This is a genomic window from Rhodococcus sp. MS16 (assembly GCF_013277795.1).
Classification (GTDB): domain Bacteria; phylum Actinomycetota; class Actinomycetes; order Mycobacteriales; family Mycobacteriaceae; genus Rhodococcus_F; species Rhodococcus_F globerula.
The window spans coordinates 57,672-106,668 of record NZ_VBTM01000026.1; the positions used below are offsets into that span (position 1 = coordinate 57,672).

The 48,997-nt window shown below is 62.9% G+C and carries 45 protein-coding genes (1 of these 45 running past the window's edge); 10 read left to right on the top strand and 35 right to left on the bottom strand.

The window, feature by feature from the left end; genetic code table 11:
- Nucleotides 1-1,207 carry the 5' portion of a Tex-like N-terminal domain-containing protein gene (locus FEZ60_RS31075; protein WP_172937852.1) on the bottom strand. The gene continues 1,145 nt to the left of window position 1, outside the view, so the window shows 1,207 of its 2,352 coding nt (coding positions 1-1,207); the start codon lies at nucleotides 1,205-1,207; its stop codon lies beyond the left edge, outside the window.
- 75 nt (nucleotides 1,208-1,282) lie between these two features.
- Between FEZ60_RS31075 and FEZ60_RS31080 the strand changes: the two genes are divergently transcribed.
- Nucleotides 1,283-2,275: a serine hydrolase gene (locus tag FEZ60_RS31080; RefSeq protein ID WP_033236542.1), complete on the top strand. Its 993-nt coding sequence runs from the start codon at nucleotides 1,283-1,285 to the stop codon at nucleotides 2,273-2,275.
- A gap of 9 nt (nucleotides 2,276-2,284) precedes the next feature.
- Here FEZ60_RS31080 and rffA read toward each other — a convergent pair whose 3' ends face one another.
- The gene (rffA, locus tag FEZ60_RS31085; protein ID WP_172937853.1) at nucleotides 2,285-3,424 is read right to left on the bottom strand and encodes a dTDP-4-amino-4,6-dideoxygalactose transaminase; all 1,140 of its coding nucleotides are present in this window, start codon (nucleotides 3,422-3,424) and stop codon (nucleotides 2,285-2,287) included.
- Complete coding sequence (locus FEZ60_RS31090) at nucleotides 3,414-4,403, bottom strand: glycosyltransferase (protein ID WP_033236544.1); 990 nt, start codon at nucleotides 4,401-4,403, stop codon at nucleotides 3,414-3,416. Before FEZ60_RS31090 ends, rffA begins: the two co-directional genes overlap by 11 nt.
- A 173-nt stretch (nucleotides 4,404-4,576) precedes the next feature.
- On the opposite strand from FEZ60_RS31090, the gene FEZ60_RS31095 reads away from it, so the two are divergent.
- Entirely contained in the window at nucleotides 4,577-6,775 is a 2,199-nt protein-coding gene (locus tag FEZ60_RS31095; RefSeq protein WP_172937854.1) for a hypothetical protein, read from the top strand.
- Complete coding sequence (locus tag FEZ60_RS31100; RefSeq protein WP_033236546.1) at nucleotides 6,772-7,215, top strand: GtrA family protein; 444 nt, start codon at nucleotides 6,772-6,774, stop codon at nucleotides 7,213-7,215. Before FEZ60_RS31095 ends, FEZ60_RS31100 begins: the two co-directional genes overlap by 4 nt.
- A 22-nt stretch (nucleotides 7,216-7,237) precedes the next feature.
- Here FEZ60_RS31100 and FEZ60_RS31105 read toward each other — a convergent pair whose 3' ends face one another.
- A complete protein-coding gene (locus FEZ60_RS31105) occupies nucleotides 7,238-7,816 on the bottom strand; it encodes a TetR family transcriptional regulator (protein ID WP_172937855.1) in 579 nt (192 codons plus the stop codon).
- Between the two features lie 68 nt (nucleotides 7,817-7,884).
- Here FEZ60_RS31105 and FEZ60_RS31110 point away from each other — a divergent pair, with 68 nt between their 5' ends.
- Nucleotides 7,885-8,460 (top strand): dihydrofolate reductase family protein, encoded by a 576-nt coding sequence (locus FEZ60_RS31110; protein WP_172937856.1) that lies wholly within the window; start codon nucleotides 7,885-7,887, stop codon nucleotides 8,458-8,460.
- On the opposite strand, the gene trmD is transcribed toward FEZ60_RS31110, so the two are convergent.
- From trmD to FEZ60_RS31230, 24 genes are all read right to left on the bottom strand, one after another.
- Nucleotides 8,457-9,161 carry a tRNA (guanosine(37)-N1)-methyltransferase TrmD gene (gene trmD / locus FEZ60_RS31115; protein WP_033236549.1) on the bottom strand — a complete coding sequence of 235 codons (705 nt, stop codon included), beginning with the start codon at nucleotides 9,159-9,161 and terminating at the stop codon, nucleotides 8,457-8,459. The two genes, FEZ60_RS31110 and trmD, sit on opposite strands and share 4 nt — an antisense overlap.
- 7 nt (nucleotides 9,162-9,168) lie before the next feature.
- Nucleotides 9,169-9,747: a ribosome maturation factor RimM gene (gene rimM / locus FEZ60_RS31120; RefSeq protein WP_172937857.1), complete on the bottom strand. Its 579-nt coding sequence runs from the start codon at nucleotides 9,745-9,747 to the stop codon at nucleotides 9,169-9,171.
- A 15-nt stretch (nucleotides 9,748-9,762) separates the two neighbouring features.
- Nucleotides 9,763-10,005 carry an RNA-binding protein gene (locus tag FEZ60_RS31125; protein ID WP_033236551.1) on the bottom strand — a complete coding sequence of 81 codons (243 nt, stop codon included), beginning with the start codon at nucleotides 10,003-10,005 and terminating at the stop codon, nucleotides 9,763-9,765.
- Entirely contained in the window at nucleotides 10,002-10,472 is a 471-nt protein-coding gene (gene rpsP / locus FEZ60_RS31130; RefSeq protein WP_033236552.1) for a 30S ribosomal protein S16, read from the bottom strand. Before rpsP ends, FEZ60_RS31125 begins: the two co-directional genes overlap by 4 nt.
- A gap of 186 nt (nucleotides 10,473-10,658) precedes the next feature.
- Nucleotides 10,659-11,741, bottom strand: coding sequence for an amidohydrolase family protein (locus FEZ60_RS31135; protein WP_172937858.1), 1,083 nt, complete (start codon nucleotides 11,739-11,741; stop codon nucleotides 10,659-10,661).
- A gap of 4 nt (nucleotides 11,742-11,745) precedes the next feature.
- Complete coding sequence (gene ffh / locus FEZ60_RS31140; RefSeq protein WP_033236554.1) at nucleotides 11,746-13,323, bottom strand: signal recognition particle protein; 1,578 nt, start codon at nucleotides 13,321-13,323, stop codon at nucleotides 11,746-11,748.
- A 116-nt stretch (nucleotides 13,324-13,439) separates the two neighbouring features.
- Nucleotides 13,440-15,947 carry a [protein-PII] uridylyltransferase gene (locus FEZ60_RS31145; protein ID WP_092808602.1) on the bottom strand — a complete coding sequence of 836 codons (2,508 nt, stop codon included), beginning with the start codon at nucleotides 15,945-15,947 and terminating at the stop codon, nucleotides 13,440-13,442.
- Complete coding sequence (locus tag FEZ60_RS31150; protein ID WP_033236555.1) at nucleotides 15,937-16,275, bottom strand: P-II family nitrogen regulator; 339 nt, start codon at nucleotides 16,273-16,275, stop codon at nucleotides 15,937-15,939. Before FEZ60_RS31150 ends, FEZ60_RS31145 begins: the two co-directional genes overlap by 11 nt.
- Nucleotides 16,276-16,332: 57 nt before the next feature.
- Nucleotides 16,333-17,592, bottom strand: coding sequence for an ammonium transporter (locus FEZ60_RS31155; protein ID WP_045067926.1), 1,260 nt, complete (start codon nucleotides 17,590-17,592; stop codon nucleotides 16,333-16,335).
- A gap of 248 nt (nucleotides 17,593-17,840) precedes the next feature.
- Entirely contained in the window at nucleotides 17,841-19,316 is a 1,476-nt protein-coding gene (gene ftsY / locus FEZ60_RS31160) for a signal recognition particle-docking protein FtsY (RefSeq protein WP_172937859.1), read from the bottom strand.
- A gap of 42 nt (nucleotides 19,317-19,358) precedes the next feature.
- On the bottom strand, nucleotides 19,359-22,943 hold the full coding sequence (gene smc, locus FEZ60_RS31165) for a chromosome segregation protein SMC (protein WP_172937860.1): 3,585 nt from the start codon (nucleotides 22,941-22,943) through the stop codon (nucleotides 19,359-19,361).
- 25 nt (nucleotides 22,944-22,968) lie between these two features.
- Nucleotides 22,969-23,247 carry an acylphosphatase gene (locus FEZ60_RS31170; RefSeq protein ID WP_033236559.1) on the bottom strand — a complete coding sequence of 93 codons (279 nt, stop codon included), beginning with the start codon at nucleotides 23,245-23,247 and terminating at the stop codon, nucleotides 22,969-22,971.
- Nucleotides 23,244-24,167 (bottom strand): hypothetical protein, encoded by a 924-nt coding sequence (locus FEZ60_RS31175; RefSeq protein ID WP_033236560.1) that lies wholly within the window; start codon nucleotides 24,165-24,167, stop codon nucleotides 23,244-23,246. Before FEZ60_RS31175 ends, FEZ60_RS31170 begins: the two co-directional genes overlap by 4 nt.
- The gene (locus FEZ60_RS31180) at nucleotides 24,167-24,610 is read right to left on the bottom strand and encodes an OsmC family protein (protein ID WP_033236561.1); all 444 of its coding nucleotides are present in this window, start codon (nucleotides 24,608-24,610) and stop codon (nucleotides 24,167-24,169) included. Before FEZ60_RS31180 ends, FEZ60_RS31175 begins: the two co-directional genes overlap by 1 nt.
- 42 nt (nucleotides 24,611-24,652) lie before the next feature.
- A complete protein-coding gene (mutM, locus tag FEZ60_RS31185) occupies nucleotides 24,653-25,525 on the bottom strand; it encodes a bifunctional DNA-formamidopyrimidine glycosylase/DNA-(apurinic or apyrimidinic site) lyase (RefSeq protein ID WP_172937861.1) in 873 nt (290 codons plus the stop codon).
- A gap of 9 nt (nucleotides 25,526-25,534) precedes the next feature.
- A complete protein-coding gene (gene rnc / locus FEZ60_RS31190) occupies nucleotides 25,535-26,308 on the bottom strand; it encodes a ribonuclease III (RefSeq protein WP_033236563.1) in 774 nt (257 codons plus the stop codon).
- A 19-nt stretch (nucleotides 26,309-26,327) separates the two neighbouring features.
- Nucleotides 26,328-26,510: a 50S ribosomal protein L32 gene (gene rpmF, locus FEZ60_RS31195; RefSeq protein ID WP_007729318.1), complete on the bottom strand. Its 183-nt coding sequence runs from the start codon at nucleotides 26,508-26,510 to the stop codon at nucleotides 26,328-26,330.
- A 2-nt stretch (nucleotides 26,511-26,512) separates the two neighbouring features.
- Nucleotides 26,513-27,073 (bottom strand): YceD family protein, encoded by a 561-nt coding sequence (locus FEZ60_RS31200; RefSeq protein ID WP_033236564.1) that lies wholly within the window; start codon nucleotides 27,071-27,073, stop codon nucleotides 26,513-26,515.
- A 138-nt stretch (nucleotides 27,074-27,211) separates the two neighbouring features.
- Complete coding sequence (locus FEZ60_RS31205; protein WP_033236565.1) at nucleotides 27,212-27,973, bottom strand: DivIVA domain-containing protein; 762 nt, start codon at nucleotides 27,971-27,973, stop codon at nucleotides 27,212-27,214.
- A gap of 135 nt (nucleotides 27,974-28,108) precedes the next feature.
- Entirely contained in the window at nucleotides 28,109-28,603 is a 495-nt protein-coding gene (coaD, locus tag FEZ60_RS31210) for a pantetheine-phosphate adenylyltransferase (protein ID WP_033236566.1), read from the bottom strand.
- On the bottom strand, nucleotides 28,600-29,166 hold the full coding sequence (rsmD, locus tag FEZ60_RS31215) for a 16S rRNA (guanine(966)-N(2))-methyltransferase RsmD (protein WP_092808540.1): 567 nt from the start codon (nucleotides 29,164-29,166) through the stop codon (nucleotides 28,600-28,602). Before rsmD ends, coaD begins: the two co-directional genes overlap by 4 nt.
- Nucleotides 29,163-32,567 carry a pyruvate carboxylase gene (locus FEZ60_RS31220; protein WP_045067179.1) on the bottom strand — a complete coding sequence of 1,135 codons (3,405 nt, stop codon included), beginning with the start codon at nucleotides 32,565-32,567 and terminating at the stop codon, nucleotides 29,163-29,165. The genes rsmD and FEZ60_RS31220 overlap by 4 nt, the downstream gene beginning before the upstream one ends.
- A gap of 120 nt (nucleotides 32,568-32,687) precedes the next feature.
- On the bottom strand, nucleotides 32,688-34,949 hold the full coding sequence (gene recG, locus FEZ60_RS31225; RefSeq protein WP_033236569.1) for an ATP-dependent DNA helicase RecG: 2,262 nt from the start codon (nucleotides 34,947-34,949) through the stop codon (nucleotides 32,688-32,690).
- 106 nt (nucleotides 34,950-35,055) lie between these two features.
- The gene (locus FEZ60_RS31230; RefSeq protein ID WP_336882877.1) at nucleotides 35,056-36,741 is read right to left on the bottom strand and encodes a DAK2 domain-containing protein; all 1,686 of its coding nucleotides are present in this window, start codon (nucleotides 36,739-36,741) and stop codon (nucleotides 35,056-35,058) included.
- Nucleotides 36,742-37,098: 357 nt separating this feature from the next.
- On the opposite strand from FEZ60_RS31230, the gene rpmB reads away from it, so the two are divergent.
- Both rpmB and FEZ60_RS31240 read left to right on the top strand, forming a co-directional pair.
- Nucleotides 37,099-37,290 (top strand): 50S ribosomal protein L28, encoded by a 192-nt coding sequence (gene rpmB / locus FEZ60_RS31235; RefSeq protein WP_003942669.1) that lies wholly within the window; start codon nucleotides 37,099-37,101, stop codon nucleotides 37,288-37,290.
- Between the two features lie 141 nt (nucleotides 37,291-37,431).
- Complete coding sequence (locus FEZ60_RS31240; protein ID WP_116103176.1) at nucleotides 37,432-38,226, top strand: enoyl-CoA hydratase-related protein; 795 nt, start codon at nucleotides 37,432-37,434, stop codon at nucleotides 38,224-38,226.
- 25 nt (nucleotides 38,227-38,251) lie between these two features.
- Here the strand turns inward: FEZ60_RS31240 and FEZ60_RS31245 are convergent, their stop codons facing one another.
- From FEZ60_RS31245 to FEZ60_RS31255, 3 genes are read right to left on the bottom strand one after another with little or no spacing between them, the layout of a single operon-like run.
- A complete protein-coding gene (locus FEZ60_RS31245; RefSeq protein WP_033236570.1) occupies nucleotides 38,252-38,944 on the bottom strand; it encodes a uracil-DNA glycosylase in 693 nt (230 codons plus the stop codon).
- The gene (locus FEZ60_RS31250) at nucleotides 38,944-39,465 is read right to left on the bottom strand and encodes a gamma carbonic anhydrase family protein (protein WP_033236571.1); all 522 of its coding nucleotides are present in this window, start codon (nucleotides 39,463-39,465) and stop codon (nucleotides 38,944-38,946) included. Before FEZ60_RS31250 ends, FEZ60_RS31245 begins: the two co-directional genes overlap by 1 nt.
- Before the next feature lie 9 nt (nucleotides 39,466-39,474).
- Entirely contained in the window at nucleotides 39,475-40,479 is a 1,005-nt protein-coding gene (locus FEZ60_RS31255) for a thiamine-phosphate kinase (RefSeq protein ID WP_116103175.1), read from the bottom strand.
- Nucleotides 40,480-40,614: 135 nt separating this feature from the next.
- On the opposite strand from FEZ60_RS31255, the gene FEZ60_RS31260 reads away from it, so the two are divergent.
- Nucleotides 40,615-41,211: a DUF3515 domain-containing protein gene (locus FEZ60_RS31260; RefSeq protein ID WP_045067923.1), complete on the top strand. Its 597-nt coding sequence runs from the start codon at nucleotides 40,615-40,617 to the stop codon at nucleotides 41,209-41,211.
- Between the two features lie 50 nt (nucleotides 41,212-41,261).
- Here FEZ60_RS31260 and FEZ60_RS31265 read toward each other — a convergent pair whose 3' ends face one another.
- From FEZ60_RS31265 to FEZ60_RS31275, 3 genes are read right to left on the bottom strand one after another with little or no spacing between them, the layout of a single operon-like run.
- Nucleotides 41,262-42,368: a D-alanine--D-alanine ligase family protein gene (locus FEZ60_RS31265; RefSeq protein ID WP_172937863.1), complete on the bottom strand. Its 1,107-nt coding sequence runs from the start codon at nucleotides 42,366-42,368 to the stop codon at nucleotides 41,262-41,264.
- 55 nt (nucleotides 42,369-42,423) lie between these two features.
- Complete coding sequence (locus FEZ60_RS31270) at nucleotides 42,424-43,575, bottom strand: cystathionine gamma-lyase (RefSeq protein ID WP_172937864.1); 1,152 nt, start codon at nucleotides 43,573-43,575, stop codon at nucleotides 42,424-42,426.
- Nucleotides 43,572-44,570 carry an NAD(P)H-dependent glycerol-3-phosphate dehydrogenase gene (locus tag FEZ60_RS31275; RefSeq protein ID WP_116103104.1) on the bottom strand — a complete coding sequence of 333 codons (999 nt, stop codon included), beginning with the start codon at nucleotides 44,568-44,570 and terminating at the stop codon, nucleotides 43,572-43,574. Before FEZ60_RS31275 ends, FEZ60_RS31270 begins: the two co-directional genes overlap by 4 nt.
- Before the next feature lie 170 nt (nucleotides 44,571-44,740).
- Between FEZ60_RS31275 and cofC the strand changes: the two genes are divergently transcribed.
- From cofC to FEZ60_RS31290, 3 genes are all read left to right on the top strand, one after another.
- Nucleotides 44,741-45,445 carry a 2-phospho-L-lactate guanylyltransferase gene (gene cofC, locus FEZ60_RS31280; RefSeq protein ID WP_033236612.1) on the top strand — a complete coding sequence of 235 codons (705 nt, stop codon included), beginning with the start codon at nucleotides 44,741-44,743 and terminating at the stop codon, nucleotides 45,443-45,445.
- Between the two features lie 215 nt (nucleotides 45,446-45,660).
- The gene (locus FEZ60_RS31285) at nucleotides 45,661-47,769 is read left to right on the top strand and encodes an RNA degradosome polyphosphate kinase (protein WP_230590374.1); all 2,109 of its coding nucleotides are present in this window, start codon (nucleotides 45,661-45,663) and stop codon (nucleotides 47,767-47,769) included.
- A gap of 11 nt (nucleotides 47,770-47,780) precedes the next feature.
- Complete coding sequence (locus FEZ60_RS31290) at nucleotides 47,781-48,704, top strand: bifunctional NUDIX hydrolase/histidine phosphatase family protein (RefSeq protein WP_116103101.1); 924 nt, start codon at nucleotides 47,781-47,783, stop codon at nucleotides 48,702-48,704.
- A 111-nt stretch (nucleotides 48,705-48,815) separates the two neighbouring features.
- Here FEZ60_RS31290 and FEZ60_RS31295 read toward each other — a convergent pair.
- On the bottom strand, nucleotides 48,816-48,997 hold a 182-nt coding region (locus tag FEZ60_RS31295; RefSeq protein WP_176607717.1), incomplete at its 5' end, for a hypothetical protein.

A 48,997-nucleotide genomic window follows, 5' to 3' on the forward strand; every position in this document is an offset into this window, starting at 1 on the left:
CGATCTTGGTGAGGTTGGTGGCGCCGGACTTGGTGATCAAGTCGCCGGCCAGCGTATCGGTCTCACGTGACGCGGTGCCGTTGCCGATGGCGATCAATTCGACGCCGTGCTTGGCTACCAAGCTCGCCAGTGTGGCCTGAGCAGCGTCTCGCTTGTTGTGGGGCTGATGCGGGTAAATAGTCTCGTATGCAACAACCTTGCCCGTTCCGTCGACGACGGCAACCTTTGTGCCCGTTCGGAATCCGGGGTCGAGACCCATAGTCGGACGAGCGCCGGCGGGCGCTGCCAGCAGAAGGTCCTTGAGGTTGGTCGCGAACACGTCGACGGCGTCCTTCTCCGCAGACTGGCGCAGGCGCATCCGGACGTCGACGCCGAGGGTGACTGCAAACTTGGTCCGCCACGCCCATCGAACGGTGTCGAGGAGCCAGCCGTCGGCTGCGCGTCCACGATCCGCAATGTCGAACCGGGTTGCGATGCGGCCTTCGTATACCGTCCGCTCCCCCGGTGCGAGTTCCGCGGTATCGGGTGCCATCGTCACCGACAGCACTTCTTCCTTCTCTCCGCGCAGTACCGCGAGGATTCGGTGGGAGGGAAGTTTTGCGAAGGGTTCGGAGAACTCGAAGTAGTCAGCAAACTTCGAGCCATCGGTTTCCTTGCCCTTGCGAACCGCGGAGACAACCTGCCCGCGGGTCCACATCAGCTCACGCAATTCACCGACGAGGTCCGCGTCTTCGGCAAAGCGCTCGACCAGGATCGATCGCGCACCGTCGAGTTGTTCCTCCGAATACTGCGCAGGATCGGTGGTGGGATCCCCGATGAGAGCATCGGCCACAGGCTCATGCCCGGCCTCGCGGGCGATCTGCGCCTTGGTGCGGCGCTTCTTCTTGAACGGCAGGTAAATGTCTTCTAGCCGCGCTTTTGTGTCGGCAAGCATGATCTGACCACGCAAGGCGTCGTCGAGTTTTCCTTGGGATTCGATCTCGACCAGAACCGCGTCGCGCCGCTCGTCAAGTTCGCGGAGGTAGCGCAGCCGCTCCTCGAGAAGTCTCAATTGAGCGTCGTCGAGAGTGCCGGTGACTTCTTTTCGATACCGGGCGATAAAGGGCACGGTGGCCCCGCCGTCCAACAGGTCTACGGCCGCAGCCACCTGCCCTTCGCGGACGTCGAGTTCCTCGGCAATGCGCTGGTTCACGGTCTTGAGAATCACGAGAACCGAGCCTACCGCTATCCTGGAACAAGAAGACCGGCAGACAGCGCCGTGTCCGGAGTCCGGGGGAAATTGATGACTGCGCGGTTCGTCCGGGTTATCGCAATGATTGCCGCAGTTACTTGTGCGGCATCATGCAGCGCGGCCGCAAACCAGGCAGCATCCACCGAGACCTCCCCCTTCCCCGATACAAACGTGCCGCTCGCGCAGGCCCTTGACGTGCGACTCGAACAGGCCCGTACTGCCGCACTTGATCGCGGCGCAGAGGCGTCGATTGCCGTCTTCGACCGCACCACGAACAACTATCTCGAGGTGGGCGGCGATCAGCAGATCGAAACAGCCTCGGTAGCAAAGCTTTTCATCGCCGAGGATCTGCTCTATCAAGATTCGCGTGACGAACGCCCACTCGGCGACGACGACCGCGCCCTCATGGTTGCCATGCTCGAATCTTCCGATGACACGGCCGCCAATCTCCTGTGGGACGCTGCCGGCGGCTCTGACCTCGTGAACCGCGTCGCGCAACGCTACTCGTTGACCTCCACCACTGCGCCGTACGACGGTTTGTGGTGGAACACCGAAACTACGGCGCGCGATCTGATCACGTTCTACGACGGAGTCCTCGACGACACCGCAGGGCTGGGGGCGGACCGGATCAATCTGATCGTCGACCACCTCCGCGAATCCACGGCGACTGCCGCCGACGGCTACGACCAACGCTTCGGCCTCCCGGACGCTCTCTTCAACGAACCGGTGCTTGCCGTCAAACAGGGATGGATGTGTTGTGTCAGCGACCAGTGGGTCCATCTGACCACCGGCATCGTCGGCGAGGACAACCGATTCATCGTGACTGTCACCACGCGCGAGGATATTCAGTATCAGGACGACGACAACTACGGACTCATCCCGGATACCTCGATGACAGACGCCACCAACGACGAGAGTGCGCTCCACGCCCGCGACACCATCACGGGCGTAGCGCAGATCATTTTCCCCGACGGCACGGTGGACGAATGGTCGCCCTCCACACCCACAACCGAAAAGCCCGTTCAGGAAGCGTCCGGGCCCTAGAAGTCTTACCTACACGCGATACGACGCCGCAGCATCTACGACGCGGCCCTGCTGGTCGGCTGTGAGCATCGGCCACAGCGGAAGTCGCAGAATCGTGGTCGAGAACTGCAGACTACGAACGCACGGCACAGGTGTGCGGCCGTAGCGCAGTCCGGCCGCACTCGTGTCCAGGGGCACGTAATGAAAGGGTGCCACTACGCCGCGCTCGGCCATGTGCCGGATCATGGCGTCGCGGCTGCGCTCGTTCGGCAGCCGGACATAGAACAGGTGCGCGGGGTGCTCACGATCGTCCGGAACAGTCATCAGTTGAACGTCGTGATTCTTCGCCCAATCGGACAGGTTCTCGCTGTAGTCGTCCCAGACGCGATGACGGCCCGCATGAATCGTGTCGAATTCGGTAAGTTGAGCGTCGAGCACCGCCGCGTTGAGTTCACTGGGTAGATAGCTGGAGCCGATGTCCTGCCACGAGTATTTATCCACCTGACCACGCAGGAAACGAGCACGGTTCGTGCCCTTCTCGCGGATGATCTCGGCGCGCTCCATCAGTGCGTCGTCGGAGAGCAGCAGCGCGCCGCCCTCGCCGCAATGAATGTTCTTGGTGTCGTGGAAACTTTGAGTGCCGACGGTGCCGATGGTGCCGAGTGTTCGGCCCCGCCACGTGCCGCCCAGTCCGTGCGCGTTGTCCTCGATCAACGCAAAGCCGTGTTCCTTCGCGAGTGCCAGCAGCGGTTCCATCTCGGCTGCCACACCGCCGTAGTGCATGACCAGCACGGCTTTGGTGCGCGGTGTGATCGCGTCGGCGACGGCGACCGGATCGATATTGCCGGTTTCCAGATCGATGTCGACGAACACGACGGTTGCTCCGCGCAGCGCGACAGCAGTCGCTGCGGAGCTGAAGGCAAAACTTGGAACGATGACTTCGTCGCCCGGCCCGATCTCCAACAGAAGTGCACCAAGTTCGAGCGCGTGTGTGCACGAGGTTGTCAGCAGGGCGTGCTTGGCGCCGGTGATCGCCTTGATCTTTGCGGTGGACGAGGCGGTGAACGTGCCGTCGCCGTGAATGTGATCCGATTCCAGAACCGTTGCCAGATTGGTCAATTCATTCGCGGCACGGTAGGGCCGACTGAAGATGATGCGGTCAGCGTTCACGTGTGACACCGTCCATTTCAGTTACACCCGGACGTGGTGCATCGACCTTGAGATACAGGGGTTTGCCCACCAGAATATGCAGGGCAACCCCGAGATATTCGGCAATGAGACCAAGCGAGAACAGAATTGCCCCCGAGCAGAGCAGCATCGCCACGATCATCGATGCCCAGCCTTCAGGGTCGTTGTTGTCGCCGGTCACCGCCTGGACGAAGATCACCGCAGCGACCACCACTCCGGCGAGCGCAAGAGTCACGCCGAGCAGGCTGACCAATCGGAGACCCCGGGTTCCGCTGCACAACACCATCTTCCAGAACAGAGAGAACAACCGGCGGTAGTTGTAGCCGGATTCCTCTCGGCCCTCCGCACGTAAGCTAACCGGAACGGTGGCGGTGTTACCCACCACCCAGGTCAGAGCGACGTCGAGGTACGCACCGTTTGCGGCTACCTCCGCCAGTTGTCTCGCGATGTCGCCGCGAACAAGTCTGAAGCTCTCGAATTGCGCCGATGCCGGGAACGCGAACACCGTAGCCAGAACCATCTTTGCGCCCCGCGACGTCACGTTCCGCAAGAATCCGTGGGGGCGGGTATTGACCGGCTTCGAATAGACAAGATCGGCACGTTCTCGCAGTGCGGTGTCGAGAAACGCGCTGATCGACGCCGGGTCATGCTGCCCGTCCTCGTCCATCGTGACAATCCAGTCGCCGCGGGCAGCAGCCATACCGGCAATCGTTGCGGCGTCCTGGCCGTAGTTGCGGCTCAGCCAAATCACCCGTACGTGGTCGAAACGGCGTTCCAACTCGAGAAGGACGACGTCGGAGCGATCTGGCCCGTTGTCATGGACAAGGACGATCTCGTCGACCGAGAATTCGGCACCACCTGCAGTGACACAGGTACCGGTGAGAGTGTTCAGCTCGTCGACCAGCGCGGAAATCGTGCGTTCGCCCTGGTACACAGGCACCACGACGGAGATCGAGTGCACTCGCTTACTGCTCCCTTCGGGAACTCGACGAAGGGTCGAGTGATCAGTGCGACCGGACTCACACCGCCGCGAACTTTAACACGCGCGCGTGTACGACTCTTGTACTTTGCCAACGGTTTACCTGCACGCGTCATGGCTTGATTCCCCCATCCTGTTAAGGTCTGGAACTCGTGGTGGAAACTCGCATTCGCGCCAGAGCTGACGTGTACAAATGGGGTGCCGGTACTGCGGTCGGTGTTATCGCGGGATACATCGCTGTCGTCCTGGCAAATGCACGCCATTTCTACACCGATGACACCGAGTCCCAGTACGCCCCGTTGTGGGTGATGTTGGGCCGAAATCTGCGCGAGGGTCACCTACCAGTCCTGGTGCCGGAGAACTGGATGGCCGGGAACTACGCCATCGAGGAAGCCGGCCTTCTCAACCCACCACAACTGCTGATCGACCTGATAGCGCCGTCCTTCGACAACCTCGCGTTGTACGCAACGCTGGTCAAGCTGATCTTTGCGATCATCCTCGGCCTCGGTGTATTTCGGATCTGCCTCGAATACGGCTCCAAGCCCGCGTGGGCGGCCGTAGCCGGCGTCTCGATTCCCTTCACCGGTTTCCTGCTGTTCTTCGACGAGGCCAGTTGGATGACGGCCTTTACCGGCACCGCCTGGATGGTGCAGGCCTGGGCGTCGGCGATCCGGTACTCCCGCGGCAAGAGCGGTCCGATACCGACGTTTGTGTTCCTGTATCTCGCGATGTCGGTCCAATACGTGTTTCCCGCAGTCGAATCCGGTCTGATGATCGTTGCTGTGGCCATCGGCGAAGTGGCCTACCAACGACGCTGGCTGCCATCGCTGCGGCTCCTCGCAGTCTCCGCGTGTGCCGCGCTGGCGGGCCTCGCAACCTACCTGCCGAGTCTGCTCACCGCCGACGTCACCTGGCGCGGCGCATCCGAGGTCAAGAACGACGCCTTCCTCGCCGTACCGTGGTCGGAATCCCTCAACGCCAGCCTGCCGAGCACGATGCCCGCGTTCGTTTCGTGGTGGGGTTACATCCAGACCATGCCGATGGTCTACATCGCCTGGTTCCTGATTCCTGCGCTTGCATTCATCGACTGGGGCAAAGCTCGCGGCGCCGCACGAGAACTGACGGCCGTCGGAATTTTCACGGTGGCAGTACTCATGTGGACTGCCGGACCCAGCACCATCGGCCCCCTCCGCTGGCCCGCTCGGGTGCTCCCGATGGTGGCGATCGGACTGCTACTTCTGGTGTGCATCCTGCTCGGGCGCTACGCCACCACCGACAACTGGCGTCGCCGCGGCGCGGCCGCCGGAATCCTGGTGGGCTTACTCCTGATCCGCTCGGCGTCGGCTGCACCCAGCCTCCTGGAATGGCACGTGATCTCGGCCGTCGCCGTCGCTGCTCTCGGCGCCGCGATGGTCTGGCTCGGCCGAACGAAGGGAACGGCCGCGGCCTGCATCCTCGCTATTGCCGCAGTCTCCCCCATCGCTTACGCCCAGGTGCGCGCCGCGCAACCGACACCGATGAGCTGGAACCTGCCGGAGTCGCGCTCGGACATGAAAGCAGCTTTCCCCGACTTCGACGGAACAACACTGCAACTCGCCGATCGCGCGCTCATCGCCCCCGACCAACGCACCCTCGACGGCGCATACGGCTCACTGGCTTTCGGAAACTATCCGAAAGATCTGGAACTCACCTACACCAGCGGTTACACCCCCAACGGGCACTACTACTTCGGCAATCTCCTGTGCATGCGGTGGGACATGAGCGTGTGCCCTGACGCGTTCGCACGGGTCTTCGCAGTCGAACCCGAAACCGGCCGCACTCTGGTCGATCTCATGAACGTGGACCGCGTGGTTCTGCAGAACGCGTTGTATCCCGATGCTCGTAACCAGCCGGCCCCCGACGGCTGGAAATGGGTCGACTACCCCGGCCACGACAACTACATCTCTGTACTCGAACGCGTCGACGGCCCGGTCTCCACCCGCAACGGCCGAATCTCGCACACCGAAGGGGTGGAAGCGACGTCGGTCGCCGAGACGAACATGTCGAGCACTCTTCGCGTCAGCTCGAGCGGCGGCGGGAAGGTCGTCTTCGCCCGTCTCGGCTGGCCTGGCTACCGCGCCACCTTGAACGGTGAGTCTGTTCCCATCGATGTTGTTGCGAAGTCCTTTGTCAACGTGGATGTTCCAGCCGGAACAAAGGACGCGGAACTTGTCCTCACCTGGCGTCCGCCGGGATGGAAGATCGGCGGCGCGTCGATGGTCGCCGGAATTCTCGGCCTCGGCGTACTCGAATGGATGTATCTGCGCGGCCGTCGACGCGACCGGATCGACGACGCAACGAACAACGCATCGTGAGCGAGGACACCGCCCCGGTTGCCGACCCAGGCCCGCTGCTGCGAATCGTGAAACATCAGCCCATCGCATTTGCCGTTGTGGGAGTGGCGAATACAGCCATCGGATACGGGCTGTTCGTCATCTGGATGCTCGCATTGGGCAACGACAACCTCTACCCGGTCGCGCTGATCGGTTCCTACAGCATCAGCGTCCTGATCGCGTTTGTGCTGCACCGAACTCTGGTCTTCCGCGTCCGGGGTCACCTCGCCCGCGACCTCGGGGCGTTTATCGTCGTCAATTCCGGTGGGCTGGTACTGAATCTGATCCTGGGGACTTTTGCGGTGTCGGTTCTCCATGCACCACCACTACCGGCACAGGCAGTGGTGATGCTGATTGTGGCAGGCGTGAGTTTTCTGGGGCATCGATACTTCTCGTTCCGGCGCAGCACCGACAACCACTGACCTGTTATCGATCACTGACCTGCTACCGCTGTGGCGGCAAGGCCCGATCCACCGCCGCCTCGACAAGGGCTCGAATGTCTTCTTCGCCGAACAGATCCGGCAGGGTGAGCCGATCGAGAACCAGCCAGTTCAACGACATGTAGAGCAGTCGAACGGTCATCGCATCACCTGGCACTCCCGAGGCCAGATGGTTGGCGACGTTGAGTTCGAAGTCTTCTCGGATGCGGACCGTCAGAACCGTTCGAAGATCAGGCCGACGCGTCGCCTCGAGGCGCAGCTCCATCAATGCGAGGAATCCGGTCCCGAATGAGGTGACCCGCTCGACCACGTCGAGCATGAGCGTCACCAGGCGATCACGATCGGTGCCGTTGACGGGATCGATCATCCCTTCGAGGTCGTCCGGTATCAGTCGCTCGTAGATCCGGCCACCGGCTTGGGTGAGTAGGTCGTCGCGATTTGCGAAGTAGTTCGACGCAGTTCCGTTCGGCACGGCGGCCTGCGTATCGACGGCTCGAAATGTCAAGCCTCTAGCGCCCTCTCGCGCCAGCACCTCGATTGCCGCATCGATCAGCGCCAGCCGGCGTTCCGGGTTTTTTCGCACTTGACACCGCTCCTGTCACGACCCTAAATTAAACCACTACAAACAGAGTACTACGAACGGAGTTGTACATGCGCAAGCTTGTGTACTACGTCGGAACAACGCTGGACGGATACATCGCAGGCCCCGGAGGAGAGTTCGATTTCTTTCCGCTCTCCGATCAGATGACCGCGTCGATGAACGAGCGTTACCCGGAAACCGTACCCACGCACATCCGGCCCCACGTCGGGATGGGCAACCCACCGAACAGAGTTTTCGACACCGTCCTCATGGGCCGCGGTTCCTACGAGCCCGCACGAAGCGTCGGTATGAGCAGTCCATACGCGCACCTTCGGCAATACGTCGTATCGACAACACTCCCTGATATCGACGATCCGGCAGTCAACCTGGTGCGCACTGACCCGGTAACGAAGATCAAGGAACTCAAAGCCCAAGAAGGACAAGATATCTGGCTGTGCGGCGGCGGAGTACTTGCCGGGGAACTGCTACCGGAGATCGACGAATTGATCATCAAAAGGTACCCGGTCATCGTGGGTGCGGGGATACCGATGATCGCCGGTACATTCGAGCCGATACTTTTCACGCCCACGGCCAGTGAAGTCTTCGACAACGGCGCGAGCGTCACCTGGCTGAAGCGAAACAGCTAGGGCAGCAGATCCGGACGACGCTCGGCGGTGCGCTGCAGCGACTGCTCATGGCGCCATGCCTTGATCTTTGCGTGATCGCCGGACAGCAGAACAGGCGGAACTTCGAGGTCGCGCCAGACCGCCGGGCGGGTGTAGCTCGGCCCTTCGAGAAGACCGTCGGAGAACGAATCCTCTTGGTGCGACAGCTGATTGCCGAGCACACCGGGCATCAAGCGAACTACTGCCTCCACCATCACCAGTACGGCAGCCTCGCCGCCGATCAGGACGTAATCGCCGATGCTGACTTCTTCGACGCGAACCCGCTTGGCCGCGTCATCGAAGACTCGTTGATCGATGCCCTCGTACCGGCCGCAGGCAAACACAAGATGTTGCGCCTTCGACCAACGATGCGCTGTTGCCTGGGTAAAGGGAACACCGGCGGGAGTCGGCACCACCAAAATGGTGTCGGCATCATCCGGGCCGGAAGAATCGGAGCGGCCGAGGACGTCGTCGAGCGCGGGACCCCACACGGTGGGTTTCATGACCATGCCAGGTCCCCCGCCGTACGGGGAATCGTCGACGGCCTTGTGTACGTCATGGGTCCACGAACGCAGATCATGGACGTCAACCGAGATCAAGCCGCGTTCGATTGCCTTGCCCAGCAAGGCGGCACGAAGCGGTTCGAGGTACTCGGGAAAAATGGTGACTACGTCAAGACGCATGAATCGATCAGTCGCTATCGGAGTTCGACTTGTCGCTGTCGCTGTTCGACTTGTCACCGAAGTCAGGGTCCAGCAACCCCTCGGGAGGCGTGATCTCAACCAGGCCGTCGGCAATCGACACCTTGGTCACGATGGCGGCGACAAATGGGATCAACAACTCGCCCGATGCCTCACCGGTGCGGCGAATGGAAAGCAATTCGCCTGCGGCAGAGTGCAATACCTCGATCACAGAACCCACCTCGGTACCGTCGGCCAGAACGACCTTCAGTCCTTCGAGTTCGTGATCGTAGAACTCGTCCGGATCGTCGGACGGTTCGAGTTCACTGCTGTCGATGACAAACAACGTGCCACGCAAGGCATCTGCCTCGCCGCGATCGTTGACGCCTTCGAGACGCAGCAGGAGCCGCCCGGAATGATCCCGGGCGGCTTCTACTGTGTAGGACTTGCTAGTGGACTCGCGTGGCTTATGCCCACGCAGCACAGTTCCAACGGCAAAGCGCTCTTCGGGTTCGTCAGTACGAACCTCTACGACCAGTTCACCTTTGATGCCATGCGACTTCGCGACACGACCGACGACGAGTTCCACTTGAATTACTGCCGTCTACTGATCGGTGTCGACGACGTCGACGCGAATGCCACGGCCACCGATACCGGAGACCAGGGTGCGCAGAGCGGTCGCGGTGCGGCCGCCCCTGCCGATGACCTTGCCGAGATCGTCGGGGTGCACGTGCACCTCGACGGTACGTCCACGGCGTCCGGTCATCAGTTCGACGCGTACGTCGTCAGGATTGGCGACAATGCCGCGAACCAAATGCTCTACCGCATCAGCGACGACGGCACTCACTTGTCAGCAGCCTCGGCGTCTGCAGCGGGAGCCTCGGCGTCGGCTGCGGCGTCGTCTGCCTTGGCCTCGTCTGCCTTGGCAGCCTTCTTCTTCTTGGGGGTGATTGCTTCTGCAACCGGCTCGTTCTCGGCCTGCGCGAGTGCAGCCTGGAACAGTTCGAGCTTGGAGGGCTTGGCTTCCTTGACACGCAGGGTGCCTTCGGTGCCCGGGAGGCCCTTGAACTTCTGCCAGTCACCGGTGATCTTGAGGAGAGCCTCGACGGGCTCGGTGGGCTGTGCGCCCACGGACAGCCAGTACTGAGCGCGCTCGGAATCGATGTCGATCAGCGACGGCTCTTCCTTGGGGTGGTACTTGCCGATGGTCTCGATCGCACGGCCGTCACGACGGGTGCGGGAGTCGGCGATGACAACGCGGTACTGAGCGTTGCGGATCTTGCCGAGGCGGGTGAGCTTGATCTTGACAGCCATGGCTGCGGTACTCCTTCAGCGCGCACAACAGTGCGGCGCGTGTCACGTGCAATTCAGCAACCCCCACGAATTTGGGGGCCCGGTTTTGCCTCTAACCTGTGACCGTCGCAGCGGTACGTAACCGTTTGCGACGAACAGTCGTCCATTGTGCCAGATGCCTACTTGTGGATGAAATCCAGGCAAGCGTTATCGGGCGATTACATTGCCGCGAAGCACCACGTGAGCGGGCTTCGCCAGCACAGCGGTGTTTCCCCGCGGATCTTCGTCGAATACCACCAGGTCAGCGGGCGCACCCTCGACCAATCCGGATCCACCCAGCCACGTCCGGGCGTCCCAGCAGGCTGCACCGAGCGCGTCGTGTGACGACATCCCGGCGATCTGGAGTTCAGCCACCTCGTCGGCGATCCGGCCGTGCAGGATCGATCCTCCGGCATCAGTGCCGGCGTAGATCGGGATACCGGCGTCGTGCGCCGCACCGATCGTCCGATGGCGCCGCGAGTGGAGATCGCGCATGTGGGCCGCGTAGATCGGGTACCGCGTCGCGGAGTCGGCGATTCCGGGGAATGTCGCGATGTTGATCAGTGTCGGCACCAGCGCGGTGCCGTGAGCAACCATCATCTCGATGGTCTCGTCGGTCAATCCGGTGCCGTGCTCGATGCAGTCGATACCGGCGTTGATCAGGCCGGGAAGTGCGTCCTCGGCAAAAACGTGGGCCGTGACCTTGGCGCCTTCAGCGTGAGCCGCCGCAATAGCTTCAACCAGGATCTTGTCGCTCCACAGGGGCGCGAGGTCGCCGACAGAGCGGTCGATCCAGTCGCCGACGAGCTTGACCCACCCGTCACCGGCCCTGGCTTGGCGCACGACCTCGGCAGGCAACTGCGATTCGTCGTCAAGATCGACCGGCAACCCCGGGATGTAGCGCTTGGGCGCAGCGATGTGCTGACCCGCACGGATGATCCGGGGAAGATCGGCCCGCTCATCGACGAATCGGGTATCGACGGGTGATCCCGCGTCACGCAACAGCAGTACACCGGCGTCGCGCTCGGTCTGTGCCTGAGCGATCAAACCGTCGACGGTCTCGCCGCCGCCCCCGCCGAAGCGAATACCGACATGGCAATGCGCGTCGACAAGACCGGGAGTGATCCACCCAGCATCGACAATCGTCTCGGCGCCTGCGACCGGTTCGAAGGTGATCCTGCCGTCGACAATCCACAGTTCGATGGGCGCAGCATCGGGCAGACCGATGCCGCGCAGATGGAGGGCGCTCACGGGCTTACTTCTTGGGCAGCTTGAGCTGCGACAGGTCGATGCCTTCGAGTCCGGGTGGCAACTGGTCGAGTCCCTTGGGCATGTTCGACAGGTCGGGCATTCCGGCAGGCATGCCACCGGGCATACCCGGGAATCCGCCCATGCCGGGGAATCCTCCGCGCATCTTGGGCTGCGTCGGACCCTTGCCGCCCTTCTTGCCCTTCTTGCCCTTCTTGCTGCGCACCTGCTTGCGGGCGCCGGGCATGCCCATGCGACCGGCCATGGCGGCCATCATCTTTCGGGCCTCGAAGAACCGGTCCACCAACTGGTTGACGTCGGAGACCTTGACACCCGAACCGTTTGCGATGCGCAGACGACGGGACGCGTTGATGATCTTGGGGTCTTCACGCTCGGCGGGCGTCATACCGCGGATGATCGCCTGGATGCGGTCGAGTTGCTTCTCGTCGACGTTGGCCAGCGCGTCCTTCATTCCGCCTGCGCCTGGCAGCATGCCGAGAAGGTTGCCGATCGGGCCCATCTTGCGGACAGCCATCATCTGATCGAGGAAATCCTCGAGCGTCAGCTGGCCGGAGCCGATCTTGGCGGCGGTTGCTTCAGCCTGCTCGGCGTCGAAGACCTGCTCGGCCTGCTCGATCAGGCTCAGGACATCGCCCATGCCGAGGATGCGGCTGGCCATACGGTCCGGGTGGAAGACGTCGAAGTCTTCGAGCTTCTCGCCCGTCGACGCGAACAGAATCGGCTGGCCCGTGATCTCACGAACGCTGAGCGCGGCGCCACCACGGGCGTCGCCGTCGAGCTTGGTGAGGACAACACCGGTGAAGCCGACACCCTCACGGAACGCCTCGGCCGTGCTGACCGCGTCCTGACCGATCATCGAGTCGAGAACAAAAATTGTCTCGTCCGGGTTGACGGCGTCACGAATACCGGCAGCCTGCTCCATCAGATCTGCGTCGATGCCGAGTCGGCCGGCGGTGTCGACGATGACCACGTCGTACTGCTTGTTGCGCGCCTCTTCGACGCCGGCTCGGGCTACCTCGACGGGGTCGGCAGCGGAGACGCCGAGAGCGTTCTCGCCGCCGCCGATGGACGTACCCGGGTGCGGCGCGAAGACGGCGGCACCGGCGCGTTCGCCGACGATCTGCAGCTGTGTGACGGCGCCGGGACGCTGCAGGTCACACGCAACCAGAAGTGGAGTGTGGCCCTGATCCTTGAGCCACTTGGCCAGCTTGCCGGCGAGGGTGGTCTTACCGGAACCCTGCAGACCGGCCAGCATGATGACTGTCGGGGGGTTCTTGGCGAACTGCAACCGACGAGTTTCGCCGCCGAGGATCTGAACAAGTTCCTCGTTGACGATCTTGACGACCTGCTGCGCCGGGTTGAGAGCACCGGACACCTCGGCGCCCTTAGCGCGTTCCTTGATCTTGGCGATGAAGCTGCGCACGACGGGCAGCGCAACGTCGGCCTCGAGAAGTGCGAGGCGGATCTCACGGGCGGTCGCGTCGATATCGGCGCCGGACAGACGACCCTTACCACGCAGATCCTTGAGAGATCCGGTCAATCTGTCGGAAAGGGATTCGAACACCGAGTGCGCTCCTGAAGGTCGTGCGAGTTTGCCGTGGATATTCTCGGGCACCAGCCTAGCCGCTACGTCCGCATCGATCCCAGCCGATGCGGACGTAACCGCTTTCAGGCGTGTCGCTACTGCGGCTTTTTCTCCGGCTGCGGCAGCGGCACAACACTCAGAACGGCGGCCTCGACGCGCTCACGACTGGCCCGCGAATCTGCCCCACCGAAGTCGAGGCAGAACGAGTCGATGACAGACGAGCCCAGGGTCGCGACTTTTGCCCACCTGATGTCGGCGCCGCTGCGTTCGAGAGCTGCGGCCAGACGACACAGCAATCCGACGCGATCCTCGGTACGTACTTCGAGGATCGCCTGACCCTCACCAGGCGAATCGAACCAGATCACCCGCGGCGGTGCCTGTGCGTACAGGACCGGGATCGCCGAACTCTTGCTCAGCGCAATCGGATCTTCCCACTGCTGCGCCCGAGTTTCCTCTTCCTTGGCATCGAGTAGCTCTAGCAGGTTCAGCTCGCCCTCGGATGCACGGATCAACTCCTGTCGCAGCAGCGCGGCTTGCGGCGGCGCCCCGAAACGCGGAGTCACGACAAAGGAGTTGACTGCAGATCCCGCGTGGGCGCCCAGCGAAGCCGAATGCACGCGAAGCGACGACAACGCAAGAATCCCCGCGGCCCGTGACAACAGGCCGGGTGCATCCGGAGCAATGACCGTGACGACATACGTATGCGCGTTCTCGGCCGGAGACAACGACACGTGAACACCGCCGTCCTCGGCGATGGACAACTGCTCGGGATCGAGCGGATCCGGAGCGGGCAGATCCTCCCCCGCCATCAGCAAGCGGCATCGACGCACCAGTTCGCCGATCAACGACGATTTCCAATCACCCCACACACCCGGACCCGTTGCCAGAGAATCCGCTTCGGCGAGTGCATGAAGAAGGTCGAGCAGCGTTCCGTCACCGCCCAGTGAATCGACGACCCCCTGCACCGTCGCCGGATCGTCCAGATCGCGTCGCGTCGCCGTTTCCGGCAACAACAGGTGATATCGGACCATCGCGGACAGCATTGCGACGTCGGAAGGCCAGAGCCCCAACCTGTTTCCGATTGCCGTGGCCAGTTCCGCGCCGACCACACTGTGATCGCCGCCGCGCCCCTTTCCGATGTCGTGAATCAAGGCTCCGAGCATCAGCAGATCCGGACGCGCGACCCGCGTCGTGAATCCGCTTGCGTATGCGGCGGTTTCGACGAGGTGCCGATCGACCGTCCAGGTATGGACGGCGTCACGCGGAGGCAGATCCCGGATCGTGCCCCACTCCGGCAACAGTCGCCCCCACAATCCGGTGCGATCAAGAGCTTCGATGACCGGCACCGCCCGAGAACCCGACCCCAACAACACCAGAAGATCGTTGACCGCGTTCTTGGGCCACGGCTCGCGCAGTTCAGGAGCGTTGTCCGCCAAACGATTGAGCGTCGACGCCGAGATCGGCATCCCACCGGTTGCGGCAGCCGCCGCAACGCGCATGATCAACCCTGAGTCCTTCTTGGGCCGAGCATCGCGCGCCAGCACGACTTCTCCGGCATGCTCTACGACACCCTCGTCCAGAGGATGACGCACCGGAGGCCGCCGGAGCCGCGACAACCCACGCTTGGGCAAAGAGTTTCCGGCAGTACGGATTCCGACGTCCACCGAATAGCTGATAATGCGCGCCGATTCGCTGAGCAGGCGAGCCAGATCGAATCGATCACCGATCCGCAGGGCGGCGCCGATCTCGTCGGCGTCCTGCGCCCGCAGCTGATCCCGCGGCCGACCGGCCACCCGGTGCAACTCCGTGCGTACGTCGAGCAGTCGCCGGTGCGCCAGTGCCAGACCGCCGCCAGGCGAATTGGGACCGAGCCCCGGCATGCCGTCCGTCAACTGAGCGATGGACAGGGCATTGAGCAACTGCACGTCGCGCAGTCCCCCGCGCCCGCTCTTGAGATCCGGCTCGGCTCGATGGGCGATCTCGCCGCTGCTCGCCCACCGCGACTGGGTCTGCGCGATCAAATCGTCGAACCGCGAGCGAATGTCCATCCGCCATTGGCGTCGCACACCGCTGATCAGCAAATTGGTGAGTTCCATGTCGCCGGCAATGTGGCGAGCTTCCAGCATGCCAAGCGACGCGGTGATATCGGTTGCCGCAACCTGCAAGGCCTGCGGCAGCGTCCGCACGCTGTGGTCGAGCTTGATGTGCGCGTCCCACAAGGGGTACCAGAGGCGTTCCGCCACCTGAGCCACCACGGCGGGGTCCATATCGTCGTGCAGCAGAATCAGATCGAGATCGGAATAGGGCAGCAATTCGCGTCGGCCCAGCCCACCGACAGCAACAATCGCAAATCCGCAGTCGGGCTTGATTCCCAATTCGGCGCCCTTGGTGGTCAGCCAGAACTCGTGGAGATCAACCAGTGCGTGTCGCAGCGAAGGTGCGTCGAGCCGACGATTCTTGGGTCCACCGTCGAGTAGTGCCTTGCGTGCGCGGGCCAGGTCCGCGGCTTCATCGGATCCCCCTGACGAGACCGGCCCTGGCCCCGTCGCCTTAGCGACGGAACCAGGGCCGAAGTTCCCGGACCCATTCGGGTCAGAGTGCATCGCCACCACGTTCTCCGGTACGAACCCGGATGACCGACTCGACCGGCGAGACCCAGACCTTGCCGTCACCGATCTTGCCGGTGCGCGCAGCCTCTACGATCACCTCGACCACCTTGTCGACAGCCGCGTCGTCGATCACGACCTCCACCCGAACCTTCGGTACGAAGTCCACGGAGTACTCCGCGCCTCGGTACACCTCGGTGTGGCCCTTCTGACGACCGTAACCCTGAACTTCACTGACAGTCATACCCAGCACCCCGGCCTGCTCGAGCGCGGTTTTGACGTCCTCGAGCGTGAACGGCTTGACGATTGCTGTGATCAGCTTCATGTGCTCATCCCTTTCCCAACTCTGAAGTGCTGCGATTTCACTTTAATCACGTGCTGATCACGCGAGGTCGTATGCGGTCTCTGCGTGTTGGGTCTCGTCGATTCCACGAGCCTCGTCCTCGGCCGAGATGCGCCATCCGAGGGGCTTGAGTGCGTAGCCGATGATCGCGGTGAGAACACCGGTGAAGACAAGAGCGACAACTGCAATCACGATCTGAACCACCAACTGCTTGTAGTCACCGCCGTAGAAGAGACCGGTCGACGTACCGAAGAATCCGATACCGATCGTGCCCCACAGGCCGGAGACGAGGTGAACACCGACAACGTCGAGCGAATCGTCGAAGCCGAAGCGGAACTTCAGGCCGACGGCCAGAGCGGAGAGAATGCCGGCAATTGCGCCGAGGAAGATCGAACCGACCGGGTTCAGTGCGCCAGCTGCCGGGGTGATGGCAACAAGACCGGCAACGGCACCGGAAGCAGCACCGAGGCTGGTGGCATGTCCGTCACGGATACGCTCCGTGAGCAACCAAGCGAGGATTGCAGCGGCGGTAGCGGTGGTGGTGTTGACCCAGGCGAGACCGGCAAAACCGTCGGCAGCAAAAGCGGAACCGGCGTTGAAGCCGAACCAACCGAACCAGAGCAGAGCCGCACCGAGCATGACGAGCGGCAGGTTGTGCGGACGGAACGCGGTCTTGCCGAAGCCTGCGCGCTTGCCGACGATCAGAGCGAGAACCAGAGCGGCCATACCGGCGTTGATGTGAACGACTGTGCCACCGGCGAAGTCGATCGGCGGGACTGCGGCAACGAGGCCGCCGTCACCGTCATCGGTGGTGCCGAAGATCTTTGCGGCGATGCCGTCCTCGGAACCCGAGAGCAATCCGCCACCCCACACCATGTGAGCGAGCGGGAAGTAGACAACCGTGACCCAGATGCCCGAGAACAGCATCCACGTACCGAACTTCACGCGCTCGGCCAACGCACCGCTGATAAGTGCGGTCGTGATGATGGCGAACGTCACCTGGAAGGCGATGTCGATGACATTGGGGTAGCCCCACGCACCGGCGATGAAGTTACCGTCCGCGTCGGTGATGCTGTCCTTGAGTCCGAAGAACTCGAAGGGATTCGCGAAGATGCCACCGATGTTCTCGGTGCCGTAGGACATGGACCATCCCCACAGCACGTAGATGACACCGATGACGGCCATCGAACCGAAGGACATCATCATCATGTTGAGCACGGACTTGGACCGAGACATGCCGCCGTAGAAGAACGCGACACCCGGTGTCATCAGCAGAACCAGTGATGCGGCCATCAGCATCCATGCGGCGTTACCGGAGTTCGCCAACAAATCGTCGGTACTCACTTACTACCTCCTAGTCGCACGTGCCGGGTGGCACGTCGTTGAGTAGAAGACTGCTGGGCTGGTGTTTCGTCCGTGGCGCGCTTACGTTTCGCGGACGTGAACCAATTACCCAACTTTGTTGCAAGTAAGTTTCATACTGGGATTCTTCGAATCCCTGTGCGCCTTTTCGGTAGTGGGCACTACCGAAAAGGCGCACGGGGGCGCTAGCCCAACAGTGCGTCGACAAACGCTCCCGGTTCGAACGGAGCCAGGTCGTCAGCGCCCTCACCGAGGCCGACAAGCTTCACCGGAACCCCGAGTTCATGCTGAACCTGGAAGACGATTCCGCCCTTCGCCGTACCGTCCAACTTGGTCAGAACAACACCGGTGATATCGACAACTTCGGCAAACACGCGGGCCTGAGCGAGACCGTTCTGCCCCACGGTGGCGTCGAGAACCAGAAGAACGTCGTCGACCGACGCCTTCTTCTCGATCACACGCTTGACCTTGCCGAGCTCGTCCATCAAACCGGTCTTGGTGTGCAAGCGGCCGGCGGTGTCGATCAGAACGACGTCGACGCCCTCCTCGATGCCACGAGTAACGGCGTCGAAGGAAATAGCAGCGGGATCGCCGCCTTCCTTTCCGCGAACAACCTCAGCGCCGACGCGCTCGGCCCACGTCTGCAGCTGATCGGCCGCAGCAGCACGGAACGTGTCAGCGGCACCAAGAAGCACCCGTCGCCCGTCAGCGACCAATACGCGGGCCAGCTTGCCCGTCGTGGTGGTCTTGCCGGTTCCGTTCACACCGACGACAAGCAGAACCGCCGGATGGTTGTCGTGCGGAAGCGCCCGGATCGAGCGATCCAGTTCCGGACGAAGCTCCGCGACGAGTACCTCACGCAGCAAAGCGCGAGCCTCCGCCTCGGTCCGAACACTGCGGGCTGCCATCTGCGCCCGCAGCGTGGCAACAATCTTTTCCGTCGTCGCAGAACCGAGGTCCGCGATCAACAGGGTGTCCTCGACCTCTTCCCACGAATCCTCGTCCAGGTCGCCACCACCGAGCAGACCGAGCAAGCTCTTGCCGACTGCCGACTGTGAACGAGACAGTCGACCGCGCAGGCGATCAAGTCGGCCTTCGGTCGGTTCGATCTCGTCGAGAACCCGAGGGGCGGGCTCGACCGGAGCAACAGGAGCCGTCTCGACGACAGGAGCCTCGACGACCGGCTCTTCGACAACCGGCGCTTCAACGACCGGCTCTTCAACGACCGGTTCCTCGACGACGGGCGCCTCGACAACCGGCTTTTCAACCACCGGCTCTTCGACGACGGGCGCCTCAACGACCGGCTCTTCAACAACTGGTTCCTCAACAACAGGAGCTTCGACAACCGGCTCTACAACAACGGGCGGCGCCGGTTCCGGCTCAACCGGCTTCTCCGGAACTGGCTTCTCCGGAACTGGCGGCTTTGCCGGCGGGGCCGGTGCCGGCGGTGGCGCCGTTGCCGTCGATCCCTCACTGAAGTTGAACCCGCCGCCGGCTTTGTAGCCGCCCGACTTGTCCTTCTCCGGTGCACCGAGCTCCGGCTTCGTCTCGGGCGCCTTCAACGACACCTGGCGGCTGCGGTAGCGCAGGAAACCCGCCACAAGAGCAATAAGTACTACGGCCGCGACAGCCGCGATGATGATCCAAGCCTGGGTAGTCACCGGCTCATTGTTTCAGGCTCGGCAACAGAAAGTGACCAAGGCTTACCGAACGGCGAGGTCTTGCCCTCGCAATCGCTGGGAAATGACAGTCGTGATGCCGTCGCCGCGCATGCTCACTCCGTAGAGAGCATCCGCGATTTCCATGGTGGGTTTCTGGTGCGTGATCACGATCAACTGCGATTTTTCCCGCAGCTGTTCGAAGAGCCCGATGAGGCGGCGCAGGTTGGTGTCGTCGAGAGCGGCTTCGACTTCGTCCATGACGTAGAACGGTGACGGCCGGGCCCGGAAGATCGCGACGAGCATGGCCACCGCTGTCAAGGATTTCTCTCCACCCGAGAGCAAGGAGAGCCGTTTGACCTTCTTTCCCGGTGGTCGCGCTTCGACCTCGATGCCGGTGGTGAGCATGTCCGACGGGTCGGTCAGGACAAGTCGGCCTTCGCCGCCGGGGAACAGTGTCTCGAAGACCCCTACGAACTCACGGGCGACGTCGGTGTAGGCCTCGGTGAACACCTGCAAGATCCGGGCGTCGACGTCGGCGACCACCGCGAGGAGATCCTTGCGCGCTGTTTTGACGTCTTCGAGTTGAGTGGAGAGAAATGTGTACCGCTCTTCGAGTGCGGCAAATTCTTCGAGCGCCAGCGGATTGACCTTGCCCAGAGTTGCGAGGTCTTTCTCGGCCCGCTTGGCCCGACGCTCCTGCGTGGCGCGGTCGTACGGAGCGGGCGCCGGAGCGGTGACCTGCTCGCCGCGCGCCTTGGCTTCTTCGTACTCCGCCAACTCGAGAGCCGTCGGCGGCAATTCGACGTCGGGGCCGTACTCCGCGATCAGATCGTCGAGTCCGATTCCGTACTGCTCGAGAATGGACTCTTCCAATTGCTCGATGCGCATTGCTGCCTGTGCCTTGGCAACTTCGTCGCGGTGAACGGCATCGGTCAGCGATGCGAGCTGCCCGTTCAGCGCCTTGACGATCTCTCGAACCTGGTCGAGCTTGGCGACGCATTCGGTACGGGCGCGCGCCAGGTCGTCGCGATGAGCAACCGCTGCCGCCAAGACGGTCTCGAGTTCGCTCACCACTCGCAGACCGGATTCTGCGACTGCCGCAGCCACGGCGGCCGCATGTGCCCGTGCCCGCAACGCGTGTTCTGCCCGCACCCTCGCCTCGCGTTCGGCGGCTGCCGCACGGCGCAGCGAATCAGCTTTTCCGCGAACGGATTCGGCGCGTTCCTCGGCAGTGCGTACGGTCAGTCGCGCATCCATTTCGACGATGCGTACTTCCGCGAGCGCTGCCGCCGCCATTTCCCGGTCGGTGGCGGTTGATTCCGGTTCCCCGGCTTCGAGCCCGCCGTTGTCCTCCGCGTGGCGCAGGCGTTCCTCCAGTTCGGTCAGCGCAGTGAGAGATTCGACTCGACGGGCTTCGGCGCGACTGCGGTGCAACGTCAGTCGCTCCGACTCTTCGTGCGCGACGCGCACCGCCTGACCGAGTCGGCCCAACTGTTCGTAGATCGCGGAGATCGCCGCATCGGATTCGTTGAGTGCGGCAAGAGTCTGTTCTGCGGTTTCCTGCCGGATTGCCTGTTCAGACAGGGCGCCGGCCAAAGCTGCATCCAACTCTTCGGCCCGCAATTGTGTCTGCACCAACTCGGCTGCGGATGCGTCGATGGACGCTTGGGTTTCCAGCGTGCTCGGGCGTCGATCGGAACCGCCGACGAACCACCCCCGGCCGTGTAGGTTCCCGGAGCGGTCGACGGCCCGAATCATGCTGTGTTCAGCCACAACTCGTATCGCCTCGTCAAGGGTGTCGACCAAGACCACGTCGCCCAGGAGAGCGTCGAGTCCCGCTCGCAGTTCGTCCGCGCACTCGATGACGTCGACGGCCCGGCGAATGCCAGGACCGAGGTCGACCGGAGCGGACACGTCGTTCGGCCCGTGGACAATCAACGCCGCCTGCCCACCGTCGTGTTCGGCCAATGCCGATACCGCAGATCGTGCGACGTCACTCGACTGCGCGACAACAGCATCCGCGGCCGGCCCCATCGCAGCGGCAATTGCACTCTCGTAGCCCGGCGTCACCCGAATCATGTCGGCCAGCGCGCCGGTGACGCCGTCGTGGCGCTCCAGAAGCCACCCCGCACCGTCCTTGCGGGCCAAACCGATCGAGAGCGCTTCGATACGAGCGGTCAGCGACGCGATGCGCTGTCCGCTCGATTTCTCTTCGGCGCGCAACTCGGCAACCCGCGCATCGACGATCGTGAGCGCTTCGACGGCGCGCTCGTGATTGGTGTCGAGACCGACCTCGCCGGCATCGAGGTCACCGATACTTTCCTGCACCGTCTCGAACTCGGCTTCTGCGTCATTCCCGCGGCGTCGGGATTCGTCGATCGATTCGGTGAGCCGCGCAACTTCGGCGTCCGCGGATTCGACGCGCGTTCGTAGGGTGTCTACCTGCCCGGACAGTCGAGCGAGCCCCTCGCGGCGATCGGCCACAGCGCGTACCTCGGCCATGTGTGCCCGTTCCGCTTCTGCCGCAGCGTCTTCCGTTGCCGCCAATTGTTCGCGCGCCGCCTCGGCCGCAGCACGAGCAATCTCGACGCCTTCGATCAACTCGGCTTCCTCAGCCGCCATTCGCTCGGCCCGCGCCTCCATCTCGTCGGGATCCTGGCCACGCACGCCAACCGGTTCGGAGTCGAGGTGACGCGCACGCTCACGTGCGATACGCACCGTGGCGTTGACTCGTTCCGCCAGCGCCGACAACTGGAACCACGTCTGCGCCGCGGCTTCTGCGCCGGGCGTCAGGCGGGCCAGTGCTTGCTCCTGGCGCCCGAGTTCGAGGTTGGCCTCGTCGAGCGCGGCGGTCACCTGATTGTGTTGCTCGCGCGCAACCTTCTCGTCCTGCGCTTGATCCTGCAGGGCATTGCGCCGGGTCACGAGATCATCTGCGGCCAAACGCATCTTGGCATCACGCAGATCTGCCTGCACAGTCTGGGCGCGCCTGGCAACCTCGGCCTGACGACCGAGTGGCTTGAGTTGGCGTCGCAATTCCGCGGTGAGATCGCTCAACCGGGCGAGATTGGCCTGCATGGAATCGAGCTTGCGTACCGCTTTTTCCTTGCGGCGCCGGTGTTTCAGCACGCCGGCCGCTTCCTCGATGAATGCGCGGCGATCCTCCGGCCGCGATTCCAGGATCGCGGCGAGCCTGCCCTGGCCGACGATGACGTGCATTTCGCGCCCGATACCGGAGTCGCTGAGTAGTTCCTGGACGTCCATCAACCGGCACGACGAGCCGTTGATCTCGTACTCCCCTGCGCCGTCACGGAACATTCGCCGCGTGATCGACACCTCGGTGTAGTCGATCGGAAGAGCGCCGTCGGAATTGTCGATGGTCAAGGTCACTTCGGCGCGGCCGAGCGGAGCCCGCCCGGAGGTTCCGGCAAAGATGACGTCTTCCATTTTTCCGCCGCGCAATGCCTTGGCGCCCTGCTCACCCATGACCCAGGACAGCGCGTCGACGACATTCGATTTTCCGGAACCGTTAGGGCCGACCACGCAGGTGATGCCGGGTTCGAATCGCAGAGTCGTTGCCGACGCAAAAGACTTGAAGCCTTTGAGCGTCAGACTCTTGAGATGCATGCGGAGAACTTTACCGTCATCGCGGTCAGCGTTCGACGAACCCGGACAGGTCTCCCCGCGCGGCGTCCCAACTGTCGACAACCAGGTCGACAGTTCCCGGCGTGGTGCCCGAGCGCAACGACTCCAGCAACCTTTCGAGCGACTCCCGATCACCCTCCGCGACAACGAGTACTCGGCCGTCGCGCTGATTCGACGCGTACCCCACCAATCCCAATTCCAACGCGCGCGCCCGGGTCCACCACCGGAACCCGACGCCTTGGACAAAGCCGTGTACCCACGCCGTCAACCGCACCGGCTCACTCATGACACACCGCCGACCCGATCGAGCTTGTGCACGTCACCCAGGAAACTGGTGGTGTACAGCGCATTCGGATCCCACCCCGGTCCGGCGCCGAACTTCACCGCCGAGGTCAACGGCAAACCGGAAGCAATCTCACACGAGGTGCCCCACTCCGGATCAACACGCACAACCTTGCCACCGGCGTTGAACGCCACGTACAGCGCTCCGTCCGGTCCGACGGTCAAATCGTCGGCCATGTTCGCGGGACCGAACCCTGGCAACGCAATAGTCCGCACAGTTCCACCCAGATCGTCGGCGTTCAGAATGTGAATTGCGGTGGTGAGGTCGAATGTTGTTGTCACAAAAATATTCTGCCCCGATCGAGCCAACCCGTCGACGGTTCCGAGATCCTCGCGCACCACCGTCGCCGAACCGTCACTGCCGATCACGGTCAGTCCGGGTTGTGTCAATGTACGCGTCGTCAGGAACCGATTGCCGTCCAGCGGCACAAGGCCGTTGGGCATCACCAACCCGTCGGCAATCGTCGTCACCGACCCGTCCCCGACGTCGACTCTGCCCAAAGTTCCGTCCGCGATTCCGAACAGTCCTGAGACTGCAGTGTTTCCGGTGGTGAAGTACACGGCGCTGTCTTGGGCAACCAGCCCACCCGGCCCGTTCACGTTGCTCACCAGAGTCTTTCGGCTTCCGTCCGGCGCCACGGTGAGCAGCGCTCCCGGGCCGACGGGAGCCGACTGCGACAACACCATCGACCCGGCCCTGTCGAATTCCAGGTTTTCGAGCATTCCCGCACCGGAGGTCACGAGCGTCGACCTCCACTCACCACAACCGTCGCCGGCCCCAGTGGACTCCGCTGCCGCCGGAGTGGACACTGCTACAGCACAACCCAGTACCAGCGCAGCGACAACACTGCCGGCGCGCAGCATCAGGCGTCCGTGTCGATGGTCAACGTGACCTTGGTGCCGGCTTTGAGGGTGCGCCCCACAGTGCAGACCTTGTCGACGGATCGTTCGATCAGCGTGATCAACCGCTGTTGGGCGTCGGCGTCGAGTTCACTGAGGTCGAGTTCGAGAACCTCGTCCAGTTGCGGGTACACCTCGTTCTCACGATCCGCGGTTCCCGACACTCGAATGGTCGCGTCGTAGTTGTCACCGAGACGGCGCGAAATCGGGAAGTCCGAACTCATTCCCGAGCAGGCTGCCAAAGCGATCTTGAGAAGTTCCCCCGGTGTGAAAACACCCGGTACCGATTCCGATCCGATGAGGACTTCGGCGCCCCGCGAACTCTTGCCGGTGTAGAGGCGGGTGCCGGTACGTTCGACCCAGAGTTCGGTGTGTGCCGGTGCGTTGTCAGCGATCTGTTCAGCCATGCCGCAATCTTGCCACCCTTCTGCAGTGGCGAGTGCGACGACCTACGCTACGTTTCGCCGCGATCTGGGTGCCGGTTGGCAGCGCGGGCAACTGAACGACGATCGATTCATGAACTTCTCACGCCGAATGGGCGCACCACACCGCGGGCACGGCAAATCTTCCTGCCCGTACGCCGAGAGTGAGCGATCGAAGTAGCCGGATTCGCCGTTCACGTTGACGTACAACGCGTCGAAGGACGTGCCGCCCTGCTCGAGCGCCTCACCCATGACACTGCGGGCCGCCGTCACGAGCTCACGCAGCTTAGGCTTTGTCAGGGTTTCGGCGATTCTGTTGCCGTGAACCTTTGCCCGCCACAATGATTCGTCGGCATAAATGTTGCCGATACCGGAGACCACGGTTTGATCGAGCAGTGCACGTTTGATTTCGGTGTGCTTGCCGCGCAGAACGCTCACCACCGATTCGAGATCGAATGCCTCGTCCATCGGGTCACGTGCGATGTGTGCGACCGACTCCGGCAACAGCGTCCCGTCCACCTCGACCAACGGCGAAATCGACCAGCCACCGAAGGTGCGCTGATCGACAAACCGAAGATCGGCTCCGGAATCGAGAGCCAGTCGGATACGAAGGTGCTTTTCCCAGTCCACAGTGGGCGGCTGAACGAGCATCTGACCGCTCATCCCGAGGTGAACCACTACACCGACACCGGCAGGTTCCAGAACCAGCCACAGGTATTTGCCGCGGCGCTCGGCCGAGGCGATGGTCTGTCCGGTCAACTGCCCGATCAGGTCGTCGGACCCGAGAACGTGGCGGCGAATAGCGCGGGGATGGAGAACTTCGACAGCCTCGATCGCCGCACCTACAGCGTGAGACTGTAGGCCGCGGCGAACGACTTCGACTTCGGGAAGTTCAGGCAAGAGAAGAACTCAGCCGGCAAGATCGACAGGAGCATCGGCTACAGCAGCGCCCTCGGAAGCCTTCTCCGACATCGCTTTCCATGCCGTACTTGCTGCCTTCTGCTCGGCTTCCTTCTTGGACCGACCGACACCGACACCCAAGGGATTGCCGCTGATAAGCACAGTGGCGGTGAATTCCTTGTCGTGATCAGGGCCGGTAGCCGTGATCTCGTACACGGGAACACCGGCACTGTGTTCTGCGGTCAACTCCTGCAGACTCGTCTTCCAGTCCAAACCGGCACCCAGAAGCGGAGCACGGGTCAGAAGATCGTCGAACAGGTCGAGGACCACACGGCGCGCGGTATCGATTCCGTGCTGCAAGTGGATGGCGCCAAGAATGGATTCCATACCGTCGGCGAGGATGGACGGCTTGTCACGGCCACCCGTCATTTCCTCGCCCTTGCCCAGAAGCAGATGCGCTCCGAGTCCACCTTCACCCAAAGTCCGCGCAACCTCGGCCAGAGCGTGCATGTTGACTACGCTCGCACGAATCTTGGCAAGGTCACCTTCGGACTTGGCCGGGTGTGACAGGTAGAGATTTTCGGTAACAGTGAGACCGAGAACGGAATCCCCGAGGAACTCGAGGCGCTCGTTTGTCGGCAGTCCACCGTTCTCGTATGCATACGAGCGGTGGGTGAGAGCCAGCGTCAAGAGGCCAGGCTCTATATCGACGCCGATAGCGGCGAGGAGCGTGTCGTGATTGCCCTCGCCGCCAACGGCTGAAACTGTATTGTCGCTCGTCATAGTCTTTCTCCGTGGAGAACTAGACAGCAGCGGTTACCTGGCGGCCCTTGTACGTACCGCAGGACGGGCACGCGATGTGGGGCAAGGTCTGCTCGCCACAGCCACGGTTGGGGCAGGTAACGAGGGTGGGCACAGTGGTCTTCCACTGGCTACGACGCGACCGCGTGTTGGATCGCGACATTTTGCGCTTGGGGACAGCCACTTCTACTTCTCCTCGGCTTCGGTGATCACAAGATTTTCACTGGTGTTTGATTCCACGCCAAATTTGGCCGCGAGACCAGCCCAGCGAGGATCAAGTATGTCATGCCCATGCCCAGATTCCGCAATCGCCAGGCGAATGCCACATTCTGAGCACAATCCCAGGCAATCGTCACTGCACAAAGGCTGGAGCGGAAGCGCCAGTCCGACTGCATCGACGATGACCGGTTCCAGATCGATTTCTTCGTCTTCGACCTGGTAGACCTCGCCCTCTTCGGTTGTCTCCTCGGTGACGCTGTCCGGGTAAGCGAACAACTCCGTGAGATAGACGTCCACAACGCTCGTGAACGGCTCGAGACACCGCGAGCACTCACCCGTAGTGGGTGCGTGCACGGTACCGGTGACGAGAACGCCCTCGGATACCGCTTCCATACGAAGATCGAGATCTATGTCCGAACCTGCTTCGATCGCGATGAGATCGAGACCGATGCGATTCGGCGACTGGATCGTTCTCTCGACAGTGCGCATCGACCCTGGACGCCGACCTAACTTGACGGTGTCCAGCAAGAATCCCGCATCAGTTGACTGATGCGATGAATGACGACGATGCGTTGACAAAGAGAACTCACCTAACTGTTGAAACTGGATGGGCAACCACCCCACAATACCCGACAGTGCACAGCAGGCCCAATCCGGTGAAGGACCCTATCGGCGACGCTCCTGGCGGCGATCGTCGTCGAGATAGTCGGGCACACCCGAACCCGTCCGCAATTGCTGACGACCGCGACCGACGGATCGAACAGTCCCGTTGAGGAACTCCTCGAACTCGGCAAGTTTGGTGTCGACGTACAGATCACACTCCGAGCGCATCCGATCGGATTCCGCGTGCGCGGCGTCGATCACCCGAGCCGACTCGGCGCGCGCGGTCTGGACGACCTCGGTCTGGGAAACCAGACGTGCCTGCTCCTCGGCTCCGTCGGAAACCGAGCGGTCGTACGACGCCTTGCCTGCTTCGATCATGCGATCGGACTCGTCGCGCGCGCGAGCAGTGACGGCGTCGTACTCGCGTCGACCGTCGGTGACCGTGCGCTCGGCTTCCGCCTCGGCATCGGCGACCAACTGATCGGCGTGAGCGCTGGCCTCGGCGACCATGCGGTCTGCCTGAGCCTTGGCGTCGGACAGGATGCGATCGGCGTCGTCGCGGGCATTCTCGACCGTCGACGTTGCTTCCGCGTTGGCACTGCTGACGGTTTTGTCCGCCGTGGAACGCGCGTCCGAGACCAACTTGTCACGATGGTCGAGGACGTCCTGGGCGTCGTCCAGCTCACTCGGAATAGCGTCACGGACGTCGTCGAGCAGTTCGAGCACGTCGCCGCGTGGGACGACGCACCCGGCAGTCATCGGAACGCCTCGTGCCTCTTCGACAATCGCGACCAGTTCGTCAAGCGCCTCGAATACCCGGTACACAAGCAACCCCAATCTTCACCGGCCAACTATCGGCCCACATCGTCACCGATCCACCTGGATCTGCGCCCGTTCCTTGTCGACAAGTTTGCCGGAAGATCGGCCCACCAGGTGCGTCTGGGGGCGGTGTGTCGGGTATCAGCTGTTTTCGGCTGCCCGTTCAGCGATGCGGTCGAGCAATCGGGCATGCACTTTTGCGGGCAACATGTCAGCGACATCACCACCGAAGGTGGCAACTTCCTTGACCAGTGAGCTGGACAGGTAGCTGTAGGTGGGGTTCGTTGCGACGAACAACGTGTCGACACCGCTGAGCTTCTTGTTCATCTGCGCCATCTGCAGTTCGTAGTCGAAGTCGTTGGCGCCGCGCAGACCCTTGACGATCGCGGTGATGCCCTCTTGCTTCGCGTAGTCGACCAGAAGCCCGTGCCATGACGTCACTCGAACGTTGGGCAGGTGGCTCGTCGCGTCTTCGAGCATCTCGATACGCTCGTCGACGGTGAACATTCCGCGCTTGTTCTTGTTGATCATCACGGTGACCACGACCTCGTCGAATTGCGCAGCAACTCTTCCGATTACGTCGAGGTGACCATTGGTCACAGGGTCGAAGGATCCGGGGCAAACGGCGCCAGTCATGAGTCCAGACCGTAGCAGGTTGCGAGTTCGATCCTGGCCTCGCCGTACTTCTTCGCCTTGACGGGTTCGAACCCGTGCGGCCAGACGGTCTCCGGTGATCGGGACGACCGCTCGAGAACGACGATCGTGCCCTCCCCCACCCACTTGTTTGCCTGAAGGTGTTGGAGGATGGACACCACCGCGTCGTCGGTCACCGCGTACGGCGGGTCTGCGATGACGATGTCGTATTCACGAGCACTCGGACCGGAGACGACCGCAGCGACCGGCGCTGCCCGTAGGACCGCGCCAGGCAGCCCGACAACACCGATGTTGTCCTTGATCACTGCTGCTGCCTTTGCGTCGGACTCGACGAGCATCACGTGCTCCGCACCGCGGGAGAGTGCTTCGAGGCCAAGGGCTCCGGAACCGGCAAACAGGTCGAGGACAGCACAGCCGTCGAGGTCGATACGCGCTTCGAGCGCACTGAAAAGCGCCTCGCGGACCCGGTCCGAGGTGGGCCGGGTTCCGCTCGGCGGGACTCGCAGGCGGCGACCGCCTGCGAGTCCCGAGATAATGCGTGTCACTCTGCGGCGCTCTCCCCGGTGGAGACGACAACGAGGAGGTCGCCGCCTTCGACTTGCTGGACTGCGCTGATCGCGATGCGGGAGACGATGCCGCCGCGCGGTGAGGTGATCGCCGCTTCCATCTTCATTGCTTCGATGGTGGCGACGGTGTCACCGGCCTCGATCTTCTGGCCTTCCTTCACCGCGAGCGTCACGACGCCCGCGAACGGTGCGGCGACGTGACCTGGGTTGTTCTTGTCGGCCTTCTCCGCCACGGGAACATCGCTGGCGATGGACCGGTCCCGGATGGAGACCGGACGCAACTGTCCGTTGAGAATGCACATCACGGTGCGGTAGCCGCGCTCGTCGGGTTCGGAGATCGCTTCGAGTCCGATGATCAACTGCACACCCGGTGTGAGTTCGACGCGATGTTCTTCGCCGCGGCGCAGGCCGTAGAAGAACTGGTTCGCCGAGAGTCGCGAGGTGTCTCCGTACTTGTCGCGGTGCTCGAGGAATTCCTTGGTCGGGCCGGGGAACAGCAGACGGTTCAGCGCGCCCTGACGGTCCTTCGACGAGCCTTCGAGCAGCGCCTCGTCGGCAGCGGAGAGCGGCGTCTCCGGCTTCGCGGGGCCGCGGCCCTCGAGTGCCTTGCTGCGGAACGGTTCCGGCCAGCCGCCGGGCGGGGTGCCCAGTTCGCCGCGCAGGAAGCCGACAACCGAGTCGGGGATGTCGAACTTGGCCGGGTCGGCGGCAAATTCCTCCGACGGAACACCGGCACCGACGAGGTGCAGGGCGAGGTCGCCGACAACCTTCGACGACGGTGTCACCTTCACCAGATGCCCGAGCATGCGGTCGGCGTCGGCGTACTTGGCTTCGACTTCTTCGAAGCGGTCACCGAGGCCCAGTGCCACAGCCTGAGTGCGCAGGTTCGAGAGTTGGCCGCCGGGGATCTCATGCGTGTAGACGCGCCCGGTCGGAGACGGAAGCCCGGACTCGAACGGCGCGTACACCTTTCGCAGTGCCTCCCAGTACGGCTCGAGGTCGCACACGTTCTGCAGATTCAGTCCGGTGTCGAACTCCGAGTGCGCAGCAGCAGCCACGATGGCCGACAGCGCGGGCTGGCTGGTGGTGCCGGCCAGAGCCGCCGAAGCACCGTCGACGGCGTCTGCGCCCGCCTGCCAGGCGGCGAAGTACGTTGCCAACTGTCCACCGGGGGTGTCATGCGTGTGCACGTGCACCGGCAGATCGAAGTTGGAGCGCAACGCAGTCACGAGCTTGGTCGCGGCCGGGGCGCGGAGCAGTCCGGCCATGTCCTTGATCGCCAGGACGTGTGCGCCGGCATTGACGATTTCCTCGGCCAGCTTCAGGTAGTAGTCGAGGGTGTAGAGCGTTTCGTTCGGATCCGACAGGTCACCGGTGTAGCTCAGCGCAACCTCGGCGAGCGCCGTACCGGTCTCGCGGACCGCGTCGATGGCCGGCCGCATCTGGTCGACGTTGTTGAGCGCGTCGAAGATACGGAAAATGTCGATACCGGTGTCGGTGGCTTCCTGCACGAAGGCGCGGGTGACCTTTTCCGGATACGGCGTGTAGCCCACCGTGTTTCGGCCACGCAGCAGCATCTGCAGGTTGATGTTCGGGATCGCTTCGCGCAGTGCGGCGAGCCGGTACCACGGGTCCTCGTGCAGGAAGCGAAGTCCCACATCGTATGTCGCGCCGCCCCACGCTTCGATGGAGAGCAGCTCCGGCGTCAACCGGGCAACGTGACCGGCGACGTCGAGCAGGCCGCTGGTACGGACACGGGTCGCCAACAGCGACTGGTGTGCGTCACGGAACGTGGTGTCGGTGACCGCAACAGCCTTCTGCTCACGCAGCGCCTTTGCGAATCCTTCCGGACCGAGTTCGAGCAACCGCTGGCGGCTACCGGCCGGCGGCGGAGTCGAGAGATCGATCTTGGGGAGCTTGTCCTGCGGGTACACCGCGGAAGGACGTTCGCCGTGCGGCTTGTTGACCGTGACGTCGGCAAGGTACGTGAGGATCTTGGTACCGCGGTCCGCCGAGGAGCGCTGGGTCAACAGATGGGGACGTTCCTCGATGAACGAGGTCGTGACCCGCCCGGCCTTGAAGTCCGGATCGTCGAGAACCGCTTGCAGGAACGGGATATTCGTCGAGACGCCGCGGATACGGAACTCCGTGACCGCGCGACGCGCACGCGCCACGGCAGCCTCGAGGTCGCGTCCACGGCAGGTGAGCTTGACCAGCATCGAGTCGAAGTACGCGCCGACCTCGGCACCGAGAGTTGCGCCGCCATCGAGGCGGATACCGGCACCACCCGGGGTGCGGTACGCGGTGATCCGGCCCGTGTCGGGGCGGAACCCGTTGGCGGGGTCCTCGGTGGTGATGCGGCACTGCAGCGCCGCGCCGCGCAGCTTGATCGAGTCCTGCGTCAGACCCAAGTCGTCGAGGGTGGAACCGGACGCGATCAGGAGCTGCGACTGAACGAGGTCGACATCGGTGACCTCTTCGGTGACCGTGTGCTCCACCTGGATTCGCGGATTCATCTCGATGAAGACGTGATTGCCACGGGTGTCGAGAAGGAACTCCACCGTGCCGGCGCATGTGTAACCGATCTGCTTCGCGAAAGCCACGGCATCGGCGCAGATCTTGGCCCGCAACTCCTCCGACAGATTCGGGGCCGGGGCGAGTTCGATCACCTTCTGGTGGCGACGCTGCAACGAGCAGTCGCGCTCGAACAGGTGAATAACATTGCCGTGCTCGTCGGCGAGGATCTGGACTTCGATGTGGCGGGGATCGATGACAGCCTGCTCGAGGAACACCGTCGGATCACCGAAGGCGGATTCCGCTTCACGCGCCGCGGCTTCGATGGATTCCTTGAGCAGTGATCGCTCGGCGACGCGGCGCATACCGCGGCCACCACCACCGGCGACGGCTTTCACGAAGATCGGGAACGTCATGTCCTCGGCTGCCGCGAGCAACTCGTCGATATCCGACGACGGCTCCGACGACGCCAGCACCGGCAGACCCGCAGCCTTCGCTGCGGCAATCGCCCGCGCCTTGTTACCGGTCAGCTCGAGGATCTCCGCGGACGGGCCGACGAACTTGATGCCCGCCTCCGCACACGCAGCCGACAGATCCGGATTCTCGGACAGGAACCCGTAACCGGGGTAGATCGCGTCAGCGCCGGCATTTTGTGCCGCGGCCACGATCTCCTCCACCGACAGGTACGCCCGAACCGGGTGCCCCTTCTCCCCGATCTGATAACTCTCGTCAGACTTCAGGCGGTGGATCGAGTTCCGATCCTCGTACGGGAACACCGCGACAGTTCCAGCACCTAGTTCGTAGGCGGCGCGGAAGGCGCGGATCGCAATTTCGCCGCGGTTGGCGACGAGCACTTTGGAGAACATGGGGAAAAACTACCGCGAATTCCGTGTGTACAAGCACGCGGCGTCCCACATCGTAGACTGAATCGAGAAACAAACCCGATGGTCCTGCCGCTATTCGTATTCAGTTTGCCGTCATACTTCTCACGATTTCTCGAGGTATTCGATCCGATCGGAGTCAAGAGCGGCGCTCACCATCGACGCAAGTGCGGGGTGCTGGGCGAGCGTCGGGTCGCGTTCGACAACTCCGGTCGCGAAGTCTCGCGCGGATTCGAGAATGTCGCCGTGCGCGATGAGTGAGAGCAGCCGCAGATTGGACGTGGTGCCGGATTGGGCCGCTCCGAGGATGTCTCCCTCACGTCGTGTCGCGAGATCGAGTTGTGCCAGTTCGAAACCGTCATTGGTGGCGGCAACGGCAGAGAGCCGCTCGTACGCCGGTCCACCTGGGTTGCTGCCCGTCACCAGAATGCACAGCCCTTGGTGCTTTCCTCTGCCGACACGGCCACGCAGCTGATGGAGCTGACTGACGCCGAACCGCTCCGCGTCGACGATCACCATGACCGTCGCGTTCGGCACGTCCACACCGACCTCCACGACGGTGGTGCAGACGAGCACATCGATGTCGCCGACGTTGAACGCGCTCATGACCACGTCTTTCTCATCTGACGGCAGGCGACCGTGCAGGAGGCCGACGCGCAGCTCGGAAAGCGGACCGCTCGACAACTCCTCGAAGACGTCGACTGCCGACTTCGTTTCGGGTTGCTTCTCCTCGGTGAACTGGTCCTCGCCAGCGGCAGGCTCGCCGTCACCGATCCGGGAGCACACGACGTAGGCCTGACGCCCGTCTGCGACGTCCTCGCGAATTCGTGCCCACGCCCGATCCACCCAGGCGGGCTTCTGCTTTGCCGGCACAACGCTGCTCTTGATCGGGCTACGCCCACGAGGCAATTCGCGCAGGGTGGATACTTCCAGATCGCCGAGCACCGTCATGGCAATGGTGCGCGGAATGGGAGTAGCAGTCATGACCAGCAGGTGGGGGCTCAGGCCGTCGCGAGCACGCGAGCGGAGGTGATCTCGTTGCTCCACCCCGAACCTGTGCTGCTCGTCGACCACAACCATGCCGAGGTTGAAGAACTCGACACTGTCCTGGATGAGCGCGTGGGTACCGATGACAATTCCCGCATCACCGGTCACCGCGTCGAGAAGCGCGGCACGTTTTGCGGCAACCGGAAGTGAACCGGTGAGCAAGGCGATACGAGTGGAGTGCTCGGCCGAGCCCAGCTCTCCCCCGGTTGCGAGCGGCCCCATCATCGCGCGCAGGGATCGGGCATGCTGATTGGCCAGCACTTCGGTAGGCGCGAGTAGTGCACATTGATATCCCGCGTCAACCGCTTGCAGCATCGCCCGAAGCGCCACGATGGTCTTACCCGAGCCCACCTCACCTTGAAGGAGTCTGCTCATGGGGTGAGTCTGCGAGAGATCGGCCGCGATTTCCGCGGCGACGGCTTGCTGCCCTTCCGTCAGTGTGAACGGCAACATCTCCTCGAACTGCTCGGCGATACCGCCTGCGACAGGCACGCACGCCGGTGCCACCCGCTCGGAATTGTCGTGACGTCGCATCGCCAGAACCAACTGCAGAGACAGCGCCTCGTCGAACCGCAATCGCTCGCGGGAACGTTCGATGTCGTCCTTGGTATCGGGCAGGTGCACCGTCCTCAGTGCCTCGTCCAGCCCGACAAAATGATGTTCGGCGAGAGTCTCGGCCGGAAGTGGTTCGGGAACCGGATCAAGCTGATCGAGAACCTGTCGGACGCACCGCATGATCGTCCAGCTCTCCACCTCGCGCGTCGCCGGATACAGCGGGATGAACTCACGCTCGAAAATCGAGTAGTCGAGTTCGGCGCCCGGCCCCGAACTGGCACGGGCCAGCCCCGCGAGATCGCCGGCCCCTTTGACGGCTTTCAAAGGAACCACCGAATCTTCTTCCCCGGCACGGGGTTCCGGAAGGATCAGATAACTGGGGTGCGTCAAACTCCACTTGTTCCGGAAGTACTTGACTGTGCCCGAGAACATCGCCCGCACGCCGGGCTTGATGGCGTGCTTCACCTTGTACGGATTGAAGAAGGTGACGTCGACGGTCTGTGTGTCCGTCGTGAGCGAGACCTTGAGCATCTGCCCCGTCCGGGACTTCATATTCACCACGCTCGCGGACGCCACCCGCGCAATGATCGTGATGTGCTCGCCCTCCGGGGGCTCTTTGTCGGCAAGTTCCTTACCGGCCGACGCGTACCGGTGAGGATAGTGGCGCAGGAGATCCTCGACCGTGCGTATCTCGAAGGCCTCGGCCAACGCGTCCGCGGTCTTCTTTCCCAGAAGCCGATCCAAGTTGTCGGCGAGCGTTGCCATGTCAGTTTCCTCGCAGATCGAAAAGCAGCAGATCGAAAAGCACAGCTATTCGTATATCAGTAGCCGCCGACACAAAAACTCCCGACACGATCACCCCGGCGACCGCTCACTCAACGCCCAGCTGAAACAGATCCCCCGGCTGACCGCCCTGATAGATCAGCACGTCGACGCCTGGGTAGGTGCTGATGACATGTGCTTCCATCCGCTCGGCCAAGCCGTCGGCGGCGTCGGCGCCCATGAGAAGTGTGACCAATTCGCCACCAGATCCCAGCGCAAGATCGATCAACCGCGCTGCCGACGCCTCGACGTCCGGTCCGATGACCACCACCTCGTGGCCCATCAATCCGATGGCGTCGCCCGGGTCGCAGGTTCCGACAAACGTCAGCGACCGTTCCACCGCGATCCGCAGAGACCCCCACCGAGTTGCCGCAGCCGACTCGGACATGGTGAACCCGTCGTCGGCGACGTTGCGACTTCCGTCGTGGACCGCGAGTGCTGCCAACCCCTGAACCATCGAGGATGTCGAGAGCAGCAGCACCTGATGCAGGGGATCTCGGGCCGCGGCACTGACCGCAACCAATTCCTGAGCGCTCAGCGCGCCGTTCGGCAGCACCAGCACCTCGGTGCGATCCATGGTGCGGATATGGCCGAGCAACTGTGCGCGGGTCACCGGCGCGTCGTCGCACCGCAGTACCGAGGCACCTTCACTCTCGAACAGTGCCGCGGCGCCGTCCCCCGCCACAACGGCGAGTACACCACGCGCATCGTGGCCCTGAAACTGCATCTCCTGACGGGCGACCAACTGATCACGTTCGTCGACGAGGAAACTGCTGATCCGAATCCCGTGCACGCGGCCGGCTTCGAGGCCGGCCTCGACTGCGGCGCCCGCATCACAGCAATGCACGTGAACCGACCAGCCACCGAATCCGTCACTGACGATCACTATCGAGTCGCCGAGCACCGCCAACCGGGTGCGGAGCGCCGCCATCAGATCCTCATCCGATTCGTCGACGAGGTACATCACCTCGAAGTCCTGCGCCGAATCGTCGCCACATTCGAGCGGACCCGATTTCCGGTCCCAGTCATGGTCGCGTCTGCTGACCTCCGCAATGAGACCGCGGCTTCGTCCGGCACCCAGTTCCGCCCGATCCGGTGAGTGCCCGGACACGGACTCGACCAGAGCGTCCAGAATCACCAGCAAGCCCAGTCCGCCCGCATCCACGACGCCCGCCGAGGCCAGCACGTCGAGTTGCTGCGGTGTCTTGACCAGGGCCCTCGCGGCCGCATCTGCCGCGGCGAGCGCAACAGACTGGAGGTCCACGCCGACGCACTGCGCCGCCGCTTCACCGGACGCTCGGAGAACGGTCACGATGGTGCCCTCGACCAAGTCCGTCACCGCGCGCGACGCAAGCTCGGTACCCGTCTGCAGCGCTTCCGCAAGATCGAGTCCGTTGATCCGCTCACCGCGCACCGTCTCGGCAATCCCACGAATCACCTGGGACAGGATGACGCCGGAATTGCCGCGGGCTCCTGCCACGGCGCCCCGCGCCAGCGCATTGGCGGTGCGGGTAGCGCTGGTGACGTCGCCGCCGAGCGCTTCGGCCGAATCGAGCGCGGCACGCATCGTGAACAGCAGATTTGTGCCGGTGTCGGAATCAGGGATGGGAAAGACGTTGAGGCTGTTGATCTCTCCGCGCCGCTCCTCGAGGCAATCGACCGAGCGTCGCGCCCACCGGCGCAGCAGGAGACCGTCGGCCGTCCCGTCCGTTCTCTGGTGGTGCGCATCCCCCACTGGCAATTCCCCTCTGCGGAAACGTCCCCTCCTCGGGGACGGAAACGAATGCTGTCGAGGGTAGTCGGGCACACTCCGTAATCACCGGTTTGCAGGCCGGTTTGGTCAATCCACCGGTCAACAGTTACTGTTACACGGTTGCCTCGAACGGGCTACACCAAATATTGCTGCAAACAGTGCACTCCGGTGCATCGTCTACAACAGTGTTCTGTGTTGTCACGCTCGACTGCACCGTAAGCGGTCGGAGACCGATTCGGTATCGCAAGATCCACAGCGTATATTCGAATTGTCATTCTGGCCGTCCTACTGTGTAGGGTGACCACTTCAATATTCATTTCTAACAAGGAGTTCGCGACTATGGCTGCCGTCTGCGACGTATGCGCCAAGGGGCCCGGCTTCGGTAAGTCGGTCTCGCACTCGCACCGGCGTACCAATCGTCGCTGGAACCCGAACATTCAGTCTGTTCGTACCGAGGTTGCCCCGGGTAACACCCGTAAGGTCAACGTGTGCACCTCCTGCCTGAAGGCAGGCAAGGTCGCTCGGGGCTGATTGCCCGAGCACAACAATTGCAAGCTCTGCCCCCGACACTTCGGTGTCGGGGGCAGAGCTGTTTTTGTCGTGCCTTTTGTTGTGCCTGTGCCGGGGTCCCTCCTGTGACGACCCGGACACCTGACCCGTAATGTGCGTGAGGTGACTTCCATCGATGACCTCAGCAAAGTAACGCTCGAAGAAGGCGTACTCCGCATCACCATTTCCACCGCCGCCAACGGCACCTCCCTCGACGACGAAGGGATGATCCAGGGTGCAGTGGCCCTGGAATCGTTCGGCGACGACATCGGCAGCATTCTCCTGGTCGGTGAAGGCCCCAACTTCTGTGCGGGCGGTAACGTCCGGGCCTTCGCGTCAGCGCCGGATCGCGGCGAGTACGTCGAAGGAGTTGCCCAGAATCTCCACACCTTCGTGCGTGCTCTGGATGCGGCATCGGTTCCCGTGGTCGCCGGAATTCACGGTTGGGCAGCGGGGGCCGGCATGAGCCTGGTCTGCCTTGCCGACATCGCCATCGGCGGCACCAGCACCAAACTTCGCCCCGCGTACCCTTCCATCGGATTCACGCCGGACGGTGGGATGTCCTGGTCACTCCCCCGCATCGTCGGCGCGGGACGGGCTCGCGAAATCCTTCTGAGCGATTCCATTATCGGCGGCGACGAAGCTGTTCGCCTCGGCATTCTCACCCGCCTCGTCGGTGACGACGAGGTTCAGGAAGAGGCGGCCCGTCTCGCTCGCACGCTTGCGCACGGACCGAGTTCGTCGTACGCCGGCATCAAGGCACTGTTGCGCTCGTCACGAACCAACACGCTCTCCGAACAACTCGACGCCGAAGCAGCGTCCATCAAGACTGCCGCCAACAGTCCTATCGGCCGGGAGGGCGTCGACGCGTTCGTCGAGAAGCGTCGCCCCGATTTTGTAGCTGCCAAGCAGGCTTGATTCGGCTCGCGTGACCGAATCGCTCTCACCAGAGTGGTTCGGTCACGCTCGCGGTTGATCCCAGATCCCAGTCGACCGGCGTGGCCCCCATATCCGTCAGAAGTTGGTTTGCCCGGCTGAACGGACGTGAACCGAAGAACCCACGCGACGCCGAAAGTGGTGACGGGTGCGCAGATTCGATGATGGGGGTATCCCCTAGTAGCGGGGTCAGCGTCGCGGCGTCGCGACCCCACAGAATGGCAACCATCGGGGCAGATCGAGCCACCAGAGCGCGAATTGCCTGTTCGGTCACAGGTTCCCAACCTTTTTTACGATGTGACGCCGCTGCCCCTGGCGCTACGGTCAGTACCCGATTGAGCAGCAACACACCTTGATTCGACCACGGTGTCAGGTCACCGTCATCGGGAATCGGCAAACCGAGATCTTGGTGATATTCCTTGTAGATGTTGACCAGACTGCGGGGAACGGGTCGAACATCAGGGGCAACCGAAAAGCTCAGACCCACCGCATGACCCGGGGTCGGATACGGATCCTGTCCGACGATAAGCACTTTGACGTCCTCGAACGGATTCGTGAACGCGCGCAGCACATTCTCGCGCGCGGGCAAAAACTCGCGCCCTGCTGCGGTCTCGTTGTCGAGGAACTTCTGCATCAGAGCGATCTGCTCCGAAACCGGTTCCAGCGCTGTGGCCCAGCCGGATTCGATGTGGGTGTCCATCAGTCGAGCCTGCGTAGGGCGCCGCGGTAATGTGCAGCGTTGGCAGAGTAGTTCGCGACATTCGCTTCGAGATGACCGAGCGGAACTTCGTAGCCTTCGCGAATCTTGGCGGGCACCCCCAAAGCCATGCTGCGCGGTGGCACTACGAATCCGCGCGCGATCACGGCGCCGGCTCCGACTATCGACCCCGCCCCGATCACCGAACCGTTGAGCACGATCGACCCGGATGCGATCAAGCACCCGTCCTCGATCGTGGACCCCTCGATGTGAGCATTGTGTCCCACAACACATCCCGCGCCGATAATCGTGGGCTCGGTAACCGTGCAATGAATCACGGTGCCGTCCTGAATGTTCGATCCAACTCCCACCGAGATGGTTCCGTAGTCACCACGCAGTACGGCCTGTGGCCAGATCGACGTTCCCGCAGCGAGGCTCACATTGCCGATCACCACGGCGTCCGGGTGTACGTACGCGTCCGGATGAATATCCGGAACCTTGTCTCCTAGTGCATAAACAGCCATGAGGAGAACCTATACCGCGGTGGTGCCCGTGGCCGAAAAGCTGTGCCAGCCGCCGCCGGATTCACGCAGTTCTCCGTCCACAACAACTCCGGCGCCGGCAACGACCTCCCCGATTGCGGTCCACCCCGACGGCAACTCTTCACCGGCTGCAAAGGTCGCGGCAAATCCGTGATCTTCGCCACCGGAGAGAATCCATTCCAGCGGATCGAGTTTCAGAGCGGCTGCGGCTTTCGGTACGTCGGCCGACGTCGGCACAGCACCCGAATCGATGCGGACCTGGACTCCTGACGCAGACGCGAGGTGGCGAAGATCAGCGACAACCCCGTCCGAGATGTCGGTCATGGAGTGAGCAGCATCGGCCGCTGCCCATGCGGACTCGTACGGCGGGACCGGAACACGATGGAGGGCGAGAAGATCCGGGAACGATCGATCGCCGGCCAGCAGCAGCGCCAAACCTGCTGCCGAACAACCGAACAATCCGGCGACGGCAACACGGTCACCCACCTGGGCGCCTGCCCGCGTGACTGCCCGTCGTCCACCCAAATCTCCGAGTACCGTCACCGAGACAACAATGTCCTGCGACTGCACCAGATCCCCGCCGACAATGCCCGCACCCAGATCCGTTGCGGCATCCCAGATTCCGGCGGAGATTTCGTCCATGACGTCGATCGGAGTCGACGGTGGGCAGCCCAATGACACGGTGAAGGCGCTCGGCCGCGCACCCATCGACACGATGTCGGCAGCATTCTGTGCCACCGCTTTACGTCCCACGTCGCGCGGCGGCGACCAGTCCAGCCGAAAATGCCTTCCCTCGACCAGCATGTCCGAGGAAATGACAACCCGGCCGTCGGGTGCGGTCACGATCGCCGCGTCGTCGCCGGGACCCAACTCCGTCGTCAGCGGTTGAATTCGACCGACAAGGGAGCGGGCAATCACGTCGAACTCCCCCACCTGCGCAACCGTGCGGGGTGATGAAGATGCCTGTTCGTTCGAGGTCGATCCTGATGACGAGATGAGCACTCCCTTTTTTTCTCAGCGCAAATCGGACCGAAAGCGTCCTGCGGTACCGTCAAAGCAGTGGCAATTCTACCGATGCGCACGCGAGCTCCCCAGCAACAACCGAACCCGGAACCGAACGAAGAACTGAGCATGTCTGAGAACACGTCCCCCGAGACGAACGACCATGGCGATAACGACCTCGACGAGGTCGAGCGTCGTAGCCCGGCATTGATTGCCACCGCCATCGCACTGCCAGTGGCCCTGATCGTCGGGTTGGTGATCGCCGCCGTGGTCGCCGGAAAGAACCCGACGCTCGAACCGGTGGCACTCGGCCCGGTTCCGGCACCCAACGCGGAGTCCGAGACGTGCGTTTCGCTGCTTGATGCTCTCCCCGAGGACATCGGCGACTTCACCAAGGCCGAACTTGTCGAACCCGCACCCGCCGGCGCCGCTGCGTGGCAGCGCAGCGAGGGTGAACCGATCGTCCTGCGCTGCGGACTCGACCGCCCCGCCGAATTCGATCAGGCCGCGGCACTTCAGGTAGTCAACGGCGTCCAGTGGTTCCAGATCTCGGGTACCGACATCGGCCTGGCGGCCAGCACCTGGTTTGCCGTCGACCGCGGCGAATACATCGGGATCACCGTTCCCGACGGCACCGGCCCCACTCCGATTCAGGAAATCTCGGACACCATCTCTGCGACAATCCCGCAGCAGCCACTCGACCCGGCGCCGATCCCGGTTCCCTGACGGACAGGGGCCGGTAATCCCGGCCCCTGTCCGTCAGCGCAACACGTCCGTCAGCGCAATCCGGTCCCGCGGGCGAGCGCAGTGTCGACCAACGTCGAAAGCAAAGTGCTGTAATCGATTCCGGTTGCTTTCCACATCTTCGGATACATCGAGATGGACGTGAATCCTGGCATCGTGTTGATCTCGTTGATCACCGGCCCGTCCGCGGTGACAAAGAAGTCCACGCGTGAGAGCCCCTGGCAATCGAGTGCGGTGAACGCGCGCACGGCCAACTCGCGAATCTGATCGCTGACAGCCGCGTCCACATGTGCGGGGACGTCGAATTCGCAGACGTCGTCGAGATACTTGGTGTCGAAGTCGTAGAACGCGTCCGAGTCACCGTCGTCGGCGGGCATCCGGATCTCTGCGACCACACTCGCCTTGATGTCACCGCTGGGGAATTCGAGCACACCGCATTCGACTTCCCGCCCGATGATCGCGCCCTCGATGATCACCTTCGGATCGTGCAGGCGAGCATGAGCGATCGCGCCCTCGAGTCCGTCCCACCCGGTGACTCGCGTGATGCCGATCGACGATCCACCGCGAGCCGGCTTCACGAAAACCGGTAGACCCAACTGCTCCTTCTGCTCGTCACTCAGTGTCGCCGTTCCCGGGCGCAGGACCACCTGCGTACCGACCGGCAACCCCTCGGCGGCAAGCAGTTTCTTGGTGAATTCCTTGTCCATACCGGCGGCGCTAGCCAGCACACCGGGACCGACGTAGGGAATTCCGGCCATTTCCAGGAGACCCTGGATGGTGCCGTCCTCGCCGTAAGCACCGTGCAGGACGGGAAATACGACGTCGACAGTTGCCAGGACAGAACCCACGTCGGTTCCGTCGAGCGCCAGCAGTGCACCGGAACGCGTCGGGTCAGCAGTCAGTGTCAGCGCCGTCCCGTCCTTGTCGACTGTGGGCAACTCGCGACCGTTGATGGCCAGCGATTCCGGATCGGTGGAACCGAGAACCCAGGCCCCGTCGGCGGTGATGCCGATCGGTACGACGTCGTAGCGTTCCGGATCGAGGTGCGCGAGGACGCTCCCGGCGGATACGCACGACACGGAATGTTCATTGCTCCGGCCACCGAAGATCACGGCTACCCGGGTGCGGCTGTTATTCACGCGTCAAACCGTACCGTCGAATCGACTTCGGCACGCGCTCGGGCCAGTGGATAATTTACCGACCGGACGTCAGTCCACCGAGGGCGCGCTGTATATCCGTCAACAAATCTTCGGTGTCCTCGATGCCGCACGAGATCCGGACAAACCCTTCGCTGACCTGATCTCCCCACCGAGCTCGCCGATCAGCTGTGGTGTGGATGCCACCGAAACTGGTCGCAGAAGTAACAAGTTCACTTGCCGAGACAAAGGAATGGAAAGCCGCCGCGGATTCCAATTCGATGCTCACCAGACCACCGAACCTGTGCATCTGCTCCGACGCAACGGCGTACGACGGATCGGTGTGCAGCCCCGGGTAACGGACGGACATGACAGCCGGATGGCCGGACAACATGTCGGCGAGCGCCTGAGCATTGTCACAGTGTCGGCCGAATCGCAGGCCGGCCGTTCCGAGACTGCGATGCGCCAGCCATGTTTCGAATGGACCGAGCACCGTCCCGGACAGCAGACGCTCGCGCTCGACCTTCGCGGCTATGTCCGCGTCGGCCGTGGCGATGTACCCCATCAACAGATCGCTGTGCCCGCTCAGCGCTTTTGTTCCGCTGGCCACCACGACGTCCGCTCCCAGTTCCAGGGGACGTTGACCGAGCGGAGTCGGGGTCGTGTTGTCCACCACAAGGATTGCTCCGACGCGGTGACACACCACGGCCAACGCCCGAAGATCGACAACGTCGAGCATCGGATTGGACGGTGTCTCGGCGACAACGACAACGCGGCCCGGCAACCCAGACAGCAACTCCGCGAAACTCGCATCACCCATGCCCGTCGTCGACACCTCGCGAACGCCGATGCCCAGCAGAGCCAGGGCTTCCTCCGCATAACGACGCACCTGGTAATAGCCGTCCGACGGAACGACGACGGTATCGCCGGCCTGAAGCAGGCTGCGCAACGTCACCGTGACGGCCGACATTCCTGACCCTGTGACAACGACGTGATCTGCACCTTCAAGCATGCCGAGCGCCGCCTCGAGGCCACGCCACCCCGGATTCGATGCCCGGGCATACGTGTCGCTCTCGCTCCCCTCGTCCTCCGAAAGCTGGTACGGCGCAGCAAATACCGGACCCAACTGCATGGGCTGACCAGGGCTGTGCGCACTCCCGACGCTGCTCACGCACCGGGTGGAATCGCCGTAGCCGTCTGCTGACGTCATTCCGGCTTGGTCCGCCGGCCGAGCAGTTGGCCGATCGCCTCGCTGACCGCTATCCCCTCGTGGCAGACGCGGTGGACGGCATCGGTCAACGGCATTTCGACGTCGTATCCGGCAGCGAGTGCGCGCACGGACGTGCATGATTTCACGCCCTCGGCTACCTGACCGTTGGTGGCCTGCTGCGCCGATTCCATGGAGCCGCCTCGGCCGAGGTGCTCACCGAACGTCCGGTTTCGTGACAGCTCCGACGTGCACGTCGCAACGAGATCGCCGACGCCGGCCAACCCCGAAAACGTGGATGCCTGGCCACCGAGCGCGACGCCCAGCCGGATCGTCTCGGCCAACCCACGCGTGATGATGCTGGCAACAGTGTTGTCGCCGAAACCGCTGCCTGCCGCCATGCCGCATGCCAACGCGATCACGTTCTTGCACGCGCCGCCGATTTCACAACCGATCACGTCGGAGTTGGTGTACGGCCTGAAATATCCTGTGGCACACGCATCTTGAAGTGCCAAGGCACGGGAAGAATCGGTGCAGGCGATGACCGTCGCCGCCGGTTGACGGCTCGCGATCTCACGCGCGAGATTGGGTCCGGACAGCACGGCGACACGGCCGGGTTCGACGCCGGTAACCGACACGATCACCTGGCTCATCCGCATCAAGGTGCCGGTTTCGATGCCCTTGGCCAGACTCAACAGGGTGGCATTCGGACCTATCGAATCCTTCCACTGCTCGAGGTTCCCCCGCAGCGACTGCGACGGGACCGCCAGAACGACGAAGTCTGCTCCCTCCATCGCTTCCTCGTGACGATCCGTCGCACGAATCGACTCGGGCAGCGCGATACCGGGTAGGTAGTCACCGTTCTCGTGCGTCGCGTTGATCCTGTCGGCGACTTCCTTCCGGCGAGCCCACATCGTCACCTCGGTGCCGGCCTCGGCCATGACCTTCGCCAGCGCCGTTCCCCATGAGCCTGCACCCAATACTGCTGCCTTACTCACACAGTCACCTCGTCTACCCCTCGTGACGTTCGCCAAGACGCCGGTTGTGTTGCGACCCGGCAATGAAATCGCCTGCACAGACTATCGCCCGGACCGAAGTCGAGTCGCCAGACGCCCCGGTGAGGCAGGCAGAGACAGACATGTCGGCAACCGACTGGCAAGATCGAAGGATGACCAGTGCGAGGCCGAGCGCAACCAGATCGGAACGTCCGCGCCCGATGCATGCCATTGTCGCGGTGAAGGACCTCCGATCCGCGAAGTCCAGGCTGGCCGCCGAACTCGACGTCGACGCCCGTGCCGATCTTGTTCTCGCGATGCTTCACGACACTCTCACCACGGTTACGGGTGTACCTGCCATCGACGGCGTCACTGTCGTGACTCCGGATCCGACAGTCGCCGCACTCGCGTACGCCGCGGGAGTAAACGTGTACGCCGATCCAGATTCGAGTAGGTCCACCGAGAATTCACTCAACTCTGCCCTCGACGCAGCGGCCACGCACATCCGCACCGAACATGGCACGGTGGATCTTGTTGTCATCCAAGCGGATCTTCCGTCGCTCCAACCAGACGAACTGCTCGAAGCCCTCGACGCCGCCCGCGCCGGTGGCCGTTCCATCGTCGTCGATCACCACGGAACCGGGACCGCGGCCCTGTTCTCGTGTGATCCCGATCTGCCGCTCGATCCACGATTCGGCCCCGAATCCGCGCGTGGCCACACGGATTCCGGCGCCAGGCGTCTCACCGGAGAGTGGCCGGGCCTTCGCACCGACGTCGACACCGCAACAGATCTCGACACCGCCCGCGCACTCGGCGTCGGACCGGCAACACTCGCGTCGCTGACACGCTTCCATCGCGCCACGTCCAAAACGCATTGACCTTTTTCGATCATCAATTGTCGAAGCGCGCAATTGTGGGGGATGATCGACAGGTGAGCAACGGCGAAGCACTCGAGCACCGCAAGTCCGCAAACAACGTAGAGACCACACCGCCAGAACTTGGCGACACCAACACCGCAAAAACCGGTGACGGGCAGCAGCCTTCGACACCGCAGCCTTCGGCGCGACCACCGGTCAGTGGATCGCCGACGCACATACCGAGTGCGCCGCCGGCAGCCACGAAGGCAATTCCCGCAGTCCTTCTCGGTGGCTTACCCGAAGACCGCTACCTCAACCGTGAACTCAGTTGGCTCGACTTCAACGCCCGCGTTCTCGCGTTGGCAGCCGACGAGTCACTCCCCCTCCTCGAACGCGCAAAGTTCCTCGCTATCTTCGCGTCCAACCTCGACGAGTTCTTCATGGTTCGTGTCGCCGGTCTCAAGCGCCGCGACGAAACCGGTCTGTCCGTCCGCTCTGCCGACGGACTCTCGCCGCGCGAACAGTTGGCTCTCATCGCGCAGCGGACACAGGAACTTGCCGACAAGCACGCACACGTCTTTCTCGATTCCGTTCGCCCTGCCCTAGCGGCAGAAGGAATCTCGATCGTTCGCTGGTCCGACCTCAGCGACGACGATCACGAACGCCTCTCGGTGCATTTCACCGAACAGGTGTTCCCCGTTCTGACTCCACTCGCCGTCGACCACGCGCACCCCTTCCCGTACATCAGCGGGCTGAGTCTCAACCTCGCAGTGACGGTGAAGGATTCCCTGACGGGCGGTGAGCACTTCGCCCGAGTGAAGGTTCCCGACAACGTCGGCCGCTTCGTTCGCGTCAAGAGCACCACTTCGTCGATCGACTCGTTCATCCCGTTGGAAGAGCTGATCTCGGCGCACCTCGATGTTCTGTTCCCCGGAATGGAAATCGTGGAGCACCACGCCTTCCGGATCACACGCAACGCCGACTTCGAGGTCGAGGAGGATCGCGACGAGGACCTCCTGCAGGCGCTGGAGCGCGAACTTGCCCGTCGCCGTTTCGGATCACCGGTCCGTCTCGAAGTTGCCGACGACATGACCGAACACATGCTCGACTTGTTGCTTCGTGAACTCGACGTCGACCCCGCCGACGTAATCGAGGTTTCCGGTCTGCTCGACTTGTCCTGCCTCTGGCAGGTTTACGCCGTCGACCGCCCGGCCCTCAAGGACGCACCTTTCGTTCCGGCGACGCACCCGGCGTTCGGTGAACGCGAAACACCCAAGAGCGTGTTCTCCACTCTTCGTGATGGCGACGTACTCGTCCATCACCCGTACGACTCGTTCTCCACCAGTGTTCAGCGATTCATCGAGCAGGCGGCCGCCGACCCGCAGGTTCTTGCGATCAAGCAAACCCTCTACCGAACGTCCGGTGATTCACCGATCGTCAACGCGCTCATCGACGCCGCTGAAGCCGGCAAGCAAGTTGTCGCTCTCGTCGAGATCAAGGCTCGCTTCGACGAGCAGGCCAACATCAAGTGGGCTCGCAAACTCGAACAGGCCGGCGTGCACGTCGTCTACGGCCTGGTCGGACTCAAGACTCATTGCAAGACCTGCCTCGTGGTTCGGCGTGAAGGCTCGACCATCCGGAGGTACTGCCACATCGGTACCGGCAACTACAACCCCAAGACTGCGCGGTTGTACGAGGACGTCGGATTGTTCACAGCCGCACCGGAGGTCGGCGCCGACCTCACGGACCTCTTCAATTCGCTGACCGGCTACTCCCGTAAGACCAACTACCGCAACCTTCTGGTCGCGCCGTACGGCGTGCGCCGCGGAATCGTCGAACGTATCGAAGCCGAGATCGAGCACAAGCTGGCCGGGCGTGACGCTGCCATCCGCATGAAGGCGAATGCACTTGTCGACGAACAGGTTATCGACGCGCTGTACCGGGCATCCAAGGCCGGCGTGCCCGTGGAGATCGTGGTTCGCGGAATCTGCGCGCTCAAGCCGGGTGTACCGGGACTGAGCGACAACATCGAAGTACGTTCCATTCTCGGACGATTCCTCGAGCACTCACGCATGTTCCATTTCCGGGCCGCCGACGAATTCTGGATCGGCAGCGCAGACATGATGCACCGCAACCTCGATCGCCGAGTGGAGGTGATGGTTCAGGTTACGGATCCCAAGTTGGCGAAGCAGTTGGGCGACATCTTCGATTCCGCGCTCGACCCACGCACCCGTTGCTGGGTACTCCATCCCGACGGAAGTTGGGTCGCCTCCCCCGAACACGGCGAAGATGTACGCGAGCATCAACATGCGTTGATGCGCAGTCGCACATCCAGCGGATCCTGACGGTCGCTGCCATGGCTGACAAACCTGTCAAAGCGAATATCTTTGCCGCCGGCGCAGTGTTATGGCGAAAGGCTCCCGATAATCCGGAGGCCGTCGAAATCGCCGTTGTTCATCGCCCTAAATACGACGACTGGTCTTTTCCCAAAGGCAAACTCGACCCGGGTGAAACATTCCTGACGGCCGCTGTTCGTGAAGTGCAGGAAGAAACGTCGATCACCGGCCGCTTCGGACGTCACCTCGGCGGTGTCACCTATCCGGTTCCTGGGCACCGCAAACTCAAGCGCGTCGAGTATTGGGCCGCAGAAGCCGTCGACGGAGATTTTGGTCCGAACAGCGAAGTGGACGTTCTGCACTGGCTTCCGATCGACGAAGTCCCTGACCATCTCTCGTATCCGATGGATCGGATGATCCTGCGCCGCTTTGTCTCCGCACCACCCGATACCCGAACCGTGCTGCTGGTCCGTCACGCAAAAGCGGGAAGTCGCAAGCGGTACAAGGGCGACGACACACTTCGCCCCCTCGAAGCCAAAGGCAAGGAACAGGCCGCGGCCTTGGCGTCGCAGTTACGCATTTTCGGCGCGGACACCGTCTATTCCGCCGACCGAACTCGCTGCATCGAAACTGTGATGCCGCTCGCCGAGGCTCTCGGAGTGGAGATCGGGATCGAACCACTTCTGAGCGAAGAAGGATACGCGGAAGATCCAGAAGCTGCCCGTGCGCGGGTACTCGAGATTGCCTCTGCAGGCGGCACACCGGTCATCTGCAGCCAAGGAGGCGTCATTCCGGATCTGATGGCCTGGTGGAGCGAATCAGCGGGTGTAACACTGCCCTCAGCGCGCAACCGCAAGGGCAGCACCTGGGTTCTCTCGCTCGTAGGCGACCGACTGATCGCGGCTGATCATCTCGACAGCCCGCTCCCGAAAGTCGCCAATTAGAAAAGGGTATTGAAAACAACGCAAGAGGCGCGGCCCGCGATCGTCATCGCGGGCCGCGCCTCTTGCTTTTACTGCTTGCTTTCCAGCGTCAGGCTTTTCGCCCGAGCGCGACTACTTGGAAGCGCGCTTGGCCGGAGCCTTCTTGGCCGGAGCCTTCTTGGCGGCCGGAGCCTTCTTGGCGGGAGCCTTGGCGGCAACCGTCTTCTTGGCTGCGGTCTTGGCCGGAGCCTTCTTGGCGGGAGCCTTAGCGGCAACCGTCTTCTTGGCTGCGGTCTTGGCCGGAGCCTTCTTGG

Excerpts from the sequence above, each read along its gene's own strand:
- FEZ60_RS31080 (WP_033236542.1), top strand. The coding sequence starts at position 1,283 with ATGACTGCGCGGTTCGTCCGGGTTATCGCAATGATTGCCGCAGTTACT.
- FEZ60_RS31110 (WP_172937856.1), top strand. The coding sequence starts at position 7,885 with ATGCGCAAGCTTGTGTACTACGTCGGAACAACGCTGGACGGATACATC.
- trmD (WP_033236549.1), bottom strand. The coding sequence starts at position 9,161 with ATGCGTCTTGACGTAGTCACCATTTTTCCCGAGTACCTCGAACCGCTT.
- rpsP (WP_033236552.1), bottom strand. The coding sequence starts at position 10,472 with ATGGCTGTCAAGATCAAGCTCACCCGCCTCGGCAAGATCCGCAACGCT.
- FEZ60_RS31145 (WP_092808602.1), bottom strand. The coding sequence starts at position 15,947 with ATGCACTCTGACCCGAATGGGTCCGGGAACTTCGGCCCTGGTTCCGTC.
- FEZ60_RS31150 (WP_033236555.1), bottom strand. The coding sequence starts at position 16,275 with ATGAAGCTGATCACAGCAATCGTCAAGCCGTTCACGCTCGAGGACGTC.
- FEZ60_RS31155 (WP_045067926.1), bottom strand. The coding sequence starts at position 17,592 with ATGCTGATGGCCGCATCACTGGTTCTGCTGATGACACCGGGTGTCGCG.
- smc (WP_172937860.1), bottom strand. The coding sequence starts at position 22,943 with ATGCATCTCAAGAGTCTGACGCTCAAAGGCTTCAAGTCTTTTGCGTCG.
- FEZ60_RS31170 (WP_033236559.1), bottom strand. The coding sequence starts at position 23,247 with ATGAGTGAGCCGGTGCGGTTGACGGCGTGGGTACACGGCTTTGTCCAA.
- FEZ60_RS31175 (WP_033236560.1), bottom strand. The coding sequence starts at position 24,167 with ATGCTGCGCGCCGGCAGTGTTGTCGCTGCGCTGGTACTGGGTTGTGCT.
- FEZ60_RS31180 (WP_033236561.1), bottom strand. The coding sequence starts at position 24,610 with ATGGCTGAACAGATCGCTGACAACGCACCGGCACACACCGAACTCTGG.
- rnc (WP_033236563.1), bottom strand. The coding sequence starts at position 26,308 with ATGACGAGCGACAATACAGTTTCAGCCGTTGGCGGCGAGGGCAATCAC.
- coaD (WP_033236566.1), bottom strand. The coding sequence starts at position 28,603 with ATGACTGGCGCCGTTTGCCCCGGATCCTTCGACCCTGTGACCAATGGT.
- FEZ60_RS31220 (WP_045067179.1), bottom strand. The coding sequence starts at position 32,567 with ATGTTCTCCAAAGTGCTCGTCGCCAACCGCGGCGAAATTGCGATCCGC.
- recG (WP_033236569.1), bottom strand. The coding sequence starts at position 34,949 with ATGGCAACGCTCGCCGACAACTTGGATCGGCTTCTGGGAAAGAAGACC.
- rpmB (WP_003942669.1), top strand. The coding sequence starts at position 37,099 with ATGGCTGCCGTCTGCGACGTATGCGCCAAGGGGCCCGGCTTCGGTAAG.
- FEZ60_RS31245 (WP_033236570.1), bottom strand. The coding sequence starts at position 38,944 with ATGGACACCCACATCGAATCCGGCTGGGCCACAGCGCTGGAACCGGTT.
- FEZ60_RS31250 (WP_033236571.1), bottom strand. The coding sequence starts at position 39,465 with ATGGCTGTTTATGCACTAGGAGACAAGGTTCCGGATATTCATCCGGAC.
- FEZ60_RS31260 (WP_045067923.1), top strand. The coding sequence starts at position 40,615 with ATGTCTGAGAACACGTCCCCCGAGACGAACGACCATGGCGATAACGAC.
- FEZ60_RS31270 (WP_172937864.1), bottom strand. The coding sequence starts at position 43,575 with ATGACGTCAGCAGACGGCTACGGCGATTCCACCCGGTGCGTGAGCAGC.
- cofC (WP_033236612.1), top strand. The coding sequence starts at position 44,741 with ATGACCAGTGCGAGGCCGAGCGCAACCAGATCGGAACGTCCGCGCCCG.
- FEZ60_RS31290 (WP_116103101.1), top strand. The coding sequence starts at position 47,781 with ATGGCTGACAAACCTGTCAAAGCGAATATCTTTGCCGCCGGCGCAGTG.